At 71.2% G+C, this 55,390-nt stretch carries 66 protein-coding genes and 4 tRNA genes (2 of these 70 only partly in view); 8 read left to right on the plus strand and 62 right to left on the minus strand.

Translation table 11 applies throughout. The annotated features are described in order from the left end of the window. The 4 genes from alr to glmS form a co-directional block, all read right to left on the minus strand. Positions 1-340, minus strand: the 5' end (the start) of a protein-coding gene (alr, locus tag CLV37_RS09375; RefSeq protein WP_211298523.1) for an alanine racemase. It extends 842 nt beyond the left edge of the window; 340 of the gene's 1,182 nt are visible here — the first part of the coding sequence; the start codon lies at positions 338-340; the stop codon falls past the left edge of the window. Continuing rightward, positions 324-1,784: an NAD(P)H-hydrate epimerase gene (locus CLV37_RS09380; RefSeq protein ID WP_106209564.1), complete on the minus strand. Its 1,461-nt coding sequence runs from the start codon at positions 1,782-1,784 to the stop codon at positions 324-326. The genes alr and CLV37_RS09380 overlap by 17 nt, the downstream gene beginning before the upstream one ends. Before the next feature lie 2 nt (positions 1,785-1,786). Further along, positions 1,787-2,140 (minus strand): holo-ACP synthase, encoded by a 354-nt coding sequence (locus CLV37_RS09385; protein ID WP_106209566.1) that lies wholly within the window; start codon positions 2,138-2,140, stop codon positions 1,787-1,789. A 96-nt stretch (positions 2,141-2,236) separates the two neighbouring features. Beyond that, positions 2,237-4,081 carry a glutamine--fructose-6-phosphate transaminase (isomerizing) gene (gene glmS / locus CLV37_RS09390; RefSeq protein WP_106209568.1) on the minus strand — a complete coding sequence of 615 codons (1,845 nt, stop codon included), beginning with the start codon at positions 4,079-4,081 and terminating at the stop codon, positions 2,237-2,239. A gap of 74 nt (positions 4,082-4,155) precedes the next feature. Here glmS and coaA point away from each other — a divergent pair, with 74 nt between their 5' ends. Next, a complete protein-coding gene (coaA, locus tag CLV37_RS09395) occupies positions 4,156-5,145 on the plus strand; it encodes a type I pantothenate kinase (RefSeq protein WP_245885334.1) in 990 nt (329 codons plus the stop codon). On the opposite strand, the gene CLV37_RS09400 is transcribed toward coaA, so the two are convergent. The 50 genes from CLV37_RS09400 to CLV37_RS09645 form a co-directional block, all read right to left on the minus strand. Next, complete coding sequence (locus CLV37_RS09400) at positions 5,121-6,194, minus strand: GNAT family N-acetyltransferase (RefSeq protein WP_106209570.1); 1,074 nt, start codon at positions 6,192-6,194, stop codon at positions 5,121-5,123. The two genes, coaA and CLV37_RS09400, sit on opposite strands and share 25 nt — an antisense overlap. Before the next feature lie 25 nt (positions 6,195-6,219). Then, positions 6,220-7,584 (minus strand): phosphoglucosamine mutase, encoded by a 1,365-nt coding sequence (gene glmM, locus CLV37_RS09405; protein WP_106209572.1) that lies wholly within the window; start codon positions 7,582-7,584, stop codon positions 6,220-6,222. A gap of 105 nt (positions 7,585-7,689) precedes the next feature. Then, entirely contained in the window at positions 7,690-8,190 is a 501-nt protein-coding gene (gene rpsI, locus CLV37_RS09410) for a 30S ribosomal protein S9 (RefSeq protein ID WP_425433616.1), read from the minus strand. 38 nt (positions 8,191-8,228) lie between these two features. Beyond that, positions 8,229-8,672, minus strand: coding sequence for a 50S ribosomal protein L13 (rplM, locus tag CLV37_RS09415; RefSeq protein WP_106209574.1), 444 nt, complete (start codon positions 8,670-8,672; stop codon positions 8,229-8,231). Positions 8,673-8,835: 163 nt separating this feature from the next. Then, complete coding sequence (locus CLV37_RS09420) at positions 8,836-10,533, minus strand: ABC-F family ATP-binding cassette domain-containing protein (RefSeq protein ID WP_106209576.1); 1,698 nt, start codon at positions 10,531-10,533, stop codon at positions 8,836-8,838. 25 nt (positions 10,534-10,558) lie between these two features. After that, entirely contained in the window at positions 10,559-11,059 is a 501-nt protein-coding gene (locus CLV37_RS09425; protein ID WP_170127150.1) for a SixA phosphatase family protein, read from the minus strand. 144 nt (positions 11,060-11,203) lie between these two features. Beyond that, a complete protein-coding gene (locus tag CLV37_RS09430; RefSeq protein WP_106209580.1) occupies positions 11,204-12,094 on the minus strand; it encodes a tRNA pseudouridine synthase A in 891 nt (296 codons plus the stop codon). Beyond that, a complete protein-coding gene (rplQ, locus tag CLV37_RS28990) occupies positions 12,091-12,663 on the minus strand; it encodes a 50S ribosomal protein L17 (RefSeq protein WP_106209582.1) in 573 nt (190 codons plus the stop codon). Before rplQ ends, CLV37_RS09430 begins: the two co-directional genes overlap by 4 nt. Positions 12,664-12,723: 60 nt before the next feature. Then, a complete protein-coding gene (locus tag CLV37_RS09440; protein WP_106210136.1) occupies positions 12,724-13,737 on the minus strand; it encodes a DNA-directed RNA polymerase subunit alpha in 1,014 nt (337 codons plus the stop codon). 142 nt (positions 13,738-13,879) lie between these two features. Further along, positions 13,880-14,287 (minus strand): 30S ribosomal protein S11, encoded by a 408-nt coding sequence (gene rpsK / locus CLV37_RS09445; RefSeq protein WP_106209584.1) that lies wholly within the window; start codon positions 14,285-14,287, stop codon positions 13,880-13,882. An 89-nt stretch (positions 14,288-14,376) separates the two neighbouring features. Beyond that, positions 14,377-14,757: a 30S ribosomal protein S13 gene (gene rpsM, locus CLV37_RS09450; protein WP_106209586.1), complete on the minus strand. Its 381-nt coding sequence runs from the start codon at positions 14,755-14,757 to the stop codon at positions 14,377-14,379. 163 nt (positions 14,758-14,920) lie between these two features. Continuing rightward, a complete protein-coding gene (gene rpmJ / locus CLV37_RS09455; protein WP_106209588.1) occupies positions 14,921-15,034 on the minus strand; it encodes a 50S ribosomal protein L36 in 114 nt (37 codons plus the stop codon). Positions 15,035-15,095: 61 nt separating this feature from the next. Further along, positions 15,096-15,317, minus strand: a complete 222-nt coding sequence (gene infA / locus CLV37_RS09460; RefSeq protein WP_012084955.1) for a translation initiation factor IF-1 — start codon at positions 15,315-15,317, stop codon at positions 15,096-15,098. Between the two features lie 180 nt (positions 15,318-15,497). Continuing rightward, a complete protein-coding gene (map, locus tag CLV37_RS09465) occupies positions 15,498-16,310 on the minus strand; it encodes a type I methionyl aminopeptidase (RefSeq protein WP_106209590.1) in 813 nt (270 codons plus the stop codon). A gap of 12 nt (positions 16,311-16,322) precedes the next feature. Beyond that, positions 16,323-16,898 (minus strand): adenylate kinase, encoded by a 576-nt coding sequence (locus CLV37_RS09470; RefSeq protein ID WP_106209592.1) that lies wholly within the window; start codon positions 16,896-16,898, stop codon positions 16,323-16,325. After that, a complete protein-coding gene (gene secY / locus CLV37_RS09475) occupies positions 16,895-18,196 on the minus strand; it encodes a preprotein translocase subunit SecY (protein ID WP_106209594.1) in 1,302 nt (433 codons plus the stop codon). Before secY ends, CLV37_RS09470 begins: the two co-directional genes overlap by 4 nt. Before the next feature lie 197 nt (positions 18,197-18,393). Then, complete coding sequence (gene rplO / locus CLV37_RS09480) at positions 18,394-18,852, minus strand: 50S ribosomal protein L15 (protein ID WP_106209596.1); 459 nt, start codon at positions 18,850-18,852, stop codon at positions 18,394-18,396. Continuing rightward, entirely contained in the window at positions 18,852-19,034 is a 183-nt protein-coding gene (gene rpmD / locus CLV37_RS09485; RefSeq protein WP_106209599.1) for a 50S ribosomal protein L30, read from the minus strand. Before rpmD ends, rplO begins: the two co-directional genes overlap by 1 nt. Further along, entirely contained in the window at positions 19,034-19,699 is a 666-nt protein-coding gene (gene rpsE / locus CLV37_RS09490) for a 30S ribosomal protein S5 (RefSeq protein ID WP_106209601.1), read from the minus strand. The genes rpmD and rpsE overlap by 1 nt, the downstream gene beginning before the upstream one ends. A 34-nt stretch (positions 19,700-19,733) precedes the next feature. After that, the gene (gene rplR, locus CLV37_RS09495) at positions 19,734-20,111 is read right to left on the minus strand and encodes a 50S ribosomal protein L18 (RefSeq protein WP_106210138.1); all 378 of its coding nucleotides are present in this window, start codon (positions 20,109-20,111) and stop codon (positions 19,734-19,736) included. A gap of 2 nt (positions 20,112-20,113) precedes the next feature. Further along, positions 20,114-20,653: a 50S ribosomal protein L6 gene (rplF, locus tag CLV37_RS09500; protein ID WP_106209603.1), complete on the minus strand. Its 540-nt coding sequence runs from the start codon at positions 20,651-20,653 to the stop codon at positions 20,114-20,116. 13 nt (positions 20,654-20,666) lie between these two features. Further along, the gene (gene rpsH / locus CLV37_RS09505) at positions 20,667-21,065 is read right to left on the minus strand and encodes a 30S ribosomal protein S8 (RefSeq protein WP_106209605.1); all 399 of its coding nucleotides are present in this window, start codon (positions 21,063-21,065) and stop codon (positions 20,667-20,669) included. 94 nt (positions 21,066-21,159) lie between these two features. Continuing rightward, a complete protein-coding gene (locus CLV37_RS09510; RefSeq protein WP_106209607.1) occupies positions 21,160-21,345 on the minus strand; it encodes a type Z 30S ribosomal protein S14 in 186 nt (61 codons plus the stop codon). 2 nt (positions 21,346-21,347) lie between these two features. Further along, positions 21,348-21,917: a 50S ribosomal protein L5 gene (gene rplE, locus CLV37_RS09515; protein ID WP_106209609.1), complete on the minus strand. Its 570-nt coding sequence runs from the start codon at positions 21,915-21,917 to the stop codon at positions 21,348-21,350. Then, entirely contained in the window at positions 21,917-22,288 is a 372-nt protein-coding gene (gene rplX, locus CLV37_RS09520; protein WP_106209611.1) for a 50S ribosomal protein L24, read from the minus strand. The genes rplE and rplX overlap by 1 nt, the downstream gene beginning before the upstream one ends. A 2-nt stretch (positions 22,289-22,290) precedes the next feature. Next, positions 22,291-22,659 carry a 50S ribosomal protein L14 gene (gene rplN / locus CLV37_RS09525; protein ID WP_012084971.1) on the minus strand — a complete coding sequence of 123 codons (369 nt, stop codon included), beginning with the start codon at positions 22,657-22,659 and terminating at the stop codon, positions 22,291-22,293. A gap of 130 nt (positions 22,660-22,789) precedes the next feature. Further along, positions 22,790-23,071 carry a 30S ribosomal protein S17 gene (gene rpsQ / locus CLV37_RS09530; protein WP_106209613.1) on the minus strand — a complete coding sequence of 94 codons (282 nt, stop codon included), beginning with the start codon at positions 23,069-23,071 and terminating at the stop codon, positions 22,790-22,792. Beyond that, positions 23,068-23,316, minus strand: a complete 249-nt coding sequence (rpmC, locus tag CLV37_RS09535; protein WP_106209615.1) for a 50S ribosomal protein L29 — start codon at positions 23,314-23,316, stop codon at positions 23,068-23,070. Before rpmC ends, rpsQ begins: the two co-directional genes overlap by 4 nt. Next, positions 23,316-23,732: a 50S ribosomal protein L16 gene (rplP, locus tag CLV37_RS09540; protein WP_106209617.1), complete on the minus strand. Its 417-nt coding sequence runs from the start codon at positions 23,730-23,732 to the stop codon at positions 23,316-23,318. The genes rpmC and rplP overlap by 1 nt, the downstream gene beginning before the upstream one ends. Before the next feature lie 3 nt (positions 23,733-23,735). Beyond that, complete coding sequence (gene rpsC / locus CLV37_RS09545; protein WP_106209619.1) at positions 23,736-24,542, minus strand: 30S ribosomal protein S3; 807 nt, start codon at positions 24,540-24,542, stop codon at positions 23,736-23,738. Next, the gene (rplV, locus tag CLV37_RS09550) at positions 24,542-24,922 is read right to left on the minus strand and encodes a 50S ribosomal protein L22 (protein ID WP_106209621.1); all 381 of its coding nucleotides are present in this window, start codon (positions 24,920-24,922) and stop codon (positions 24,542-24,544) included. The genes rpsC and rplV overlap by 1 nt, the downstream gene beginning before the upstream one ends. A 56-nt stretch (positions 24,923-24,978) precedes the next feature. Beyond that, a complete protein-coding gene (rpsS, locus tag CLV37_RS09555; protein WP_106209623.1) occupies positions 24,979-25,260 on the minus strand; it encodes a 30S ribosomal protein S19 in 282 nt (93 codons plus the stop codon). Positions 25,261-25,275: 15 nt separating this feature from the next. Beyond that, complete coding sequence (rplB, locus tag CLV37_RS09560; RefSeq protein ID WP_106209625.1) at positions 25,276-26,112, minus strand: 50S ribosomal protein L2; 837 nt, start codon at positions 26,110-26,112, stop codon at positions 25,276-25,278. Positions 26,113-26,170: 58 nt separating this feature from the next. Beyond that, the gene (gene rplW / locus CLV37_RS09565) at positions 26,171-26,473 is read right to left on the minus strand and encodes a 50S ribosomal protein L23 (RefSeq protein ID WP_106210140.1); all 303 of its coding nucleotides are present in this window, start codon (positions 26,471-26,473) and stop codon (positions 26,171-26,173) included. A 5-nt stretch (positions 26,474-26,478) separates the two neighbouring features. After that, positions 26,479-27,183, minus strand: coding sequence for a 50S ribosomal protein L4 (gene rplD, locus CLV37_RS09570; protein ID WP_106209628.1), 705 nt, complete (start codon positions 27,181-27,183; stop codon positions 26,479-26,481). Between the two features lie 2 nt (positions 27,184-27,185). Further along, entirely contained in the window at positions 27,186-27,845 is a 660-nt protein-coding gene (rplC, locus tag CLV37_RS09575; protein ID WP_106209630.1) for a 50S ribosomal protein L3, read from the minus strand. Between the two features lie 14 nt (positions 27,846-27,859). Continuing rightward, positions 27,860-28,168, minus strand: coding sequence for a 30S ribosomal protein S10 (gene rpsJ, locus CLV37_RS09580; RefSeq protein ID WP_012084982.1), 309 nt, complete (start codon positions 28,166-28,168; stop codon positions 27,860-27,862). Positions 28,169-28,622: 454 nt separating this feature from the next. Next, on the minus strand, positions 28,623-29,816 hold the full coding sequence (gene tuf, locus CLV37_RS09585) for an elongation factor Tu (RefSeq protein WP_106209632.1): 1,194 nt from the start codon (positions 29,814-29,816) through the stop codon (positions 28,623-28,625). A 164-nt stretch (positions 29,817-29,980) separates the two neighbouring features. Next, positions 29,981-32,083 carry an elongation factor G gene (fusA, locus tag CLV37_RS09590; RefSeq protein WP_106209634.1) on the minus strand — a complete coding sequence of 701 codons (2,103 nt, stop codon included), beginning with the start codon at positions 32,081-32,083 and terminating at the stop codon, positions 29,981-29,983. A gap of 62 nt (positions 32,084-32,145) precedes the next feature. Further along, on the minus strand, positions 32,146-32,616 hold the full coding sequence (rpsG, locus tag CLV37_RS09595) for a 30S ribosomal protein S7 (protein ID WP_106209636.1): 471 nt from the start codon (positions 32,614-32,616) through the stop codon (positions 32,146-32,148). Between the two features lies 1 nt (position 32,617). Beyond that, a complete protein-coding gene (rpsL, locus tag CLV37_RS09600; protein WP_012084987.1) occupies positions 32,618-32,992 on the minus strand; it encodes a 30S ribosomal protein S12 in 375 nt (124 codons plus the stop codon). A gap of 298 nt (positions 32,993-33,290) precedes the next feature. Further along, positions 33,291-37,172 carry a DNA-directed RNA polymerase subunit beta' gene (locus CLV37_RS09605; protein WP_106209638.1) on the minus strand — a complete coding sequence of 1,294 codons (3,882 nt, stop codon included), beginning with the start codon at positions 37,170-37,172 and terminating at the stop codon, positions 33,291-33,293. Between the two features lie 122 nt (positions 37,173-37,294). Further along, positions 37,295-40,804, minus strand: coding sequence for a DNA-directed RNA polymerase subunit beta (gene rpoB, locus CLV37_RS09610; protein WP_245885336.1), 3,510 nt, complete (start codon positions 40,802-40,804; stop codon positions 37,295-37,297). Between the two features lie 389 nt (positions 40,805-41,193). Beyond that, positions 41,194-41,583: a 50S ribosomal protein L7/L12 gene (rplL, locus tag CLV37_RS09615; protein ID WP_106209639.1), complete on the minus strand. Its 390-nt coding sequence runs from the start codon at positions 41,581-41,583 to the stop codon at positions 41,194-41,196. A gap of 90 nt (positions 41,584-41,673) precedes the next feature. Further along, positions 41,674-42,201, minus strand: a complete 528-nt coding sequence (rplJ, locus tag CLV37_RS09620; RefSeq protein WP_106209641.1) for a 50S ribosomal protein L10 — start codon at positions 42,199-42,201, stop codon at positions 41,674-41,676. A gap of 331 nt (positions 42,202-42,532) precedes the next feature. Then, entirely contained in the window at positions 42,533-43,249 is a 717-nt protein-coding gene (gene rplA / locus CLV37_RS09625) for a 50S ribosomal protein L1 (protein ID WP_106209643.1), read from the minus strand. A gap of 79 nt (positions 43,250-43,328) precedes the next feature. Then, positions 43,329-43,760 carry a 50S ribosomal protein L11 gene (gene rplK / locus CLV37_RS09630; RefSeq protein ID WP_106209645.1) on the minus strand — a complete coding sequence of 144 codons (432 nt, stop codon included), beginning with the start codon at positions 43,758-43,760 and terminating at the stop codon, positions 43,329-43,331. Positions 43,761-43,932: 172 nt separating this feature from the next. After that, positions 43,933-44,838 carry a transcription termination/antitermination protein NusG gene (nusG, locus tag CLV37_RS09635; protein WP_106209647.1) on the minus strand — a complete coding sequence of 302 codons (906 nt, stop codon included), beginning with the start codon at positions 44,836-44,838 and terminating at the stop codon, positions 43,933-43,935. Positions 44,839-44,903: 65 nt separating this feature from the next. After that, a complete protein-coding gene (secE, locus tag CLV37_RS09640; protein WP_106209649.1) occupies positions 44,904-45,137 on the minus strand; it encodes a preprotein translocase subunit SecE in 234 nt (77 codons plus the stop codon). Positions 45,138-45,210: 73 nt separating this feature from the next. Then, positions 45,211-45,283 (minus strand) — tRNA-Trp (locus CLV37_RS09645). A gap of 119 nt (positions 45,284-45,402) precedes the next feature. Here CLV37_RS09645 and CLV37_RS09650 point away from each other — a divergent pair. The 6 genes from CLV37_RS09650 (at position 45,403) to CLV37_RS09675 (ending at position 51,000) form a co-directional block, all read left to right on the plus strand. Beyond that, positions 45,403-46,641: a pyridoxal phosphate-dependent aminotransferase gene (locus CLV37_RS09650; protein ID WP_106209651.1), complete on the plus strand. Its 1,239-nt coding sequence runs from the start codon at positions 45,403-45,405 to the stop codon at positions 46,639-46,641. Positions 46,642-46,680: 39 nt separating this feature from the next. Then, entirely contained in the window at positions 46,681-47,895 is a 1,215-nt protein-coding gene (locus CLV37_RS09655; RefSeq protein WP_106209654.1) for a sensor histidine kinase, read from the plus strand. After that, positions 47,892-48,524, plus strand: coding sequence for a response regulator (locus CLV37_RS09660; protein ID WP_106209656.1), 633 nt, complete (start codon positions 47,892-47,894; stop codon positions 48,522-48,524). Before CLV37_RS09655 ends, CLV37_RS09660 begins: the two co-directional genes overlap by 4 nt. A 68-nt stretch (positions 48,525-48,592) precedes the next feature. After that, on the plus strand, positions 48,593-49,639 hold the full coding sequence (locus CLV37_RS09665; protein WP_245885337.1) for an adenosine deaminase: 1,047 nt from the start codon (positions 48,593-48,595) through the stop codon (positions 49,637-49,639). Positions 49,640-49,681: 42 nt separating this feature from the next. Further along, on the plus strand, positions 49,682-50,599 hold the full coding sequence (locus tag CLV37_RS09670) for a hypothetical protein (RefSeq protein WP_106209661.1): 918 nt from the start codon (positions 49,682-49,684) through the stop codon (positions 50,597-50,599). After that, positions 50,596-51,000 (plus strand): GntR family transcriptional regulator, encoded by a 405-nt coding sequence (locus CLV37_RS09675; RefSeq protein ID WP_106209663.1) that lies wholly within the window; start codon positions 50,596-50,598, stop codon positions 50,998-51,000. Before CLV37_RS09670 ends, CLV37_RS09675 begins: the two co-directional genes overlap by 4 nt. Here the strand turns inward: CLV37_RS09675 and CLV37_RS09680 are convergent. The 8 genes from CLV37_RS09680 to CLV37_RS09715 all read right to left on the minus strand — a co-directional run bounded on the left by CLV37_RS09680 (position 50,966) and on the right by CLV37_RS09715 (position 54,796). Then, positions 50,966-52,024 (minus strand): UDP-N-acetylmuramate dehydrogenase, encoded by a 1,059-nt coding sequence (locus CLV37_RS09680; RefSeq protein WP_106209665.1) that lies wholly within the window; start codon positions 52,022-52,024, stop codon positions 50,966-50,968. The two genes, CLV37_RS09675 and CLV37_RS09680, sit on opposite strands and share 35 nt — an antisense overlap. Continuing rightward, positions 52,021-53,235: an MFS transporter gene (locus tag CLV37_RS09685; RefSeq protein ID WP_106209667.1), complete on the minus strand. Its 1,215-nt coding sequence runs from the start codon at positions 53,233-53,235 to the stop codon at positions 52,021-52,023. The genes CLV37_RS09680 and CLV37_RS09685 overlap by 4 nt, the downstream gene beginning before the upstream one ends. Then, positions 53,232-53,639, minus strand: coding sequence for a MaoC/PaaZ C-terminal domain-containing protein (locus tag CLV37_RS09690; protein WP_106209669.1), 408 nt, complete (start codon positions 53,637-53,639; stop codon positions 53,232-53,234). The genes CLV37_RS09685 and CLV37_RS09690 overlap by 4 nt, the downstream gene beginning before the upstream one ends. Next, the gene (locus CLV37_RS09695; RefSeq protein ID WP_106209671.1) at positions 53,636-54,097 is read right to left on the minus strand and encodes an FAS1-like dehydratase domain-containing protein; all 462 of its coding nucleotides are present in this window, start codon (positions 54,095-54,097) and stop codon (positions 53,636-53,638) included. The genes CLV37_RS09690 and CLV37_RS09695 overlap by 4 nt, the downstream gene beginning before the upstream one ends. 32 nt (positions 54,098-54,129) lie before the next feature. Next, positions 54,130-54,297 carry a 50S ribosomal protein L33 gene (gene rpmG / locus CLV37_RS09700; RefSeq protein WP_106209674.1) on the minus strand — a complete coding sequence of 56 codons (168 nt, stop codon included), beginning with the start codon at positions 54,295-54,297 and terminating at the stop codon, positions 54,130-54,132. 150 nt (positions 54,298-54,447) lie between these two features. Further along, positions 54,448-54,521, minus strand: a tRNA-Met gene (locus CLV37_RS09705). Positions 54,522-54,549: 28 nt separating this feature from the next. Beyond that, positions 54,550-54,621: transfer RNA gene (locus CLV37_RS09710), tRNA-Thr, on the minus strand. A gap of 93 nt (positions 54,622-54,714) precedes the next feature. Next, positions 54,715-54,796 (minus strand) — tRNA-Tyr (locus tag CLV37_RS09715). A gap of 106 nt (positions 54,797-54,902) precedes the next feature. On the opposite strand from CLV37_RS09715, the gene CLV37_RS09720 reads away from it, so the two are divergent. Then, on the plus strand, positions 54,903-55,390 hold the 5' portion of the coding sequence (locus CLV37_RS09720) for a YajQ family cyclic di-GMP-binding protein (protein WP_106209676.1). It continues 4 nt past the right edge of the window; only the first 488 of its 492 coding nucleotides appear in the window; its start codon is at positions 54,903-54,905; the stop codon falls past the right edge of the window.

Raw genomic sequence — 55,390 nt, forward strand, 5'->3', positions numbered from 1 at the left:
CCCAGACGGCGGACACCGAGACGTCGATCCCGGCCCGCACGGCGGGGAGGAGGTCGGTCCCGGGGGTGAGGATCCAGGCGAGGACGTCGGCCTCGACACCGGCCCCGCGCAGGGCGAGGGCCTCGTGGACGTGGGCGACCCCGAGCCAGGTGGCCCCGCCCGCGAGCGCGGCGCGGGCGACGGGGACGAGCCCGTGGCCGTAGGCGTCGGCCTTGACGACGGCCATGACCGCAGCGGGGCCCACGGCGCGGCGGACGACCTCGACGTTGTGCTCGACGGCGTCGAGGTCGACCAGGGCCACGGCGGGCAGCCCGGCCGGGACGTCAGGACGTGGGGGCACCCTTCGACGGTACCCGTCCCCGCTCGGCCCACCCCGGCAGGGACGTCAGCGCCGCGGGGACGGCGTCGGCGACGTCGAGGGCGGCGAGAGGCCCACCGGCGGAGGCGAGCGCGGCGGCCCGGCCGTGCAGGACGGCGGCGTCGGCGGCGACGACCGCGGGGTCGTCGTGGGGGCGCCCGGCGAGGGCCGCGCCGAGGACCCCGGCCAGGACGTCGCCGGCGCCGGCGGTGGACAGCCAGTCGGTCGCGGAGGCGGCGGTCAGGACGCGGTCGCCGACGATGGTGGTCACCGACCCCTTGAGCAGCACCGTGGCACCCGTCTCGGCGTGTGCGCGGCGGGCGAAGGTCAGCGGGTCGGCCTCGACGGCGGACCGCTCGACGCCCAGGAGGCGGGCGAGCTCGCCGGCGTGCGGGGTGAGGACGTGGTGGGGTCCGAGCCCGTCGGGCAGGTCGTGCAGGGCCCCGGCGTCGACGACGGCGGGTTCGCCGGAGGCCAGGGCGTCACGGATGCGGGCCTGCTGCTCGGGGTCGTCGGGCGAGACGCCCGGGCCGAGGACCCACGCCTGGACGCGGCCGGGACCCGCGACGGCCTCCGGGCGGCGCTGGCGGACGAGTTCGGTGGGGTGGGCGGGGCCCACGTAGCGGACCATCCCGGCGCCGGCGCGGACGGCGGCCTCGACGGCCAGGACGGCGGCGCCGGTGTAGTCGGGCCCGCCGGCGACGACCCCGACGACGCCGCGGGAGTACTTGTCGTCGGTGGGCGCGGGGCGGCGCCAGCGGGCGGCCACGTCACCGGGCTCGACGCGCTCGACGGCGGGGGCGGGCAGGTCCAGTCCGAGGTCGACGACGAGGAGCTGCCCGCAGCGCGCCGCGGCGGGCGCGAGCAGGTGCACGGGTTTGGCCGTGCCGAACGTGACGGTGACGTCGGCGGCCATCACCTCGCCGGTCACGGCCCCGGTGTCGGCGTCGAGGCCGGAGGGCAGGTCCACGGCCACGACGACGGGGCCGTCGAGGGCCGACAGCCCCTCGACCGCCGGGCGCAGCCCGCCCCGGCCGCCGATGCCCGCGATCCCGTCGAGCACCAGGTCCGCCGCGGCGCACGTCGACTCGTCCCCCGGGCGCCACGGCCGGGACCGCGCACCGGCGCGCCGGGCCGCCGCGAGGGCCTCGGTGTGGACCCGCCCGGAGGTCAGCAGCGCCGTGACGGCCGCGCCGCGCCGCGCCAGCCGGGCGGCCGCGAGGAGGGCGTCGCCGCCGTTGTCGCCGGGGCCGGCGAGGACCACGACCGTCCGCCCGGCGACGCCGCCGGTGGTGTCCCGCAGCAGGTCCGCGCAGACGACGTCGAGGGCCGCGGCGGCCCGCTGCATGAGCGTGCCGGCCGGCAGCGCCGCCTTCGCGACCTCCTCGGCCGCGCGCACGGTCTCGACGGTGTGGGCGCTGATCACGGCTACTCGCCCTCGGCGACCACCATGGCGGTGGCGATGCCGGCGTCGTGCGACAGGGACAGGTGGAACGTCGCCACCCCCATGCCCTCGGCGATCTCCCGGGCGCTGCCCTTGACGACGATCTCGGGGCGGTGGCCGTCCTCGCGCTCGACGACGACGTCGCGCCAGACGAGTCCCACGGGCGCGCCGAGGGACTTGGCCACGGCCTCCTTGGCCGCGAACCGCGCGGCCAGCGACTCCGGCGGCAGGCCGCGCTCGCCGTCGCCGAAGAGCCGTTCGAGCAGCAGCGGTGTGCGCTCGACCTGTCGTTTGAAGCGCGCGACGTCGACGACGTCGATGCCGATCCCGATGATCATCCGTGCATCCCTCCACGCCTGTTCACGGGGGCTCCCGTCCGCCGGCGTCACCGTCCCACGAGGGCCCGCGACGCCCGACGGCGGGGGGTCGCGGGCTCACTCCACGGTGACGGACTTCGCGAGGTTGCGGGGCTGGTCGACGTCGAGGCCCTTGGCCGTGGCGAGCTCGCACGCGAACACCTGCAGCGGCACGACGGCCAGCAGCGGGGACAGCAGGGTCGAGGTCCGCGGGATGCGGATGACGACGTCGGCGAAGGGTTCCACCGCGGTGTCGCCCTGCTCGGCGATGACGAGGGTCCGGGCACCGCGGGCGCGGACCTCCTGGATGTTCGAGACGACCTTGGAGTGCAGCGAGTCGCGCCCGCGCGGGCTGGGCACGACCACGAAGACGGGCTGGCCGGGTTCGACGAGCGCGATGGGGCCGTGCTTGAGCTCCCCGGCCGCGAAACCCTCGGCGTGGATGTAGGCGAGTTCCTTCAGCTTCAGCGCCCCCTCCATCGCGACGGGGTAGCCGACGTGCCGGCCCAGGAACAGCACCGAGCGGGTGTCGGCCATGTACCGGGCGATCTCGCGGACCTGCTCGAGGCCGTCGAGGACCTGCCGGACCTGCCCGGGGATCTCGTGCAGCTGCGCGAGGACCTCGGCCACCTCGTCGGCGAACTTGTTGCCGCGCAGCTGGGCCAGGAACAGCCCGAGCAGGTAGCAGGCGGTGATCTGGGCGAGGAACGCCTTGGTCGAGGCGACCGCGATCTCCGGCCCGGCGTGGGTGTAGAGCACCGCGTCGGACTCGCGCGGGATCGTCGAGCCGTTGGTGTTGCAGATCGCCAGGACCTTCGCGCCCTGCTCACGGGCGTGCCGGACGGCCATGATCGTGTCCATCGTCTCCCCCGACTGGGAGATCGCGACGACGAGCGTGCGCTCGGAGACGACGGGGTCGCGGTAGCGGAACTCGTGGGCGAGCTCGACCTCGACGGGGACCCGGCACCAGTGCTCGATGGCGTACTTGGCGACCTGCCCGGCGTACGCGGCCGTCCCGCACGCGACGACGACGATCTTGTCGATGCTGCGCAGCTCGGCCTCGCCGATCTTCATCTCGTCCAGCTGCAACCGCCCGCCCGCGTCGACGCGGCCCAGCAGGGTGTCGGCGATGGCCTGCGGCTGGTCGTGGATCTCCTTGGCCATGAAGGACGGGTACCCGCCCTTCTCGGCGGCCGCGGCGTCCCAGTCGACGTGGAAGCGGCGGCCCTCGACGGGGGCGCCGTCGAAGCCGATGACGGCCACCGACGTCGGGGTGATGGTGACGATCTGGTCCTGGCCCAGTTCGAGGGCCTCGCGGGTGGAGGCGATGAACGCGGCGACGTCGGAGCCGAGGTAGTTCGCGCCCTCGCCCAGGCCCACGACGAGCGGGGAGTTGCGCCGGGCGCCGACGATCGTGTCGGGGGCGTCGGCGTGCACGGCCAGCAGCGTGAAGGCGCCCTCCAGGCGCAGGCAGACGGCGCGCATGGCCTCGGTCAGGTCACCCGCGTACGCGCGGGCCAGCAGGTGCGCGACGACCTCGGTGTCGGTCTCGCTGGCGAACTCGACCCCGGCGGCGAGCAGCTCGGCGCGCAGCGTCGCGAAGTTCTCGACGATCCCGTTGTGGATGACGGCGAGCTCGCCGCCGACCCCGACGTGCGGGTGCGCGTTGGCGTCCGTCGGCCCCCCGTGGGTGGCCCACCGGGTGTGGCCGATGGCCGTGGCCGCCTGCGGCAGCGGGTCGGCGTCCAGGACCTCGACGAGGTTGGCGAGCTTGCCGGCCTTCTTGCGGGTGTCCACCCCGTCGGGCGTGACGACGGCGATGCCCGCCGAGTCGTACCCCCGGTACTCCAGTCGCCGCAGCCCCTCCAGCACCACGTCAGTGCCCAGCTGGGCGGTCCCCACGTACCCGACGATTCCGCACATGCTGTCGAGGGTACGGTCCGCGGCCCGGCTCTCCGGTCACCTCGCGGTCCCCGTCACCCGGTAGCCTCTCGCCGGTGAGCTCGGGCACGACCACCACCCCCCCGTCCGCGGCGACGGTGGGGCCGGCGCACACCCCCACCCCCTACGTGGTGCTCGACCGGGCGCACTGGAGCGCGCTGCGGGCCAACACCCCCCTGACCCTGACGGCCGAGGACGTCGCCCGCCTGCGGGGCCTGGGCGACCGCGTCGACCTGCGCGAGGTCGAGGAGGTCTACCTGCCCCTGTCGCGGCTGCTGACCCTCTACGACCGCTCCGCCGGGTCGCTGCACGCCGCGACGTCGACGTTCCTCGGGGAGTCGGTGCAGCGCACCCCGTTCGTCATCGGCATCGCCGGGTCGGTGGCCGTGGGCAAGTCCACGACGGCGCGCGTGCTGCGCGAGCTGCTCTCGCACTGGCCCGAGACCCCGCGCGTCGAACTCGTCACCACCGACGGCTTCCTGCTGCCGAACGCCGAGCTGGAACGACGCGGCATCCTGCACCGCAAGGGTTTCCCGGAGAGCTACGACCGCCGTGCGCTGCTGCGGTTCCTCGCGGCCGTGAAGTCCGGGGCTCCCGAGGTCCACGCCCCGGTCTACTCCCACCTCGTCTACGACATCGTGCCGGACGAGCACGTCCGCGTGAGCCGGCCGGACGTGCTCATCGTCGAGGGGCTCAACGTGCTGCAGCCCGCGCGGGTGCGCGCCGACGGCACCCAGGGCGTCGCCGTCAGCGACTACTTCGACTTCTCCCTGTACGTCGACGCGCGCAGCGAGGACGTGCGGAGCTGGTACGTCGACCGGTTCCTCGAACTGCGCCGCACCGCGTTCTCCAAGCCGCAGTCCTACTTCCACCGGTACGCCGCCCTCACCGACGACGAGGCCGTGGCCCGCGCGCGGCGCATCTGGAACGACATCAACGGCCCCAACCTCGCCGAGAACGTCCTGCCGACGCGGGGACGGGCGACGTGCGTCCTGCAGAAGGGCGCTGACCACTCGGTGCGTCAGGTGCGACTGCGCAAGGTCTGATCCGGCAGCGTCCGGCGGACCGCCGCGAGCGGTGCCTCGAGCTCCTCGATGAACTCGTCGAGCACGAAACCCATGGCCTCGTTGACGGCCACCATCGGCGCGTTCGACACCGCGTTCCACGTCGAGACCCGTTGCGCGGCGGGGTGGTCGGCGACCGCCCGGCGCAGGCACTCCAGTTTCACGAGCGTTCCCAGCCGGTGCCCGCGGTGCTCCGCGACGACGAGGGTGTCCAGCTGGATCAGCCGCTCGGGCTCGTCGTCGGAGACGACGAGCACCGTGTACGCCACGAGCTGCCCACCACCGTCGGCGGCCACCGCGACCCACTGGCGGCGGCCCTGCGCGGCCCGCTCGGCCTCGACCTCGCGGACGCGGGCGCCGTCCCACACCTCCGGTTCGACGGTGAGGTCGTCCCGGGGCACGTCGGTGCTCATGCGGGCGTTCAGCCGCGCCAGCGCCTCCAGGTCCTCCTCGGGGACCGGTCCCGCCCAGCTGCGGACCGCGTACCCCGCGGCGTGCGCGCGGGCGTCGGACTCCAGGGCGGCCAGCCTCGTCGGGGGGACCGGCAGCGGCAGCTGCCGGCGCGCCGCCAGCTGGCCCCGGATGAACCCCCGGCGGCGCGCGGCGACCGACCCCGGCCAGCGGGTCTCGTCCACGGCCGCCGGCCGGTCGACGCTGACGCGCACCGACGTGCGCCCCGCCGCCGCGACCACGTCCAGCGCGTGCGAGAGCAGGGCCGTGCCGACGCCGCGGCGCCGGTGGGCGGGGTGCACGACGACGTTCACCCACGCGACGTGGGTGTTGTCCCGCAGGTAGAGCTCGACCTCGGCGACCGCGACGGGTTCGCCGTGCTCCAGGGCCAGGACGTGGTGCCTGAGCTGCTCGGTGCTGCCCCGCTCCAGCGCCGCCCGCAGCTCACCCCGCCGCCACGTCGAGGGGTCGTCCCGGCCGACCGCCTCGCCCGCGGCGAGGACGTCGTACCAGGGGTCGAACCACCGCCGCGCCCAGTCGCGGCGGTCGGGTGCGGCGTTGGTGGTGCCGGTGAACTCCACCGGACCAGTCAGGCAGAACCGCCCGTCACAGCGCCAGTCGTTTGAGGACGACCCCGGCCAGCCGGTCGGCCACGGCCTGCGCGTGCTCGGTGTGGGCGGCCTCGACCATGACCCGCACGAGCGGTTCGGTCCCGCTGGGGCGCAGCAGGACCCGGCCGGTCTCGCCCAGCTCGCGCTCGGCGTCGGCGACGGCCGCCAGGAGGTCCTCGTCGCTGCCCGCGCGGGACTTGTCGACCCCGCGCACGTTGACGAGCACCTGCGGCAGCCGCTCGACGACGCCGGCGAGGTCGGCCAGGCCGCGGCCCGTCTCGGCCATCCGGGCCAGGAGCTGCAGACCCGTCAGGACGCCGTCGCCCGTGGTCGCGTGCGCTGGCAGGACGACGTGGCCGCTCTGCTCGCCGCCGATGCTCCAGCGCCCGGCGTTCAGCGCCTCCAGGACGTAGCGGTCCCCGACGCCCGTCTCGACCACCGTCACGCCCTCGCGCTGCATGGCGAGCTTGAGCCCGAGGTTGCTCATGACGGTGGCGACCAGGGTGTCCTCGACGAGCTGACCGCGCTCACGCAGACCCAGGGCGAGGACGGCCATGATCTGGTCGCCGTCGACGGTGTCGCCCGCGGCGTCCACCGCCAGGCACCGGTCGGCGTCGCCGTCGTGGGCGATGCCGACGTCGGCGCCGTGCGTCACGACCGCCGCGCTGACCGGGCCGAGGTGGGTCGACCCGCAGCCGTCGTTGATGTTCAGGCCGTCGGGGGCCGCGTACAGCGTCGTCACCCGGGCGCCCGCCTCCCGCAGGACGCGCGGGGAGATCGCGCTGGCCGCGCCGTTGGCGCAGTCGACGACGACGTGCAGGCCCTTCAGCGACCCCGGTCCGCCCGGCAGCGTCGACAGCAGGTGCTCGACGTAGGTGTCCTGGGCGTCCTGCTCGACGTCCGGCCCGGCGTGCAGCCGCCCGACCCCGGCTCCCGTGGGCCGGCGCGCGTCGCGGGCGCCGAACGCGGCCTCGATGCGGTCCTCGACGTCGTCGGGCAGCTTCGTGCCGCCCCGGGCGAAGATCTTCAGCCCGTTGTCCGGCATGGCGTTGTGCGAGGCGGACAGCATCACGCCGAAGTCCGCGCCGGAGGTCGCGACCAGGTGGGCCAGGGCCGGGGTCGGCACCACCCCCAGGTGGAGGACGTCGACCCCCGAACTGGCCAGGCCGGCCACGACCGCCGCGGTCAGGAACTCCCCCGAGGCGCGCGGGTCACGGGCGACCAGGGCCCGCGGCCGCGCCGCTGCGCCCCCGCCGTCGAGGACGGTCGCCGCGGCAGCGGCCAGCCCCAACGCCATCTCGGCGGTCAGGTCGACGTTCGCCAGCCCCCGCACCCCGTCGGTCCCGAACAGCCGCCCCACCCTGTGTTCCTCTCCCCCACTCGGCCGAACCCGGCCCCAGACACCACGACGGCCCCGGGAGGTGTCCCGGGGCCGTCGTGACGGTACTCGCTGCGGTGCGCTGGATCAGCGCTTGCTGAACTGCGGCGCCTTGCGGGCCTTCTTCAGACCGGCCTTCTTGCGCTCGATGGCGCGCGGGTCGCGGGTCAGGAAGCCGGCCTTCTTCAGGGACGGGCGGTTCGCCTCGAGGTCCACGGCGTTCAGCGCGCGGGCCACGCCCAGGCGCAGCGCACCGGCCTGGCCGGAGGAGCCACCGCCGTGGATGCGGGCGATGACGTCGAACGAACCCTCGAGCGCGGTGACGCGGAACGGCTCGTTGACGAGCTGCTGGTGCACCTTGTTCGGGAAGTAGTCGTCCAGGTCGCGGCCGTTGATCTTCCACTGGCCGGAGCCGGGGACGATGCGGACGCGGGCGACGGCCTCCTTGCGGCGGCCGGTGGCCCCGCCGGGGGCGATGATGCTGTTGCCGCCGGTGGCCGGGGCGGACGATTCCGACGTGTAGGACCCGTCGAACTCGTCGGTCTCGGTGATGTCCTCGACGACGTCTTCAGTCGTGTACTCGCTCACGATGCTCCTCGTTCAGTTCGCCGTGTGGGTGCCGCGGCTCACTGCGCGACCTGGGTGATCGTGAAGGGCACGGGCTGCTGCGCGCCGTGCGGGTGCTCCGGGCCGGCGTAGACCTTGAGCTTGCTCAGGACCTGACGGCCGAGGGCGTTCTTGGGGATCATGCCGCGGATGGCCTTCTCGACGGCCTTCTCCGGGTTCTTGTCGAGCAGCTCGACGTAGGAGGTGGCCTTGAGGCCGCCCGGGTAGCCCGAGTGGCGGTAGGCGACCTTCTGCTCGCGCTTGGAGCCGGTCAGGGCCACCTTGGAGGCGTTGACGATGATGACGTAGTCGCCACCGTCGACGTGCGGGGCGAACGTCGCCTTGTGCTTGCCTCGCAGGAGGGTCGCGGCCTGGACGGCCAGACGGCCCAGAACGACGTCCTCCGCGTCGATGACGAGCCAGCGGCGGTCGATGTCGCCCGGCTTCGGGGTGAACGTGCGCACGGGGGTTGCCCATCTCCTCGAGACGAATTGCGGACTGGGCCCGCGCTCGAGTCCTCCGGCGCCGGGAGAATCCGGCACGTGTTCGGGAGGCACTGCGTGGGCACAACGACCCCTGACGTTACCCGCCGGTCGCCGGGTGGGTCAAAACGGCGGCGGGACCGGGTCAGCGCACCCGCTCGACGCGGGTGACGTCCCACACCGGCTCCGGCGTCTCGACCACCCGCCCGTCCTCACCGAAGAGCAGGAACCGGTCGAAGCCGCGCGCGAACCACCGGTCGTGGGTCACGGCCACGACCGTGCCCTCGAACGCCTCCAGCGCCTGCTCCAGCGCCTCCGCCGAGTGCAGGTCGAGGTTGTCGGTGGGCTCGTCCAGGAGCAGCAGGGTCGCCCCGGACAGCTCCAGGAGCAGGATCTGCAGGCGCGCCTGCTGCCCCCCGGACAGGTGCTCGAACAGCTGCTCGGCGGCCGCGGACAGCCCGTAGCGGTCCAGGGCCCGTCCCGCGGCCTCGCGGTCCAGCCCGTCGCGGTGGGAGTTGCCCCGGTGCAGGACGTCGAGCAGCGTGCGGCCCACCAGCGCGGGCTGCTCGTGGGTCTGGGCGAACCAGCCCGGCCGCACGCGCGCGCCCAGCCGCACGGACCCGGTGTGCCGCACGGGGTCGGGCACGTGCTCGTCGACGGGCAGGTGCTCGCGGTCGGGGTCGGTGCCGCCGGCGGCCAGCAGCCGCAGGAAGTGCGACTTGCCGGACCCGTTGGCCCCCAGGACGGCGACCCGGTCCCCCAGCCACAGCTCGGCGTCGAAGGGTTCCATCAGGCCCGTCAGCTCCAGGCCCTCCACCACGACGGCCCGCTTGCCGGTCCGCCCCCCGCGCAACCGCATCCGCACGTCCTGGGCCGCGGGCGGGGCCTGCGGCGGGCCGGCCTCCTCGAACTTGGCCAGCCGGGTCTGGGCGGCGGCGTAGCGCGAGGCCATGCCGTCGTTGAACTTCGACTTCTCCCGCAGGGTGACCACGAGGGTCCGCAGCTTGACGCGTTCCTCGTCCCAGCGCCGGCGCAGCTCCTCGAGGCGTTCGCCGCGGGCCTGCCGGGCGGCGCCGTAGTCGGCGAACGAACCGCCGTGCGTCCAGGCGACCGCGCCCAGCGCCCCCGGCTCCAGCGTCACGATCCGGTCGGCGGCCGCCGCCAGCAGCTCGCGGTCGTGGCTGACGAGCAGCACCGACTTGGACGTGGCCCGCAGCTGCTCCTCCAGCCAGCGCTTGCCCGGGACGTCGAGGTAGTTGTCGGGCTCGTCGAGCAGCAGGACGCCCTCGGGCCCGCGCAGCAGGGCCTCCAGGACCAGGCGCTTCTGCTCCCCGCCGGACAGGGTCCGCACCAGGCGGTGCCGGCAGGAGTCGAAGGACACCCCCAGGGCGGCGTGCGTGCACTCGTCCCAGACGACCTCCTGCTCGTAGCCGCCGGCGTCGCCGAAGTCGGCCAGGGCCTGGGCGTAGCGCAGCTGGGAGCGCTCGGAGTCCTGCTCGATCATCGCCGTCTCGGCCTCCTCGACGGCGAGGAAGGCCTTGCGCAGCGGCTCGGGGGCCACCGAGGCCAGCAGGTCCGCGACGGTCGTCTCGTCGCGCACCGAGCCCACGAACTGGCGCATGACGCCGAGCCCGCCGCTGCGGGCGACCGCCCCCTCCTGGACCGGCTCGTCGCCGGCGATGAGCCGCAGCAGCGTCGTCTTGCCCGTCCCGTTGGGGCCGACGAGGGCGGTCGTGCGCCCGTCGGCGACCCGGAAGGCGATCTCGTTCAGCAGGGGGCGCCCGTCGGGCAGCTCGTGGGACAGCCCCGAGACGTCGACGTGCCCACCGTTGGTTCCAGCCACGGGGGGCCAGTCTGCCGTGCGCGGGCTACTCCTCGCCCCCGGTTTCCGCGCGGGCGGTGTGCAGGACGCGCAGCGAGGCGCTGGTGGAGTCGACGTCGGCCCACTCGCCCTCGACGTCCAGGACGGCGATGCCGGACGTGCGCAGCTGCGCGACCTCCCCCGTGAGGGACTCGACCAGGGCGCTCGCGCCCGGGTTGTGGGCGACCAGGACGACCGTGGCGTCGGCGGTCTCGGTGTCCAGGCCGCGCACGATGCGCAGCAGGTCCCCCAGGGAGGCCTCGTAGAGGCGCTCCTCGTCCACGACGACGGGGGTGGCGCCCCAGCCGTCGAGGAGCCGCGCGGTGGTCTCCTCCGTGCGCCGGGCCGGGGAGGTCAGCAGCAGGTCGCACCCCCCGACGTTCTCGGCCAGCCACCGGCCCGCCTCGACGGCGTCGGCCCTGCCGCGCTCGGCCAGGGGGCGGGCGATGTCCTGCAGTCCGACGGGCGAGTCCGCTTTCGCGTGGCGGACGACGACGAGCGTGGGCACGGTCCCCAAGACTGCCCCACGGACCGCCGCCGGGCCGAACCGCCCCTCCCCCGTCCGGCCGAAGGCACACCTCCCGCCCTCCCGGGTCCCCCGGGCGGGCGGGAGGTGTGCCTCCAGCGGGACCGGGGCGGGTGGGAAGCAGGGTCAGGGCAGGGTGCGGACGGCGCGGGACTGCTCGACGCGGGCGGCCAGGTCGGCGTCGGCGGGGTAGACGACCTCCTCGAGGGTCAGCCCGTGCGGACCGACGACCACGACCCCGGGGTCGCGCACGCCGCCGTCCTGCACGAGCCTCGGCCAGTCCACGTCGCGCCGGCCGTCGCCGACGGCGAGGGCCGCCCCAACGAGGGCGCGGACCATGGAGTGGCAGAACGCGTCGGCCTGGACGTCGGCCACGAGCAGGCCGTCGTCGTCGCGGCGCCAGGAGTAGGCCAGCAGCGTGCGGACCGTCGTGGCGCCCTCGCGGGGCCGGCAGAACGCCGCGAACTCCCGCAGCCCCACGAGGCTGCGCGCGGCGAGGTCCATCGCCTGCACGTCGAGCGGGCGGCGGTGGTGCAGGACGTCGAAGCGGCGCAGGGGCGGCACCCCCGCGGGGTCGTCGCTGACCCGGTAGGCGTAGCGGCGGCGCAGGGCGCCGAAGCGGGCGTCGAAACCGGCCGGGGCGGGGGCGGCGCCGTGGACCCGGACGTCGGGGGCCAGGACGCCCGCCAGGCGCCGCAGGAGCGCCACCGGGGGCGGGGCGTCGGACCGGCCCGGCAGGGCCCGCCAGAGGGCCTCGGGGACGTCGACGTGGGCCACCTGGCCGCTGGCGTGGACCCCGGCGTCGGTGCGGCCGGCCACCGTCAGGCGCGGCGGGGGGTCCAGGCGCAGGACGCGCCCCAGCGCGGCGGTCAGCTCGCCCTGGACGGTGCGCAGACCGGGCTGCTCGGCCCAGCCGGAGAACGCGGTCCCGTCGTAGCCGAGGTCGAGGCGGACGCGGACGAGCCCGCCCTCCCCGGTGGGGAGGACGGGCTCGTCGGTGGGACGGGAGGCGCTCAGGCCTGGTCCTTCTTCTCGTCCGAGGGGTCGGCCTCGGCGGCGTCGACCTCGACCGCGTCCGAGGTGGTGTCCTCGGCGGGGGTCTCCTCGGTCGCCTCGGCGGCCGGGGTCTCCTCGGTGGTCGCGGTCTCCTCGACCGGGGCCTGCTCGGCCGCAGCGGTCGCGGCGGTGGCCTGCTCGGCCTCGCGGACGACGCCCTGCTTGGCGCTGACCGGCTCCATGACGAGCTGGATCACGGCCATGGGGGCGTTGTCGCCCTTGCGGGGACCGATCTTGACGATGCGCGTGTAGCCACCGTTGCGCTCGGCCATCGCCGGGGCGATCTCCGTGAAGAGGAAGTGCACGACGGACTTGTCGCGCACGGTCTTCATGACCTGGCGGCGGGAGGCCAGGTCACCCTTCTTGGCGATGGAGATGAGCTTCTCCGCGTGCGGACGCAGGCGCTTGGCCTTGGCCTCCGTCGTGGTGATGCTGCGGTGTTCGAAGAGCTGCGTCGCCAGGTTGGCGAGGATGAGCTTCTCGTGGGCCGGCCCGCCGCCGAGCCGCGGACCCTTGGTGGGGGTGGGCATTGTGTTGTCTCCTCGGATGTGCCCCTGCCCCGCGTCAGCGGAGGCGGGGGCTGCGGGTGGTCAGAGCTGCTCGTCCTCGGCGAACGACTGGTCGTCGTCCTCGAAGTCGTTGACGACGGCGCTCGGGTCGAACCCGGGCGGGGAGTCCTTGAGGTGCAGGCCCATGCCGACCAGCTTGGCCTTGACCTCGTCGATGGACTTCTGCCCGAAGTTGCGGATGTCGAGCAGGTCGGCCTCGCTGCGCGAGACCAGTTCGCCGACGGAGTGGATGCCCTCGCGCTTGAGGCAGTTGTAGGAGCGGACCGTCAGGTCCAGCGCCTCGATCTCGAGCGCGAGGTCGGCCGCCAGCGCGGCGTCGGTCGGCGAGGGGCCCATGTCGATGCCCTCGGCCTCGACGTTGAGCTCGCGCGCCAGGCCGAACAGCTCGACCAGGGTCTTGCCGGCGGAGGCGACGGCGTCGCGCGGGGAGATGGCGTGTTTGGTCTCCACGTCCACGACGAGGCGGTCGAAGTCCGTCCGCTGCTCGACGCGGGTCGCCTCGACCTTGTACGTCACCTTCAGGACCGGGGAGTAGATCGAGTCGACCGGGATGCGGCCGATCTCCTGCTCGCCGGACTTGTTCTGCGCGGCCGAGACGTAGCCGCGGCCGCGTTCGACCGTCAGCTCCAGCTCGAGCTTGCCCTTGCCGTTGAGCGTCGCGATGTGCAGGTCGGGGTTGTGGACCTCGACCCCGGCCGGCGGGGCGATGTCGGCCGCGGTGACCGCGCCCGGGCCCTGCTTGCGCAGGTACATCACGACGGGTTCGTCGTGCTCGGAGGAGACGACGAGGTTCTTGACGTTGAGGACGATCTCGGTGACGTCCTCCTTCACGCCCGGCACGGACGTGAACTCGTGGAGCACGCCGTCGATCCGCAGGCTGGTGACCGCCGCGCCCGGGATGGACGACAGCAGGGTCCGGCGCAGCGAGTTGCCGAGCGTGTACCCGAAACCGGGTTCGAGGGGTTCGATGACGAAGCGCGAGCGGTACTCGTCGACGACGTCCTCGGTGAGGGTGGGGCGCTGTGCGATCAGCACGGAGGTTTCCTTCCCGCGGGCGTCCGCCATATGACGCCCCGCACGCCCGTCAGCATCGGTCCACCGACGGGGTCTGACTCGATCAGAGAACTGGTCCGATCAGGCGTCGTCCCGGGCGGGTGGGCCCGGGACGACACCTTCGTCAGACGCGCCGACGCTTGGGCGGACGGCAGCCGTTGTGCGGGCTGGGGGTGACGTCCTGGATCGCGCCGACCTCGAGGCCCGTGGCCTGCAGGGAGCGGATCGCGGTCTCGCGGCCCGAACCCGGGCCCTTGACGAAGACGTCGACCTTGCGCATGCCGTGCTCCTGCGCACGACGCGCGGCCGCCTCGGCGGCCATCTGCGCGGCGAACGGGGTCGACTTGCGGGACCCCTTGAACCCGACCTGACCGGCCGACGCCCACGCGATGACCGCGCCCGTCGGGTCGGTGATCGAGACGATCGTGTTGTTGAACGTCGACTTGATGTGCGCGTGGCCGTGCGCGACGTTCTTCTTCTCCTTGCGACGCGGCTTGCGCGTCGCCGTGGCCTGACGGCTCTTGGGAGGCATGCTCTCCGGACTCCTGGTGGACTGCGACGAGTGGCTTCGAGGGCGAACCGGTGGGTTCGCGAGGCGGCCCGGTCAGGACCGCGCACTGCTTACTTGCGACCGGCCTTCTTCTTGCCGGCCACGGTGCGCTTGGGGCCCTTGCGGGTGCGCGCGTTGGTCTTGGTGCGCTGCCCGCGCACGGGCAGGCCGCGACGGTGCCGCAGGCCCTGGTAGGTGCCGATCTCCACCTTGCGGCGGATGTCGGCGGCCACCTCGCGGCGGAGGTCACCCTCGACGCGGTAGTTGCCCTCGATGTGGTCGCGCAGGGCGACCAGGTCGTCCTCGGAGAGGTCGCGGACCCGGACGTCCGGGCTCACGCCCGTCGCGGCCAGGGTCTCCTGGGCGCGGGTACGACCGACGCCGTAGATGTACGTGAGCGCGATCTCCAGCCGCTTCTCGCGGGGGAGGTCGACGCCGACGAGACGTGCCATGCGGGATGGTCCCTCTTCTGTCGCGGAGGTCTGCCGCAGGACCGGTCCCGCCGTCTCGAGCGGGTCCCCGGCCTCCGACCGGGGGTGTCACCAGCGGTGCTGGCGGGTCCTGCGAATGGGTGGTGCGTCCTTCGGTGGAGCTGCGGGGGTGCGGACCCCTGCGTCAGCCCTGGCGCTGCTTGTGGCGCAGGTTGTCGCAGATGATCATGACCCGGCCGTGACGGCGGATCACCTTGCACTTGTCGCAGATCTTCTTGACGCTCGGCTTGACCTTCATCGTGTCTCCGGTCGTGCAGAACCCGCCCCGCGCACGGGAGGGGCCGGCGGCCAGTGGGTGGTCACTTGTAGCGGTAGACGATGCGCCCGCGGGACAGGTCGTAGGGGCTGAGTTCGACCACGACCCGGTCCTCGGGGAGGATGCGGATGTAGTGCTGCCGCATCTTCCCGGAGATGTGGGCGAGCACCTTGTGACCGTTGCTGAGCTCCACGCGGAACATCGCGTTCGGCAGGGCCTCGATCACGGTGCCTTCGATCTCGATGACGCCGTCCTTCTTCGGCATGTCCTCCGCTTTTCATCAAGTGTCTGTTGAAGCCCGGTGGCCTCCTCCGGAAGTCCCGACAGGAGGCATGGCGGACCGACGGTCAAGCTTACGCGACGGCGTGCCGATGACGAAATCGAGCGATCATGCCGTCGGGGTGGGTTGCGGCGCAACCGAAGACGCGGGCGGAGCGGGCCGGGCCTACTCCGAGGGGACCGTCACGCCGAACGCGGCGAGCTCGGCCGCTCCCCCGTCGGGCGCCGTCAGCACCCACAGGCCCTCGTCGAGGACCGCGACGGTGTGCTCCCAGTGCGCGGCCCGGGTGCCGTCGGACGTCACGACCGTCCAGTCGTCGGCGAGGGTGTCGGTCTCGATCCCCCCGCGCGTGCACATCGGCTCGATGGCGAGCACGAGGCCGGGCTTGACCTTCGGCCCCTTCTCGCGCACGCGGTAGTTCAGGACCTCGGGCGCCATGTGCATGGCCGTGCCGATGCCGTGACCGGTGTAGCCGTCCACGATCCCCAGGCGGCCGTCCACGGCGTCCTCCACGGCGGCGCCGACGTCCCCCACCCGGCCGCGGGCGTCCAGGGCCGCGATGCCGGCCCACATGGCCTTGCGGGTGATCTCGACGAGGTCGACGTCACCGGCGTCCTTCGGCTCCCCGACGATCTCGGTGAAGGCCGAGTCCCCGTGCCAGCCGTCGACGACGCAGCCGCCGTCGACGGAGACGACGTCACCCTCGGCCAGCACCCGGTCCCCCGGGATGCCGTGGACGACGACCTCGTTGACCGAGATGCAGAAGGTCTTCGGGTAGCCGTGGTAGCCGAGGAAGTTCGAGGTCCCGCCCCCGGCGCGGATGACCTCCGCGCCGATCGCGTCCAGCTCCTCCAGCGCGATCCCCGGGCGCAGGGCCGCGCGCACGCTCTCCAGGGCCGCGTGCGTCAGCAGCCCCGCCGCGCGCATGGCGCGCACCTGCTCGGGTGTCTTGTACTCGACCCGTTCCCGTCCGAACACGAGCGGGCCGCCTCAGGCGTGCGGGAGGTCGAGCGCGGCGAGCAGGCGGTCGGTGACCGCGGCGATCTCGCCGAGACCGTCCACCGAGCGCAGCAGCCCGCGCTCGGCGTAGACCTCCACGAGCGGGGCCGTCTGGTCCAGGTAGACCTGCTGGCGGGTGCGGATGACGTCCTCGGTGTCGTCCGAGCGGCCCTGGTCGGCGGCACGGCCGGCGAGGCGGCGCACCAGCTCGTCGGTGTCCGCAGTGATCTCCAGGACGTGCTCGAGCTTGGCGCCGGCCTCGCCCAGCATGTCGTCGAGCTCGCGGACCTGGTCGGTCGTGCGCGGGTAGCCGTCGAGGATGAAGCCCTCGGCCGCGTCCGGCTGCTGGAGGCGGTCGCGGACCATCGCGTTGGTCACGGTGTCCGGCACGTACTTGCCGGCGTCCAGGTACTCCTTGACCGTCTGGCCCAGCTCGGTCTGCTCCGCCACGTTCGCGCGGAAGATGTCGCCGGTGGAGATGGCGGGGACGCCGAGGCGGGCGGACAGGAGCTTGGCCTGGGTGCCCTTGCCCGCGCCGGGCGGACCGAGCAGGACGAGACGTGTCATCGCAAGAACCCTTCGTAGTTTCGCTGCTGGAGCTGGGACTCGATCTGCTTCACGGTCTCCAGCCCGACCCCGACGATGATCAGGATCGAGGTGCCGCCGAAGGGGAAGTTCGTGTTCGCGTTGAAGAGCACGAAGGCGATCAGCGGGAGCAGCGAGATGAGCCCCAGGTACAGGGATCCTGGCAGGGTGATGCGCGTGAGGATGTAGTCGAGGTACTCCGCGGTCGGCCGCCCCGCCCGGACCCCGGGGATGAAGCCACCGTACTTGCGCATGTTCTCGGCGACCTCGTCCGGGTTGAACGTGATCGCGACGTAGAAGTACGCGAAGAAGATGATGAGCAGGAAGTAGGCGGCCATGTAGATCGGGTGGTCGCCCTTGACCAGGTGGTCGTTGATCCAGGCCACCCAGGCCGAGTTGGAGTCGTTGAACTGCGCCACCAGGGCCGGCAGGTACAGCAGCGACGAGGCGAAGATCACGGGGATGACCCCGGCCATGTTGACCTTCAGCGGGATGTACGTGGACGTGCCCCCGTACATGCGCCGCCCGATCATGCGCTTGGCGTACTGGACGGGCACCCGGCGCTGGGACTGCTCGACCGCCACGACGGCGGCGACCACCACGAGACCGATGACGATGACGCCGGCGAAGGTCAGCCAGCCGCGCTCGCGGCCGATGGCCAGCAGCGACGTCGGGAAGGTCGCCGCGATCTGGGCGAAGATCAGCAGCGACATGCCGTTGCCGACGCCGCGCTCGGTGACGAGCTCACCCAGCCACATGATCAGCCCGGTGCCGGCGGTCATGGTCAGCACCATGAGCAGGATGGTGGTGATGCTCTGGTCGGGCAGGACGGCGGCGGTGCAGGAGGTCCCGAAGAGCCGGGAGGGCTCACGGGCGATCGTCACGTAGGTGGTCGACTGCAGGACCGCCAGGCCGATCGTGAGGTACCGCGTGTACTGGGTCAGCTTGGTGGTGCCCTGCTGACCCTCCTTCTTGAGGTCCTCGAAGCGCGGGATGACCACCGTGAGCAGCTGGATGATGATGCTCGCCGTGATGTACGGCATGATCCCGAGCGCGAAGATGCTCAGCTGGAGCAGCGCGCCGCCGGAGAAGAGGTTGGCCAGGCCCAGCAGGTCGTTGCCCTTCTGGGCCACGTCGATGCACTGCTGCACGGCGGAGTAGGACACCCCCGGCGCGGGCACGAAGGAGCCCAACCGCACCAGGACGATGATCCCGATCGTGAAGAGCAGCTTGCGGCGCAGGTCGGGCGTCCGGAAGGCGCGACCGATCGCTGTGAGCACTACGACCTCCTGCACCGCACTCCCCTGTCGAGGAGGAGACGGGTTCGTCACTGACTGGTCGGACGGTTGAGCCGAACGAAGGAAAACGTGCAAGGGCTGGGGAGCCCTGGTAGACCCTACCTCCCCGCAAACGCACACGCGGCGGTAGCGGGCGATCACTCGCCGCTACCGCCGCGTGGGCAGTGCGTCTCGCTGGGTCAGCGGACGGTCGTCGAACCGCCCGCAGCCGCGATCTTCTCGGCCGCCGAGGTCGAGAACTTGTCGGCCGTCACCTGCAGGGCCACGGTGATCTCACCGGTGCCGAGCACCTTGACGGGCTGGCCCTTGCGGACCGCGCCCTTGGCGACGAGCTCGTCGACACCCACGGTGCCGCCCTCGGGGAAGAGGGTCCCGAGCTTGTCGAGGTTGACGACCTGGAACTCGACGCGGAACGGGTTCTTGAACCCGCGCAGCTTCGGCAGGCGCATGTGCAGGGGCATCTGGCCGCCCTCGAAGGCCTCGGGCACCTGGTAGCGGGCCTTGGAACCCTTGGTGCCGCGACCGGCGGTCTTGCCCTTGCTGCCCTCACCGCGGCCGACACGGGTCTTCGCCGTGTTCGACCCCGGGGCGGGGCGCAGGTGGTGCAGCTTCAGGACGTGCTCACCCTGGTTGGGCATCAGTCGACCTCCTCCACGGTCACGAGGTGCGCGACGGTGTTGGCCATGCCACGGAACTCGGGCTTGTCGTCCTTGACGACCGACTGCCCGATCTTGTGGAGCCCGAGGCTGCGGAGCGTGTCGCGCTGGTTCTGCTTGCCGCCGATGCCGGACTTGGTCTGCGTGATCTTCAGGCGTGCCATCAGGAGGCCACCCCCGCCGCCTGGGCGCGCAGGAGCGCCACCGGCGCCACGTCCTCGACCGCCAGGCCACGGCGCGCCGCCACCTGCTCGGGACGCTCGAGGCCGCGCAGGGCCTCGATCGTCGCGTGCACGATGTTGATCGCGTTGTCGCTGCCGAGGGACTTCGACAGGACGTCGTGGACACCCGCGCACTCGAGCACGGCGCGGACCGGACCACCGGCGATCACACCGGTACCCGGGGAGGCCGGGCGCAGCATGACCACGCCGGCCGCCTTCTCACCCTGGATGGGGTGCGGGATGGTGCCCTGGATGCGCGGGACGCGGAAGAAGTTCTTCTTCGCCTCCTCGACACCCTTGGCGATGGCCGCGGGGACTTCCTTGGCCTTGCCGTAGCCGACACCGACGGTGCCGTCGCCGTCGCCCACGACCACGAGGGCCGTGAAGCTGAAGCGACGACCGCCCTTGACGACCTTGGCGACGCGGTTGATGGTCACGACGCGCTCGACGAAGTTGCCGCGGTCGCCCGCGTCGCCCCGTCCACGGTTGTCGCGGCCGCCGTCGCGACCGCCACGCCCGCCGCCGCGGTTGTCGTTGCGGTTGTCGCCGCCGCCGCGGTTGTCGCCGCCGCCGGCCGCACCGGCGCCTCGGCGCTGGGGTCCAGGCATCAGACGTTCCTCATCTCATCGACTTCGTGGGTCATCACAGGGCCAGGCCCGCCTCACGGGCGCCGTCGGCGATCGCCGCGACGCGCCCGGCGTACCGGTTGCCACCGCGGTCGAAGACCACGGCCTCGATGCCGGCCGCCTTGGCCCGCTCGCCGACGAGGACGCCGACGGCCTTGGCCTTGGCCGACTTGTCGTCGCTGCTGGCGCGCAGGTCCGCCTCCATGGTCGAGGCCGACGCGAGGGTGTGACCCGCGGCGTCGTCGATGACCTGGACGAAGACGTGGCGCGTGGACCGCGTGACCACGAGACGAGGACGCACGGCGGTGCCGACGACCTTCTTGCGCACACGGGTGTGACGGCGCTTGCGCGCAGGCGCAGTGCCCTTCTGGGTCTTCTGGGTGGAGAGTCCCATCGTCACTTACCAGCCTTTCCGACCTTGCGGCGGATCTGCTCGCCGGCGTAGCGCACGCCCTTGCCCTTGTACGGGTCGGGCTTGCGGAGCTTGCGGATGTTCGCAGCGACCTCGCCGACCTGCTGCTTGTCGATCCCGGCGACGGAGAACTTGGTGTTGCTCTCCACCGCGAAGGTGATGCCGGTCGGCGCCTTGATGACGACCGGGTGGCTGAAACCGAGGGCGAACTCGAGGTCGGAGCCCTTGGCCGTGACGCGGTAGCCCGTGCCGACGATCTCGAGCTTCTTTTCGTAGCCCTTGGTGACGCCCTCGACCATGTTCGAGATCAGCGTGCGGGTGAGGCCGTGCAGCGAGCGCGAGGTGCGCTCGTCGTCGGGACGGGTGACCTGGAGGGTCCCCTCCTCGGTGCGCTCCACCGCGATGGGCGAAGCGACGGTGTGGTTCAGCTCGCCCTTGGGGCCCTTGACCGTGACGGCGGAGCCGTCGATGGTCACGTCCACGCCCGCGGGGACGGAGATCGGGAGTCGACCGATGCGCGACATGAGTTCTCCTCCCTCACCAGACGTAGGCGAGGACTTCCCCACCCACGCCTCTCTTGTTGGCCTGCTTGTCGGTCAGGAGACCCGAGGAGGTGGACAGGATCGCCACGCCCAGGCCGCCCAGCACGCGGGGCAGGTTCGTCGACTTCGCGTAGACCCGCAGACCCGGCTTGCTCACGCGGCGCAGGCCGGCGATCGCACGCTCGCGGTTGGGGCCGAACTTCAGGTTCAGCGTCAGCTTCTTGCCCACCTCGGCGTCCTCGACCGTCCAGGAGGCGATGTAGCCCTGCTCCTGGAGGATCTCGGCGATGTGGGACTTCAGCTTGCTGTACGGCATGGAGACGCTGTCGTGGTACGCCGAGTTGGCGTTCCGCAGACGCGTCAGCATGTCCGCGATGGGGTCGGTCATCGTCATCGGGCTCGTCCGCCCTTCCTCGCCGGGGTTTCCCCACCGCGGAGCGCGGTGCGGACCTTCGGCGTCTTGGTCATCAGGGTCGTGAAGAAAGAGGTCACCAGCTGGACTTGGTCACACCGGGCAGCTCGCCGCGGTGCGCCATGTCGCGCACGCAGATGCGGCACAGGCCGAACTTGCGGTACACGGCGTGCGGGCGACCGCAACGCTGGCAGCGGGTGTAGGCGCGCACCTTGAACTTCGGCTTGCGCGCGGCCTTGTGGATCAGGGAGGTCTTCGCCACGGTCAGTTCTCCTTGAACGGGAAGCCCAGAGCACGCAGCAGCGCACGGCCTTCGTCGTCGGTCTTCGCCGTCGTCACGACCGTGATGTCCATGCCGCGGACGCGGTCGATCCGGTCCTGGTCGATCTCGTGGAACATGGACTGCTCGTTGAGACCGAAGGTGTAGTTGCCGTTGCCGTCGAACTGCTTCGGCGACAGACCGCGGAAGTCGCGGATGCGCGGGAGCGCCAGCGACAGCAGACGGTCCAGGAACTCCCACATCCGGTCCCCGCGCAGGGTGGTGTGGCAGCCGATCGGCATGCCCTCGCGCAGCTTGAACTGGGCGATGGACTTGCGGGCCTTGGTGATCTGCGGCTTCTGACCGGTGATGGCCGTGAGGTCGCGGACGGCGCCGTCGATCAGCTTCGAGTCGCGAGCGGCCTCGCCGACACCCATGTTCACCACGACCTTGACCAGGCCGGGGATCTGCATGACGTTCGGGTAGGAGAACTGGGTGTTCAGCTCACCCTTGATCTCGTCGCGGTAGCGCTGCTTCAGACGCGGAAGGGCGCGCGCTTCAGTGGTGGTGGTCATCAGATGTCCTTGCCGGAACGCTTGGCGACGCGGATGCGGTTGGTCTTGGTGCGACCGTCGCGCTCGACCTTCTCCTCGCGGATGCCGACGCGGGTCGGCTTCTTGGTCTCCGGGTCGACGAGCTGCACGTTGCTGATGTGGATCGGGGCCTCGCGCTCGACGATGCCGCCCTCCACACCGGGACGGGCCTTGGTGTGGCGCTTGATGCGGTTCACACCCTCGACCAGGACGCGCTGCGTCTCGGCGTTCACCTCGAGCACCTTGCCCTGCTTGCCGAGGTCGGACGTCTTGGTGCCGTCCTCGTTCTTGCGCCCGCGCACGCGGGTGATGACCTGCACGAGGTCACCCTTCTTGATGCGCAACTTCGCCATGGTCAGAGCACCTCCGGAGCCAGCGAGATGATCCGCATGAACTTCTTCTCGCGCAGTTCACGACCGACGGGCCCGAAGATGCGGGTACCGCGGGGGTCACCGTCCGCGCGGAGGATCACCGCGGCGTTCTCGTCGAAACGGATGTAGGAACCGTCGGCGCGCCGACGCTCCTTCTTGGTGCGGACGATGACGGCCTTGACCACATCGCCCTTCTTGACGTTCCCACCGGGGATGGCGTCCTTGACCGTGGCCACGATCACGTCACCGATGCCGGCGTAGCGGCGGCCGGAGCCACCGAGAACGCGGATGCACAGGATTTCCTTGGCACCCGTGTTGTCGGCGACCTTGAGCCGCGACTCCTGCTGGATCACTCTCTACTCCTTCGTCGCGCCGGTTCTCGTCCACCCGTGAGGGGGCGAGCCTGGCCGAACGGACATGGAATCTGGGGGTGGGCCGCACCTGCGGCCCACCCTCGGTCGAACGCGCCCGAGAGCGCGCGCATCACTTCGCGCGTTCGAGGACCTCGACGACGCGCCAGCGCTTGGTCGCCGACAGCGGCCGGGTCTCGGCGATGAGGACGAGGTCGCCCACACCGGCCGTCTCGACCTCGTCGTGCGCCTTGACCTTGGTCGTGCGGCGGATGACCTTGGCGTAGAGCGGGTGCTTCACGCGGTCCTCGACCTCGACGACGACGGTCTTCTGCATCTTGTCGCTGACGACGTAACCGCGACGCGTCTTGCGGTAGCCGCGCTCGGTGGTCGCGGCGGTCTCCTGCTCGCTCACTTCGCAGCCTCCTTCGTGATCGGCGCCTCGGTGATGCCGAGCTCGCGCTCGCGCATCGTCGTGTAGATGCGGGCGATGTCCCGCTTGACGGCCTTCAGCCGGGAGTTGTTCTCCAGCTGGCCGGTGGCGGACTGGAAGCGCAGGTTGAACAGCTCTTCCTTCGCCTTCTTCAACTCCTCGACGAGCTTCGTGTCGTCGAACTCGCGGAGCTCGTCAGCGCCCAGGCCCTTGGTCCCGATCGCCATCATTCACCACCCTCGCGACGCACGATCTTGCACTTGACCGGAAGCTTGTGGATCGCACGGGTCAGGGCCTCGTGCGCGATCTTCTCGGTCGGGAACGACAGTTCGAACATCACGCGACCCGGCTTGATGTTCGCGATCCACCACTCCGGCGAACCCTTGCCGGAACCCATGCGGGTCTCGGCAGGCTTCTTCGTGAGGGGGCGGTCCGGGTAGATGTTGATCCAGACCTTGCCGCCACGACGGATGTGACGCGTGATGGCGATACGAGCGGACTCGATCTGCCGGTTGGTGACGTAGCCACCCTCGACGGCCTGGATCCCGTACTCACCGAAGGTGACGCGGGTGCCGCCGGAGGCCGCACCACGCCGCGTGGGGTGGTGCTGCTTGCGGTGCTTGACTCGACGCGGGATCAGCACGACTCAGGCCTCCGATCCGGTTGCCGCCGGCGCTGCAGCAGCCGCCGGAGCGGCCGCGGGCGCGGCGTCGGTGGTGGGACGGGTGCGGCGGGCCCCGCGGTCGGGGCGGTCGCCGCGCTCACCACGACGCGGGGCGCGCGGAGCGGCGGCCTGCGACTGGGCGAGCTCACGGCTGGTGACGTCGCCGTGGTAGATCCAGACCTTCACGCCGATGCGGCCGAAGGTCGTGCGGGCCTCGTAGAAGCCGTAGTCGATGTTCGCGCGCAGCGTGTGCAGCGGAACGCGACCCTCGCGGTAGAACTCCGAGCGCGACATCTCCGCACCGCCGAGGCGGCCGGCGCACGCGACACGGATGCCCTTGGCCCCCGAGCGCATGGTCGTCTGCATCCCCTTGCGCATGGCGCGACGGAACGAGACGCGGCTCGCGAGCTGCTCGGCGATGCCCTGGGCGACCAGCTGGGCGTCGGTCTCGGGGCTCTTGACCTCGAGGATGTTCAGCTGGACCTGCTTGCCCGTGAGCTTCTCGAGCTCGGTGCGGATGCGGTCGGCCTCCGCACCGCGACGGCCGATCACGATGCCCGGGCGCGCGGTGTGGATGTCCACACGCACGCGGTCACGGGTGCGCTCGATCTCGACCTTCGAGATGCCCGCGCGCTCCATGCCCTTGGACATGAGGCGACGGATCGCGACGTCCTCCTTGACGTAGTCGGCGTAGCGCTGACCGGTCTTGGTGGAGTCGGCGAACCACCGGCTGCGGTGGTCGGTGGTGATGCCCAGTCGGAACCCGAAGGGGTTGACCTTCTGTCCCATCAGCGGGTCCTCCTCGTCTTCTTGGCGCCGGCGACGGCGGGAGCCACGACCACCGTGATGTGGCTCGTGCGCTTCAGGATCCGTCCGGCGCGGCCCTGGGCCCGCGGACGGAAGCGCTTCATGGTCGGACCTTCGTCGACGTGGATCGCCTTGACGACGTAGTCGTTCGGGTCGAACGCCTCGGAGTGCTTGTCCGCGAGGAACTTCGCATTCGCGATGGCGCTCTCGACGAGCTTGCGCACGGGCTCGGCCGCCGCCTGCGGGGCGAACGAGAGCACGGCGACGGCTTCAGTGGCCTGCTTGCCCCGGACGAGGTCGACGACTCGGCGCGCCTTCTGGGGCGTGACGCGGAGGTGCCGCGTCTGCGCCTTGGCTTCCATCCCTGTCCTGCTTCCTGGTTTCGGTCTCGAAAGGTTGTGTCGCGTGAGCCGGTGGCTCAGCGGCGACGACCCTTGCGGTCGTCCTTCTCGTGGCCCTTGAACGTCCGCGTGGCGGCGAACTCGCCGAGCTTGTGCCCCACCATCGCCTCGGTGACGAAGACGGGGACGTGCTTGCGGCCGTCGTGCACCGCGAACGTGTGACCCAGGAAGTCCGGGGTGATGACCGAACGGCGGGACCACGTCTTGATGACGTTGTGCGTGTTGGCCTCGTTCTGGGCGTCCACCTTCTTCTGGAGGTGGTCGTCGACGAACGGGCCCTTCTTCAAGCTGCGAGGCATTGCCTTAGCTCCCTATCAGCGCTTCTTGCCGGTGCGGCGGCGACGGACGATGAGCTTGTCGCTCTCCTTGCCCGGACGCCGCGTACGGCCCTCAGGCTGACCCCAGGGGCTGACGGGGTGACGACCACCGGACGTCTTCCCCTCACCACCACCGTGCGGGTGGTCGATCGGGTTCATGGCGACACCGCGGACGGTCGGGCGCTTGCCCTTCCAGCGCATGCGGCCGGCCTTGCCCCAGTTGATGTTGGACTGCTCGGCGTTGCCGACCTCGCCGATGGTGGCGCGGCAGCGGACGTCGACGTTGCGGATCTCGCCGGACGGCATGCGCAGCTGGGCGAAACGACCCTCACGGGCGACGAGCTGGACGCTCGCGCCCGCGGAACGGGCGATCTTCGCGCCGCCACCGGGCTTGATCTCGATGGCGTGGATGACCGTACCCACCGGGATGTTGCGCAGCGGCAGGTTGTTGCCGGGCTTGATGTCGGCCTCGGGGCCGTTCTCGATCCGGTCGCCCTGCTTCAGCTTCGCGGGGGCGATGATGTAGCGCTTCTCGCCGTCCAGGTAGTGCAGCAGCGCGATGCGCGCGGTGCGGTTGGGGTCGTACTCGATGTGAGCGACCTTGGCCACGACGCCGTCCTTGTCGTGACGACGGAAGTCGATCACGCGGTACGCGCGCTTGTGGCCACCACCGATGTGACGGGTGGTGATCCGGCCGGACGAGTTGCGGCCACCGGTCTTGGACAGCGGACGGACGAGCGACTTCTCCGGCTCGCTCCGCGTGATCTCGACGAAGTCGGCGACGGACGAGCCACGGCGGCCCGGCGTCGTCGGCTTGTACTTGCGGATTCCCATTGCAGCGATTCCTCGGGTTCGAAGGTGTCTACGGCAGTCGTGCGAGCCCTGGTGGGGCTCAGGCGACCGAGCCGCCGAAGATGTCGATCGTGCCCTCGCGCAACGTCACGATGGCCCGCTTGGTGTCCTTGCGCTTACCAGTACCGAACTTGGTGCGCCGGCTCTTGCCCTGACGGTTGGCGGTGTTCACCGCGGAGACCTTGACGCCGAAGACCTGCTCGACCGCGATCTTGATCTCGGTCTTGTTGGCCCGCGGGTCCACCAGGAAGGTGTACTTGCCCTCGTCGATGAGCCCGTAGCTCTTCTCGGAGACGACCGGCGCGAGCAGGATGTCGCGCGGGTCCTTCTGGGTTCCGCCGATGGCGCTCACAGGGTGTTCCCTTCGGACTCGGCCGCCACCGCGGTCGCGCTGCGACCCTTCGGCGGGCCCGCGACGAAGGCGTCGAGCGCCGCGCGGGTGAAGACGACGTCGTCGCTCTTCAGCACGTCGTAGGTGTTCAGCTGGTCCTGCGGCAGGACGTGCACGTTGTCGAGGTTGCGCAGGGACTTCTGCGAGACCTCGTCGTCGCGGGTCAGGACGACCAGCACGTTCTTGCGGCCGGACAGGGCCGAGATCAGCGTGCGCGCCGTCTTGGTCGAGGGGGCGTCGCCGGCGGCGAGACCCTCCACGACGTGGAGGCGGTCGTGACGCACCCGGTCGGAGAGCGCACCGCGCAGGGCGGCGGCGATCATCTTCTTGGGGGTCCGCTGGGAGTAGTCGCGCGGCTTGGGGCCGTGCACGATCCCACCACCGGTGAACTGCGGGGCGCGCAGCGAACCCTGACGGGCGCGGCCGGTGCCCTTCTGCTTGTAGGGCTTCTTGCCGCCACCGCGGACCTCACCCCGACGCTTGGTCGAGTGGGTCCCCTGACGGGCCGCCGCGAGCTGGGCGGTCACGACCTGGTGGATCAGCGCGATGTTCGCCTGACGGGCGAAGTCCTTGGCCGGCAGCTCGACGGTGCCGTTGGTGCCGCCGTCGGCGGTGCGCAGCGGGACGGTGATCGCCTCGGTCTGGGTTTCGGTCGACATCAGACTCAGGCCTCCTTCACGCGCGCCTTGGACGCGCTCTTGACGAGCACGAGGCCGCCGCGGGGACCGGGGATCGCGCCCGTGATGAGCAGCAGGCCCTTCTCCGCGTCGATCGCCTGCACGGTCAGGTTCTGGGTGGTCTGGCGGGCGGCACCCATGCGCCCGGCCATCCGCATGCCCTTGAACACGCGACCCGGGGTGGCGCAGCCGCCGATCGACCCGGGCTTGCGGTGGTTGCGGTGCGCACCGTGGGAGGCGCCGACGCCGGAGAAGCCGTGACGCTTCATGACCCCGGCGAAGCCCTTGCCCTTGGTGGTCCCGACGACGTCGACCGTCGTGCCGGTCTCGAAGACCTCGGCGGTGACTTCCTGGCCGAGCTCGTAGGAGCCGGCGTCGGTCGTGCGCAGCTCCACCAGGTGACGGCGGGGGGCGACGTTCGCCTTCGCGAAGTGCCCGGCAGCGGGCTTGTTCGCCTTGCGCTGCGCGATCGCCGTGGTGGCCAGCTGGACGGCTTCGTAGCCGTCGGCGGTAGTGGTGCGGACCTGGGTGACGACGTTCGGCTCGACCTTGACCACGGTCACCGGGACGATGCGGTTGTCCGCGTCCCAGAGCTGGGTCATGCCGAGCTTGGTGCCGAGCACACCTCGCACTTGCCTGTCGCTCATGGTGTTGGAATCCCTCAGAGCTTGATCTCGATGTCGACGCCGGCCGGGAGGTCGAGACGCATGAGCGAGTCGACGGTCTTCGGGGTCGGGTCGATGATGTCGATGAGACGCTTGTGCGTCCGCATCTCGAAGTGCTCGCGGCTGTCCTTGTACTTGTGCGGCGAGCGGATCACGCAGTAGACGTTCTTCTCGGTCGGCAGCGGCACGGGGCCTGCGACCGACGCACCGGTACGGGTCACCGTGTCGACGATCTTGCGCGCCGAACTGTCGATGACCTCGTGGTCGTAGGCCTTGAGCCTGATGCGGATCTTCTGTCCCGCCATGGCGTCGTCTGACTCTCTCTCTTCGTACCGCTACTGACTCGCGCGCGGCGCGAGGCTCCGGTCGGAGCCCCGACCCCCGAGGTCGGGCGTGTCGCGCTCTCGCACGTTCTGCACCCTCGCCCGGTTGCCCGGTGTGGTCCTGTCGTCCTGTTCAGGTTGCCCTGGAGGTCCAGGTGAACCGTCCGCCGCCCGTACGAGACGTTCGACGTTCGCGGTCACCGCTCCGGTGGTCTGGCCCGGTCCCCGGATCGGGTGGAATCGTGATCCAGGCGCGGTCCAGCGGCGCGGCAACCCCGACAGTCTGCCAGACGGACCGGGTGCTTGGCGAATCGAGCAGCGGGCGTACGGACGGTGAACGCCTTGCTCACGACGGAGGGGGTGGGTCCTGGTGGACCCACCCCCTCTGCGCGGCGAGCGACCCGCTGCGGGAGACCAGCTCCCGCAGCGGTTCAACTCACTTGAGGATCTTCGTGACCCGACCGGCGCCGACGGTGCGGCCACCCTCGCGGATCGCGAACTTCAGGCCCTCTTCCATCGCGATGGGCTGGATGAGGTCGACCTTCATCTCGGTGTTGTCACCGGGCATGACCATCTCGGTGCCCTCGGGCAGCGAGACGACGCCCGTGACATCGGTCGTCCGGAAGTAGAACTGCGGACGGTAGTTGTTGTAGAAGGGCGTGTGACGGCCACCCTCGTCCTTGGACAGGATGTAGGCCTGGCCCTCGAACTCGGTGTGCGGCGTGATGCTGGAGGGCTTCACGACGACCTGACCGCGCTCGACGTCGTCACGCTTGAGACCACGCAGCAGGAGCGCGGCGTTGTCGCCGGCCTGGCCGCTGTCGAGCATCTTGTTGAACATCTCGATGCTGGTGACGGTGGTCTTCGAGGAGGTCGGCTTGATGCCGACGATCTCGACCTCCTGGTTGACGTTCAGGACACCGCGCTCGATGCGGCCGGTCACGACGGTGCCGCGGCCGGTGATCGTGAAGACGTCCTCGATCGGCATCAGGAACGGCTGGTCGATGGCGCGCTCGGGCTCGGGGATCGCGGTGTCGACCGCGTCCATGAGCTCCATGAGCTTGTCGCCCCACTCCTTGTCGCCCTCGAGCGCCTTCAGCGCCGAGACGCGGACCACGGGGACGTCGTCGCCCGGGAACTCGTAGGACGAGAGGAGCTCACGCACCTCCATCTCGACGAGCTCGAGGAGCTCTTCGTCCTCGACCATGTCGGCCTTGTTCAGGGCCACGACGATGTAGGGGACGCCGACCTGGCGGGCCAGGATGACGTGCTCCTTGGTCTGCGGCATCGGGCCGTCGGTGGCCGCGACCACGAGGATGGCGCCGTCCATCTGCGCCGCACCCGTGATCATGTTCTTGATGTAGTCCGCGTGACCGGGGCAGTCGACGTGGGCGTAGTGACGCGCCTCGGTCTGGTACTCGACGTGCGCGATCGAGATCGTGATCCCGCGCTGACGCTCTTCGGGGGCCTTGTCGATCTGGTCGAACGCCGAGGCCTTGTTCAGCTCGGGGAACTTGTCGTGCAGCACGCGGGTGATCGCCGCGGTCAGCGTCGTCTTCCCGTGGTCGATGTGACCGATCGTGCCGATGTTGACGTGCGGCTTGGTCCGCTCGAACTTCGCCTTCGCCACTGGGGTCCTCCTCGGACTGTCGTTTCTTCCCGCCCGGTCGACGGGTGGGTGGGTGACCTGGCTGGTCACTGGCCCACACGGGGTGGTCCAGGGGTCGTGCTGCGGAGGGGCGATCCCCGAGGCGATCACCTCGGGGCCGCTCCCCCACGGTCTTCAGGAGCGGGTCACTCCCCGCGGACCTTCTTGACGATCTCGTCCGCCACGTTGCGCGGGACTTCCGCGTAGTTGGAGAACTGCATCGAGTAGACCGCGCGGCCCTGGGTCTTGGACCGCAGGTCGCCGACGTACCCGAACATCTCCGACAGCGGGACGGCGGCCTTGACGAGCTTGGCCCCGCTGACGTCCTCCATGGACTCGATCTGCCCGCGGCGAGCGTTCAGGTCGCCGATGACTTCACCCATGTAGTCCGCCGGCGTGCGCACCTCGACGGCCATGACCGGCTCGAGGAGCACGGGCTGCGCCTTGCGGACGGCCTCGCGCAGGACCATCTTGCCGGCGATCTTGAAGGCCATCTCGGAGGAGTCGACGTCGTGCGCCGCACCGTCGATGAGGGAGGCCTTGATGCCGACGAGCGGGTACCCCGCGACGACACCCTCCTGCATGGCCTCCTGGATGCCGTTGTCCACGGAGGGGATGTACTCGCGCGGGACACGGCCGCCGGTGACGGCGTTGACGAACTCGTAGAACGTGCCGTCCGTGGTGTCCAGGGGCTCGATCGAGACCTGGACCTTCGCGTACTGGCCCGAACCACCGGTCTGCTTCTTGTGCACGTAGTCCTCCTTGAGGACTGCGCGACGGATGGTCTCGCGGTAGGCGACCTGCGGCTTGCCGACGTTCGCCTCGACCTTGTACTCGCGACGCATGCGGTCGACGAGGATGTCGAGGTGGAGCTCGCCCATGCCCTTGATGATCGTCTGACCGGTCTCCTGGTCGAGCTCGACCTGGAAGGTCGGGTCCTCTTCCGCGAGACGCTGGATCGCCGTGCCGAGCTTCTCCTGGTCGCCCTTCGTCTTCGGCTCGATCGCGACCGAGATGACGGGCTCGGGGAAGGTCATCGACTCGAGGACGACCTGCTGCGCCGGGTCGGACAGGGTGTCCCCCGTCGTCGTCTCCTTGAGGCCGATCATCGCGTAGATGTGGCCCGCACGAGCTTCGTCGACCGGGTTCTCCTTGTTGGAGTGCATCTGGAAGAGCTTCCCGATGCGCTCCTTCTTGCCCTTGGTCGAGTTCACGACCTGCGAGCCGGCGGAGACGACGCCCGAGTAGACGCGGACGTAGGTGAGCTTGCCGAAGAACGGGTGCGCCGCGACCTTGAACGCCAGGGCCGAGAACGGCTCGTCGGCGTCGGGCTTGCGGATGATCTCGACGGACTCGTCGCCGACCTTGTGGCCGATCATCGGCTTCACGTCGAGCGGCGAGGGCAGGTAGTCGAGGACCGCGTCGAGCATGGGCTGCACGCCCTTGTTCTTGAACGCGGAGCCGCAGAAGATCGGGTAGACCTCGGAGGCGATCGTCAGCTTGCGGACCGCGGCCTTGATCTCCTCGGGGGTGATGTCCTCCCCGCCGAGGTACTTCTCGAGCAGCGCCTCGTCGGTCTCGGCGACGCGCTCGAGGAGCTTGGTGCGGTACTCCTCGGCCTTCTCGAGCAGGTCGGCCGGGATGTCCTCGCGCTCGTACGCCTCGCCCTTGGCCGTGTCACCGCGCCACGTGAGGGCGCGCATGTAGACCAGGTCGATGACGCCGACGAAGTCGGACTCGGCGCCGATCGGGAGCTGCATGACGAGCGGCTCCGCACCGAGGCGGTCGATGATCGTGCCGACGGTGAAGTAGAAGTCGGCGCCGAGCTTGTCCATCTTGTTGACGAAGCAGATGCGCGGGACGTCGTACTTGTCCGCCTGCCGCCACACGGTCTCGGACTGGGGCTCGACACCCTCCTTGCCGTCGAAGACGGCGACGGCACCGTCGAGGACGCGCAGCGACCGCTCGACCTCGACCGTGAAGTCGACGTGGCCGGGCGTGTCGATGATGTTGATCTGGGATCCCTCCCAGAAACAGGTGGTCGCAGCGGAGGTGATGGTGATCCCCCGCTCCTGCTCCTGCTCCATCCAGTCCATCGTGGCCGCGCCGTCGTGGACCTCGCCGATCTTGTAGTTGATCCCCGTGTAGAAGAGGATCCGCTCCGTCGTCGTGGTCTTGCCGGCGTCGATGTGCGCCATGATGCCGATGTTGCGGACCTTGGTCAGGTCCGTCAGCACGTCCTGTGCCACGGTTTACTGCCTCTTCCCTGGGATCGAGGGGGTGAAACGGCGAGCGCTGCTCACCGCCGGGGTCACCAGCGGTAGTGCGCGAAGGCCCGGTTCGACTCGGCCATCTTGTGCGTGTCCTCGCGGCGCTTGACCGCGGCACCGAGACCGTTCGACGCGTCGAGGATCTCGTTGAGCAGACGCTCGGTCATGGTCTTCTCGCGGCGCTGCCGGGCGTAGCCGACGAGCCAGCGCAGGGCCAGCGTCGTGGAACGGCTCGGGCGCACCTCGATGGGGACCTGGTAGGTCGACCCACCGACGCGACGGGACTTGACCTCGATCGCGGGCTTGACGTTGTCGAGCGCGCGCTTCAGAACGACGACGGGGTCGCCACCGGTCTTGTCGCGGGCACCCTCGAGGGCGCCGTAGACGATCGACTCGGCGACGGACTTCTTGCCGTCGAGGAGGATCTTGTTGACGAGCTGCGTCACCAGCGGGGACTGGTAGACGGGGTCCACCACGAGGGGACGCTTGGGTGCGGGGCCCTTGCGCGGCATGTCAGCTCTTCTCCTTCTTCGCGCCGTAGCGGCTGCGCGCCTGCTTGCGGTTCTTCACGCCCTGCGTGTCGAGCGACCCGCGGACGATCTTGTAGCGGACACCGGGGAGGTCCTTCACACGGCCACCACGGACGAGGACCATCGAGTGTTCCTGCAGGTTGTGGCCCACGCCCGGGATGTACGCGGTGACTTCGATGCCGCTGGTGAGCTTCACGCGGGCGACCTTGCGCAGTGCCGAGTTCGGCTTCTTCGGCGTGGTCGTGTACACGCGCGTGCACACGCCGCGGCGCTGCGGGCTCCCCTTGAGCGCGGGCGTCTTGGTCTTGACGACCTTGTCCTCCCGGCCCTTGCGGACCAGCTGCTGGATGGTGGGCACCCTGTCTCCGTCTGTCTCGATCTTGTGTGTCGGCTGTCCTGGGAACGCGCCACCCGGTCTGGGCCGGCGCTCGACCCCCGCCGACCCACGAGGTCGGGCGTGTCTTCCGGTCGAGGTCCCGCGGGGATGACGTCCTGTCGCCAGGTCATCACGGTTGCGGGCGCGCTCGTGTCAAGCGGACACGAGACTACCCGCCGCGCTGTTGAGTGGTCAAAACGAGCCCGTCGCGCTGCGGACGGGCCCGCGGACGGGTCGCCCCGCTCCCCCGGAGGGGAGCGGGACGACCCGGATCAGCAGGTCAGCGGTAGTCGCTGCTGCCGTAGTCGAACTCCTCGAGCGGCACGGCCTGGCCGGAGCCCACGCCGAACTGCGCGTAGTCGACGTCGTCGTAGCCCGGCACGGAGTACATCTGCGCCTTGGCCTCCTCGGTCGGCTCGACCCGGACGTTGCGGTAGCGGGGAAGCCCCGTGCCGGCCGGGATGAGCTTGCCGATGATGACGTTCTCCTTGAGCCCGAGCAGCGGGTCGCTCTTGCCCTCCATGGCCGCGTTCGTCAGGACGCGGGTCGTCTCCTGGAAGGAGGCGGCGGACAGCCACGAGTCGGTCGCGAGCGACGCCTTCGTGATCCCCATGAGCTCCGGGCGACCGGAGGACGGCTGACCGCCCTCGGCCATGACCCGCCGGTTCTCCTCCTCGAAGCGCGCGCGCTCGACGAGTTCACCCGGCAGCAGCTCGGAGCCGTTCTGCTCGATGATCGTCACCCGCTTGAGCATCTGGCGGACGATGACCTCGATGTGCTTGTCGTGGATCGACACGCCCTGGGAGCGGTAGACCTCCTGCACCTCGTCGACCAGGTGCATCTGCACCCGGCGCGGGCCGAGGATGCGCAGCACCTGCTTGGGGTCGACCGCACCCTGGACGAGCTTCTGCCCGACCTCGACGTGCGTGCCGTCCTCGACCAGGAGCCGCTGACGACGCGTGACGGGGTACTCGACCTCTTCGGCGCCGTCGTCGGGGGTCACGACGATCTTGCGGCCCTTGTCGGTCTCCTCGATCCGGGTGCGACCCGCGACCTCGGAGATCGGCGCGTTCCCCTTGGGGGTGCGGGCCTCGAACAGCTCGACCACGCGCGGCAGACCGTGCGTGATGTCACCGGATTCCGAGGCCGCACCACCGGTGTGGAACGTGCGCATCGTCAGCTGGGTGCCGGGCTCACCGATCGACTGCGCCGCGACGATCCCGACGGCCTCGCCGATGTCGACGAGCTTGCCGGAGGCCAGCGAGCGGCCGTAGCAGTGCGCGCAGGTCCCGACGCGGGACTCGCACGTCAGCACCGAGCGGACCTTGACGCTCTCCACGCCCTGGGCCACGAGGGCGTCGATGACGACGTCCCCGAGGTCGGCGCCGGCGGCGAGGACGACCTCGCCGTCGACGACCACGTCGGTGGCCAGCGTGCGGGCGTAGACGCTCGTCTCGACGTCGTCGTGGCGGCGCAGGGTGCCGTCGGCGCCCTTCTCCGCGATCGGCATGGCGAGGCCGCGGCTGGTGCCGCAGTCCTCCTCACGCACGATGACGTCCTGGGAGACGTCCACGAGACGACGGGTCAGGTACCCCGAGTCCGCCGTCCGCAGCGCGGTGTCGGCCAGACCCTTGCGGGCACCGTGCGTGGTGATGAAGAACTCACCCACGGTCAGGCCCTCGCGGAACGAGGCCTTGACCGGACGCGGGATGATCTCGCCCTTCGGGTTGGCCATGAGGCCGCGCATCCCGGCGAGCTGACGCATCTGCATCCAGTTGCCTCGTGCACCCGAGCTCACCATGCGGTGGATCGTGTTGTGCAGCGGCATGGCCGCCTCGAGGTCCTTGGCGACGTCGTTCGTGGCCTGGGTCCAGATCTCGATGAGCTCCTGGCGGCGCTCGTCGTCGGTGATCAGACCACGCTCGTACTGCTGCTGGACCTTCTCGGCCTTGGCCTCGTAGGTCTCGAGGATCGCCAGCTTGTTCGGCGGCGCGACCACGTCGGCGATGGAGACCGTCGTGCCCGAGCGGGTGGCCCAGCGGAAGCCGGCCTCCTTCAGGGCGTCGAGGGCCGCCGCGACCTGGACCTTGGGGTACTTCTCGGCCAGCTCGTTGACGATCGCGGACAGGTGCTTCTTGTCCACGACCGAGTTCACGTACCGGAAGTCGACCGGCAGGGTCTCGTTGAACAGCGCGCGACCCAGCGTGGTGTCGACCGTCAGGTCGTCACCGGCGGTCCAGTCCTCGGGCAGCGTCCAGCCCTCGGCCGGCACGACGCCCTGCAGGCGGATGGCCACCTTGGCGTTCAGGTGCAGCTGACGGGCGTCGAAGGCCATGATCGCCTCGGCGATCGAGGAGAACGAGCGCCCCGCGCCCTCGACGTCGTCGCGGTCGGCCGTCAGGTGGTACAGGCCGATGATCATGTCCTGGGTGGGCATGGTCACCGGGCGACCGTCCGCCGGCTTGAGGATGTTGTTCGAGGACAGCATCAGGATGCGGGCCTCGGCCTGGGCCTCGGCCGACAGCGGCACGTGCACGGCCATCTGGTCGCCGTCGAAGTCCGCGTTGAAGGCGGTGCAGACGAGCGGGTGGATCTGGATGGCCTTGCCCTCGACCAGCTGGGGCTCGAAGGCCTGGATGCCGAGGCGGTGCAGCGTGGGCGCGCGGTTGAGCAGCACCGGGTGCTCGGTGATGACCTCGGACAGGACGTCCCAGACCACCGGGCGGGCGCGCTCGACCATGCGCTTGGCCGACTTGATGTTCTGCGCGTGCGACAGGTCCACGAGCCGCTTCATGACGAAGGGCTTGAACAGCTCCAGGGCCATCTGCTTGGGCAGACCGCACTGGTGCAGCTTCAGCTGCGGGCCGACGACGATGACCGAACGGCCCGAGTAGTCGACGCGCTTGCCGAGCAGGTTCTGGCGGAACCGGCCCTGCTTGCCCTTGAGCATGTCGGACAGCGACTTCAGCGGACGGTTGCCGGGGCCCGTGACGGGGCGACCGCGACGGCCGTTGTCGAAGAGCGCGTCGACCGCTTCCTGCAGCATGCGCTTCTCGTTGTTCACGATGATCTCGGGAGCCCCGAGGTCGAGCAGGCGCTTCAACCGGTTGTTGCGGTTGATGACGCGGCGGTACAGGTCGTTCAGGTCGGAGGTCGCGAACCGGCCACCGTCGAGCTGGACCATCGGGCGCAGGTCCGGCGGGATGACCGGGACGCAGTCCAGGACCATGCCGTCGGGCTTGTTGCGCGTGGTGAGGAACGCCGAGACGACCTTCAGGCGCTTGAGCGCACGCGTCTTGCGCTGCCCCTTGCCCGTGGCGATGGTCTCGCGCAGCGACTCGGCCTCGGCCTCCAGGTCGAAGCTCTGCAGGCGCTTCTGCAGGGCCGCCGCCCCCATGCCGCCCTCGAAGTACAGGCCGAAGCGCTCGCGCATGGCGCGGTAGAGCACCTCGTCACCCTCGAGGTCCTGGACCTTGAGCGTGCGGAAGCGGTCCCAGATCGTCGCCAGGCGGTCGATCTCGGTGTCGGCGCGACGACGGATCTGCGCCATCTCGCGCTCGGCCGACTCGCGCACCTTGCGGCGCACGTCCGACTTCGCACCCTCGGCCTCGAGCTCGGCCAGGTCGGTCTCGAGCGTCTTGGCGCGGGCCTCGACGTCGGAGTCGCGACGGTTCTCGACCTCGCGCTTCTCGACCTCGATCTGCGCCTCGAGGGAGGAGAAGTCGCGCTGGCGACCCTCCTCGTCCACCGAAGTGATCATGTACGCGGCGAAGTAGATGACCTTCTCGAGGTCCTTCGGCGCGAGGTCGAGCAGGTAGCCCAGACGGCTCGGGACACCCTTGAAGTACCAGATGTGGGTGACGGGGGCGGCGAGCTCGATGTGGCCCATGCGCTCACGACGGACCTTGGCCCGCGTGACCTCGACACCGCAGCGCTCGCAGATGATGCCCTTGAAGCGGACGCGCTTGTACTTGCCGCAGTAGCACTCCCAGTCCCGGGTGGGACCGAAGATCTTCTCGCAGAAGAGCCCGTCCTTCTCCGGCTTCAGGGTGCGGTAGTTGATGGTCTCAGGCTTCTTGACCTCACCGTGCGACCACGTGCGGATGTCCTCCGCGGTGGCCAGCCCGATGCGCAGCTCGTCGAAGAAGTTGACGTCGAGCAACGTGATCTTCTTTCTCTAGGTTCTTCCGAGGTCTGACTGATCCGAGGGACCCGCGCCTGAGCGCCGGCCCCGTTGTCCATCCGGGCCCCGGTGGGGGACCTGGTCCCCCACCGGAACGTCCGTCAGACCTCTTCGACGCTGCTCGGCTCGCGCCGGGCCAGGTCGATGCCCAGCTCCTCGGCCGCCCGGAAGACGTCCTCGTCGCTGTCGCGCATCTCGATCGCCATGCCGTCCGAGGAGAGGACCTCCACGTTCAGGCACAGCGACTGCATCTCCTTGATGAGCACTTTGAAGGACTCGGGGATGCCCGGCTCGGGGATGTTCTCGCCCTTGACGATGGCCTCGTAGACCTTCACGCGGCCCAGGACGTCGTCGGACTTGATCGTGAGCAGCTCCTGCAGGGCGTAGGCGGCGCCGTAGGCCTCCAGGGCCCAGACCTCCATCTCGCCGAAGCGCTGACCACCGAACTGCGCCTTACCACCCAGCGGCTGCTGGGTGATCATCGAGTACGGGCCGGTCGAGCGGGCGTGGATCTTGTCGTCGACCAGGTGGTGCAGCTTCAGGATGTACATGTAGCCGACCGCGACCGGGTCCGGGAACGGCTCGCCGGAGCGGCCGTCGAACAGCCGCGCCTTGCCGTCGCCCTGCACGAGGCGGTCGCCGTCGCGCGTCTTGAGCGTCGAGCTCAGCAGACCGGTGATCTCCTCCTCGCGCGCACCGTCGAAGACGGGGGTCGCGATGCGGGAACCGGCCGGCGCCGAGCGGATCTCCTCCGGGATGAGCTTGGCCCAGTCCGGGTCGCCCTCGATCGACCAGCCGCGGCTGGCGATCCAGCCCAGGTGCAGCTCCAGGACCTGCCCGACGTTCATCCGGCTCGGCACGCCGAGCGGGTTGAGGATCACGTCGACCGGGGTCCCGTCCTCGAGGAACGGCATGTCCTCGACGGGCAGGATCTTGGAGATGACGCCCTTGTTGCCGTGACGGCCGGCGAGCTTGTCACCGTCGGTGATCTTGCGCTTGTTCGCCACGTAGACGCGGACCAGCTGGTTCACGCCCGGGGGCAGCTCGTCGCCCTCGTCGCGGTCGAAGACCTTGACGCCGATGACCGTGCCGGTCTCGCCGTGGGGGACCTTCAGCGACGTGTCGCGGACCTCGCGGGCCTTCTCGCCGAAGATGGCGCGCAGCAGGCGCTCCTCCGGGGTCAGCTCGGTCTCGCCCTTGGGCGTGACCTTGCCGACGAGCAGGTCGCCGTCGCGGACCTCGGCGCCGATGCGGATGATCCCGCGCTCGTCGAGGTCGGCCAGCACCTCCTCGGCCACGTTCGGGATGTCCCGCGTGATCTCCTCGGGGCCCAGCTTGGTGTCGCGGGCGTCGACCTCGTGCTCCTCGATGTGGATCGAGGACAGGACGTCGTCCTGCACGAGGCGCTGCGACAGGATGATCGCGTCCTCGTAGTTGTGGCCCTCCCACGGCATGAACGCGACCATGAGGTTGCGGCCCAGGGCCATCTCGCCACCGTCGGTGGACGGGCCGTCGGCGAGGACGGTCCCGACCTCGACGCGCGCGCCCTCGTCGATGACGACTTGCTGGTTGTACGCGGTGCCGTGGTTGGAGCGGCGGAACTTGGCGACCTTGTAGGCCGACGTCGTGCCGTCGTCGTTGGACACGGTGATGAGGTCCGCGGAGACCTCGGTCGCCACGCCCGCCTTGGTGGCCACGACCACGTCACCGGCGTCGACGGCGGCACGGAACTCCATGCCGGTGCCGATCAGCGGCGCCTCGGTCTTGACCAGCGGGACGGCCTGACGCTGCATGTTGGCGCCCATGAGCGCGCGGTTGGCGTCGTCGTGCTCGAGGAACGGGATCATCGCGGTGGCCACGGAGACCATCTGCCGGGCGGCGACGTCCATGTAGTCGACCTCGGAGTTCGGGACGAACTCCGTCTCACCGCCCTTGGCGCGCACCAGGACGCGGGCCTCGGCGAAGGAGCCGTCCGCGTTCAGCGGGGCGTTCGCCTGCGCGATGACGAAGGCGTCCTCCTCGTCGGCCGTCAGGTAGTCGACGTCGTCGGACACGCGGCCGTCGACGATCTTCCGGTACGGGGTCTCGATGAAGCCGAAGGGGTTGATCCGGCCGTAGGAGGACAGCGAGCCGATCAGACCGATGTTCGGGCCCTCGGGCGTCTCGATCGGGCACATGCGGCCGTAGTGCGACGGGTGGACGTCGCGGACCTCCATGCCGGCCCGCTCGCGGGACAGACCCCCCGGACCCAGCGCCGACAGGCGGCGCTTGTGGGTCAGACCCGCGAGCGGGTTGGTCTGGTCCATGAACTGCGACAGCTGGCTCGTCCCGAAGAACTCCTTGATGGAGGCCACGACGGGGCGGATGTTGATCAGCGTCTGCGGCGTGATCGCCTCGACGTCCTGGGTCGTCATGCGCTCGCGCACGACGCGCTCCATCCGGGACAGGCCCGTGCGGACCTGGTTCTGGATGAGCTCGCCGACGCTGCGCAGACGGCGGTTGCCGAAGTGGTCGATGTCGTCGACCTCGATGCGGACGTCGATCGGCTGGCCGTTCTTGACGCCCGGCATCGAGACCTCGCCGGCGTGCAGCTTCACGAGGAACTTGATGGTGGACACGATGTCGTCCACGGAGAGCACGCTGGCGTCCAGCGGCTCCTCCATGCCGAGCTTCTTGTTCACCTTGTAGCGGCCGACCTTGGCGAGGTCGTAGCGCTTGGAGTTGAAGTACAGGTTGTCGAGCAGGTTGCGCGCGGCCTCCTGCGTCGGCGGCTCGCCCGGGCGCAGCTTGCGGTAGATGTCCAGCAGGGCGTCCTCGACGCCGGCGGTGTGGTCCTTCTCCAGCGTGGAGATCATCGACTCGTAGTCGGCGAACTCCTCGCGGATCTGCGACTCGCTCCAGCCCAGGGCCTTGAGCAGCACCGTGACGGACTGCTTGCGCTTGCGGTCGATGCGGACGCCGACGGTGTCGCGCTTGTCGATCTCGAACTCGAGCCAGGCACCGCGGGACGGAATGATCTTCGCCGTCCACGTGTCGCGGTCGGACGTCTTGTCCGGCACGCGCTCGAAGTAGATGCCCGGGGAGCGGACCAGCTGCGACACGACGACGCGCTCGGTGCCGTTGATGACGAAGGTGCCGCGGTCGGTCATGAGCGGGAAGTCGCCCATGAAGACCGTCTGCGACTTGATCTCGCCGGTGTTGCCGTTGATGAACTCTGCGGTGACGAACAGCGGGGCGGCGTAGGTGAGGTCGCGCTCCTTGCAGTCGTCGAGGGAGTACTTCGGCGGCTCGAAGCGGTGGTCGCGGAACGACAGCGACATGGAGCCGGAGAAGTCCTCGATCGGGGAGATCTCCTCGAAGATCTCCTCCAGACCGGAGGTGGTCGGGACGGCGAGGCCACCGTTGGTGGACGCCTCCACCCGGTCCTGCCAGCGCTTGTTGCCGAGCAGCCAGTCGAAGCTGTCGGTCTGCAGCGCGAGGAGGTCGGGGACCTCAAGCGGTTCGTGGATCTTGCCGAAGGAGTACCGTCCGGAGACGGTGATCGGCGACTGGTTGCCGACGACGGTGGTGCCGGTGCTGGTCGGTGCGGACGCTGGACGCGAGGCAGCCAAGAGGGGTCCTTCCACGGGCCTGCGAACGTTGTGCGCTCCCCGTCCCACTCGGTCGTTCCCACGGCGACGACCGGCCATATGACAGTGGGCAGCGCAAAACAACAGGGTACCCATCCTGGGCGCACCTGTCCAGCCCTCGGCTCCGGGGGAGCCTGGGCCGCAGACCCCCGGGACCGACGACGACGCTGTCGAGCGGAGCTGGGAGTCGAGGACAACCGGTGATGAGGATGCTCCGCCGCGACCACCGCGTCAAGGCGACTCCCCGAGCTGTGGACGGCGACGTCACCCGCTCGGCCCCCGCCGAGCCCGCCGCCGAACGCGACAGGGGCGGCCGGACGCGTGTCCGGCCGCCCCTGCGGCGAGCTGCCCCGGTCAGACCGGGGCGGTGATCACTTGAGCTCGACGGTGGCGCCGGCGCCCTCGAGCTGCGCCTTCGCCTTCTCGGCGGTCTCCTTGTTGACCTTCTCGAGGACGGGCTTGGGGGCGCCGTCGACGAGGTCCTTGGCCTCCTTGAGGCCGAGGGAGGTCAGCGCGCGGACCTCCTTGATGACGCCGATCTTCTTGTCACCGGCGGCGGTGAGGACGACGTCGAACTCGTCCTTCTCCTCCTCGGCCGGGGCGGCAGCGCCGCCCGCAGCGCCACCGGCGGCCGCGACGGCCACGGGGGCCGCAGCGGTGACGTCGAAGGTCTCCTCGAACTGCTTCACGAACTCGGAGAGCTCGATCAGGGTCAGTTCCTTGAACGCGTCGATGAGCTCTTCGGTGCTGAGCTTCGCCATGGTGGCGGTCCTTCCTGTGCTGGGGTGATCCGCAGGTGTGCGCCTGCGGGCGGGTGGTGTGGTCGGAGCGAGGCTGCGCTGATCCGGGGATCAGGCGGCTTCGGCGCCGGCCTGCTTCTCCCGCAACGCTTCCACGGTGCGGACGGTCTTCGACAGCGGGGCCTGGAACAGGGCCGCGGCCTTGGACTGGGACGCCTTGAGCACACCGGCGACCTTGGCGAGGAGGACCTCGCGGCTCTCCAGGTCGGCCAGGGCGTTCACGTCGGCAGCGCTGATCGCGCGACCGTCGAGCACGCCGCTCTTGACGATCAGCTGGGGGTTGGACTTCGCGAAGTCACGCAGACCCTTGGCCGCCTCCACCGGGTCACCGGTGATGAAGGCGATCGCGGAGGGGCCGGACAGCTGCCCCTCGAAAGCCGTGACGCCGGCTTCCTTCGCAGCGATGCTGGTCAGCGTGTTCTTGAGGACCGCGTAGGTCGTGTCAGGACCCAGCGCCGTGCGCAGGTTGGTGATCTGCGCGACGGACAACCCCCGGTACTCGGTGAGCACGGCGGCGTTGGACGCCTTGAACAGAGCCGTGATCTCCTTCACGGCCGCGATGTTCCTGGGCTTCGGCACGAGTGCCCTCCTTCCTTCGTCTCGGGGGAGGCCGGTCGGGCCCCGAACGCACGAAACGCCCCGGCGCAGGTGCGCGGGGCGTCGACAGCAGCCACGGAGGGCGGCGATCAGAGCTCTGGCTCACCTGCGCTGGTCGTCCGCGGTGCGGAACCTTCTGCCGCTCCCGAAGAGGAGTGGCGACCGGCGGTCTTCGGTACTGAACAAGCGTACACGCGTCGGCGGGCCCTCGACGCCACCGCAGCGCCCCGGGGACCGGGAGTCGTTGCGCCGCAACGCCGCAGGGGCGGGATCTCGTCCGAGATCCCGCCCCTGCGGTCAGTGCGCGCCCAGGTCAGGCGCTGGTGGCCTCGCCCGTCAGGTTGCGGGTGAGGGCCGGGTCCACCGGGATGCCGGGGCCCATCGTCGTCGTGATCGTGGCCTTCTTCAGGTAGCGACCCTTGGACGCCGACGGCTTCAGGCGCAGCACCTCGTCGAGGGCGGCGGCGTAGTTCTCGACGAGCTGGTCGTCGGCGAACGAGGCCTTGCCGATGATGAAGTGCAGGTTGGCGTGCTTGTCGGTGCGGAACTCGATCTTCCCGCCCTTGATCTCCGTGACGGCCTTGGCGACGTCCATGGTCACGGTGCCGGTCTTCGGGTTCGGCATCAGGCCGCGGGGGCCCAGCACCTTGCCCAGACGACCGACCTTGCCCATGAGGTCCGGCGTCGCGACCGCGGCGTCGAAGTCGAGGCGGCCCTTGGCCACCTCGTCGATGAGCTCGTCGCCACCGACGATGTCGGCGCCGGCGGCCTCGGCCTGCGCGGCGCGGTCACCGACGGCGAAGACCAGCACGCGGGCGGTCTTGCCGGTGCCGTGCGGCAGGTTGACGGTGCCGCGGACCATCTGGTCGGCCTTGCGGGGGTCGACGCCGAGGCGGAACGCGACCTCGACGGTCGCGTCGTACTTGACGGTCGACGTCTCGCGGGCCAGCTTGACGGCGTCCAGCGGGGCGTACAGCTCGTCGGTGTCGATCTTCTCGACGGCTGCGCGGTAGGCCTTGCTGCGCTTCACTTCAGCTCCTCCTGGTGGGAGTTCGTGGTCGGACGGGCCGCGCGGGCCCTGCCACTGGGTGGACCGGCCGAGCGGGAGCTCAGTCGGAGACGGTGATGCCCATGGAACGGGCGGTGCCGGCGATGATGCGCGCGGCCATGTCGACGTCCTTGGCGTTGAGGTCCTGGAGCTTCTGCTCCGCGATCTCGCGGACCTGCGCGGTGGTCAGGTTCGCGACCTTCTTCACGTGGGGCTCGCCGGAGCCCTTCTCCACGCCCGCAGCCTTCTTGATGAGCTCGGCGGCCGGCGGGGTCTTGGTGATGAAGGTGAACGAGCGGTCCTCGTAGACCGTGATCTCGACCGGGATGACGTTGCCGCGCTGGGACTCGGTCTGCGCGTTGTACGCCTTGCAGAACTCCATGATGTTCACGCCGTGCTGACCGAGCGCGGGGCCGATCGGCGGGGCCGGGGTCGCCTGGCCGGCCTTGATCTGGAGCTTGATGAGACCGGCGACCTTCTTCTTGGGGGGCATGCGCCATCCCTTTCGCTTCGACGTGAACGGCCCTTCGGTGCCCGCGGATCGGGCGACGAGTGGTTGGAGGCCGCCGTCCAGTCTACGGGCGCAGGGCGCAGGCCCGAAATCCAGGACGCAGCAACCCCCCGACCCGTTGCGGGTCAGGGGGTTGCGCGCGGAGCCCGAGGACTCAGATCTTGGCGACCTGGTTGAAGTTGAGCTCGACCGGGGTCTCGCGGCCGAAGATCGAGACCAGCACGGTGAGCTTCTGGCGGTCGGCGGAGATCTCCGAGATGGTCGCCGGGAGGGTCTCGAAGGGGCCCTCCATGACCGTGACGGACTCGCCGACCTCGAAGTCCACGACCCGGGCCGGGGCCGCCGTCGCGGTGCCGCCGGACGCGGTCTTCTCCCCCGCCTTGGCGGGCTTGGGCGCCAGCGTCGGGGCGAGCATCGAGAAGATCTCGTCCTGGGACAGCGGGACGGGCTGGTGCGTGTTGCCGACGAAGCCGGTGACGCCCGGGGTGTGCCGGACGGCGCCCCACGACTCGTCGGTCAGGTCCATGCGGACGAGGACGTAGCCGGGGATGCGGACGCGGCGGACGTTCTTGCGCTGCCCGTTCTTGACCTCGACGACCTCTTCCATGGGCACCTCGACCTGGAAGATGTAGTCCTCCATGTTGAGGGAGGTCATGCGGGTCTCGAGGTTGGTCTTCACGCGGTTCTCGTACCCGGCGTAGGAGTGGATGACGAACCACTCGCCGGGCAGGCGCCGCAGCTTCTTGCGGAACTCCTCGGTCTCGTCGACGTCGCCCTCACCGGGGTCGAGCGCCTCGTCGTCGCCGGCTGCCGCCCCGTCCTCGGGGGCGTCCTCGGCGGACCCGTCCTCCAGCGGAGCGTCGACGTCACCGGCCTCGTCCCCTTCGGGCGCGCCCAGGACGTCACCGACGGGAGCGTCGGGGGTGTCGGCAACCTGCTCGTCGGCAGCTTCGGCGTCGGCCTCCACGTCGGCGGCCACGTCCTCGGCGTCGTAGGACCGGGTCGCGACGAACGGGTCGTCCGACTGCTCGTCGTCCGAGGGACCCCACTGCTCCGACACGTGCTGACCTGCTTCCTTCGGGGTTCGGGATTCGGGCGCACCAGGCCGGTGCGCGCCGACGCTCGTCAGGACCCGAACACCAGCAGGATGAGCTTGCCGATGCCGTAGTCCAGCAAGGAGACGAAGAGCATCATGACCACGACGAAGACGAGGACGACTCCGGTGTAGCTGAGCAGCTCGCGCCGGCTCGGCCACACGACCTTGCGCAGCTCCTCCACGACCTGGCGCAGGAACAGCAGCAGGCCGGTGCGCTTCCTGGCCTCGGCGGGGTCCGCCACGGCCTTCGTCGTCTGGCTCACCTCGGCTGCCCCGCTCCTGTGTGCTCACCGTCTACGGACGTGCGCCGGGAGTCCCGGAGCACGGTGGTGCTCGCAGGGCAGGAGGGACTCGAACCCACAACCGCCGGTTTTGGAGACCGGTGCGCTACCAATTGCGCCACTGCCCTTCAGCGGATCCACGCTCCCCCGGGGGCGCGCGTCACCACAGCGGCACGGTGGCCGCCTCGACCACCATAGGTGACAGGTGGGGCGCGAGTCGAACCAGTCCCGCGCCGGGGGTGGGAGGATGGCCTCCGTGACCGCCACGACGAGTCCCAGGACCACCCGCAACCGCGTCTCCGCCCGCATCGCGGGGATCGCCGAGTCCGCCACCCTCGCGGTGGACGCCAAGGCGAAGGCCCTCAAGGCCGCCGGTCGTCCGGTCATCGGGTTCGGCGCCGGCGAGCCGGACTTCCCGACCCCGCAGGCCATCGTCGACGCGGCCGTCGCCGCCTGCCAGGACCCGGCCAACCACCGCTACACCCCGGCCGGCGGGCTGCCGGCCCTGAAGGAGGCCATCGCGGCGAAGACGCTGCGCGACAGCGGGTACGAGGTCTCCCCCGGCCAGGTCCTGGTCACCAACGGCGGCAAGCAGGCCGTCTACGAGGCGTTCGCCGCCCTCCTCGACCCGGGCGACGAGCTGCTGCTGCCCGCGCCGTTCTGGACCACCTACCCCGAGGCCGCGCGACTGGCCGGCGGGGTGGCCGTCGAGGTCTTCGCCGGGCTCGAGCAGGGCTACAAGGTCACCGTCGAGCAGCTGGAGGCCGCGCGCACCCCGCGCACCAAGGCCCTGCTGTTCAACTCCCCGTCCAACCCGACCGGGGCGGTCTACTCCCCCGAGGAGGTCCGCGCGATCGGGCGGTGGGCGCTGGAGCACGGCGTGTGGGTCGTCACCGACGAGATCTACGAGCACCTCGTCTACGACGGCGTGCGCGCGGCCCCCGTCGTCGCCGAGGTCCCCGAGCTGGCCGACACGACGATCGTCCTCAACGGGGTCGCCAAGACGTACGCCATGACGGGCTGGCGGGTGGGCTGGATGATCGCCCCCGCCGACGTCGTCGCGGGGGCGGCCAACCTGCAGTCGCACCTGACCTCGAACGTCTCCAACGTCTCCCAGCGCGCGGCGCTGCAGGCCCTGACGGGCGACCTGACCGCCGTGGCGCGGATGCGCGAGGCGTTCGACCGCCGCCGCCGGCTGATGGTGTCGATGCTCGACGCGATCGACGGGGTGGACTGCCCGCTGCCGCAGGGCGCGTTCTACGCCTACCCGAGCGTGGAGAAGCTCATCGGCCGGACGCTGCGCGGGCGCGAGATCACCGACTCCGCCACCCTGGCCGAGCTGATCCTCACCGAGGCCGAGGTCGCGGTCGTGCCGGGCGAGGCCTTCGGCCCGAGCGGGTTCCTGCGCCTGTCGTACGCGCTGGCCGACGCCGACCTCGTGGCCGGCGTGGAGCGGATCCAGCACCTGCTCGCCGAGGTGCGCTGACCGCTCCCGCCCGGGCGACCCGCACGGCACGATGGGTGCGTGCCCACCCCCCGTGAACGCTGGTCGCCCGGTGCCACCGGGGCGACGTCGCTGTGGGTGCGCACCGTCCCCGGCTGGCACGTGGCGTTCGCCCTGTTCGTGGTCATCGCCGGGGTGGTCCTGCTCCTGTCGCACGCCCCGCACCGGGGGTGGGCGGCCGTGGCCGTCGCGGTCGTGGCGCTCGCCTACGTCCTGCTGGGTGCCCCCGGCGCCCGCAGCCGGGGGCGGGGCACCCGCGTCTACCTGGCGGTCGTCGTGGTGGCCCTGGGGGTGGCCTACGCCTGCGAGCCGAGCCTGAACTTCCTGCTCTTCATCGCCTTCCCGCAGGGCTGGTTCCTCACCGACACCCGCCGGGAGGGGACGGCGTGGACGGTCGCCACCGCCGTCTCGGGCCTGGTGGGCATGTCGCTCGGCTACGGCGACGCGGCCCGCACGACGGACATCGCCGTCTCGATGCTCGTGTCGGTGGCGTTCACGTGCGCGCTCGGCTTCTGGATCTCGCGGGTCATCGCCCAGAGCGCCGAACGGGCCGAGCTGATCTCCCAGCTGGAGAGCACCCGCGCCGAACTGGCTGCGGCGCACCACGAGGCCGGCGTCGCCACCGAGCGCGCCCGGCTGGCCGCGGACATCCACGACACCCTCGCGCAGGACTTCACCGGCATCGTCCTCATGGCGCAGACGGCGGCCGCGGCGGCGGGCGAGGACGCGCTCCGCCGGCGGTTGGCCGTCATCGAGGACGCCGCCCGCGCCGGTCTGGCCGAGGCCCGCACGCTGGTCGCGGCGATGAGCCCGGTGGGTCTGGAGGACGCCGGGACGCTGGCCGAGGCGCTGCACCGGCTGGCCGAGCGCGTCTCGCGCGAGAGCGGGGTGTCCGTCGACGTCGTCGTGCGCGGCCAGGACCCGCTGGCCCTGCCGAAGGCGCAGCAGGTCGTCCTGCTGCGCGCCGCCCAGGAGGCGCTGGGCAACGTCCGCAAGCACGCCGGGGCCCGCAGCGCGCACGTCGTGCTGGCCGCCGCCGACGGCAGGGCCACCCTGGAGGTCCACGACGACGGCGTGGGCATCAGCGCCGAGGCCGTGAGCGGTGCGACGGGGTTCGGGCTGGCGGGGACGCGACGGCGGGTCGAGGAGGCCGGCGGGGTGTTCGAGGTCGTCGGGGAACCCGGCGGCGGCACGCGCCTGCGGATCGACGTGCCGTCCGAGCCGGTGCGCGCGTGAGGACCCGGGTCCTGGTCGTCGACGACCACCCCGTCGTGCGCGGCGGGCTCGAGGGACTGCTCCGCGCCGCGGGGGACCTCGAGGTCGTCGGGACGGCCGGTGACGGGCACGAGGCGGTCGAGCTGGTGGGACGGCTGCACCCGGACGTCGTCCTGATGGACCTGCGCATGCCCGGGATGGACGGGGCGACGGCCACGGGCAGGATCCGTCGCGAGCACCCGTCGGTGCACGTCCTGGTGCTGACGACGTACGAGACGGACGCCGACATCGTGCGGGCCGTGGAGGCCGGTGCGACGGGGTACCTGCTCAAGGACACCCCGCTGGCGCAGCTGGCCGAGTCGGTGCGGGCCGCCGCCCGCGGCGAGACGGTCCTGGCCCCGCTCGTGGCGGCCCGGCTGACGGCCCGGTTGCGCTCACCCGGGCACGAGGGCCTCACCCGGCGTGAGCTGGAAGTGCTGGCGGCGGTCTCGCGCGGGTCGACGAACGCGGAGATCGGCCGGGAGCTGTTCATCGGGGAGGCCACGGTCAAGACGCACCTGCTGCGGGCCTTCGCCAAGCTCGGCGTCGACGACCGCACGCACGCGGTGACCGTGGCGATCCAGCGGGGACTGCTGCCCCCGCCCGCGTGAGCGTCGCGCCTGCGGCGGGGAGGGGCGGGCAGGACGAGGAGCGGGGCGTGCTGGCAGACTCACGGAGCGTGACGCGCGCGGTCGAGACGTTGCCGAAGGCCCACCTGCACCTGCACTTCACGGGCTCGATGCGGCCCAGCACGCTCGTCGACCTCGCCGAGCGCCACGGCACCCGCCTGCCGGCGTCGCTCAGCTCGCCGTCGATGATCACCCTCTCCCCCGACGAACGCGGCTGGTTCCGCTTCCAGCGCCTGTACGACGCCGCGCGCGCCTGCGTCCGGACGGCCGACGACATGCGGCGCATCGTCCTGGAGGCCGCCGCCGACGACGCCGCCGAGGGGTCGCGGTGGCTGGAGCTGCAGGTCGACCCGACGTCCTACGCCGTGCACGTGGGCGGCATCACGCCGGCGCTGGAGATCGTGCTGCAGGCCGCGCGCGACGCGACGGCCCTGACGGGGACCCACGTCGCGGTCGTGGTCGCCGCCAGTCGCACCCGGCACCCCCTGGACGCACGCACGCTGGCCCGGCTGGCGGCCCGGCACGCCGACCAGGGGGTCGTGGGCTTCGGCCTGTCCAACGACGAGCGGCGCGGGGACACCGCCGAGTTCGCCGGCGCCTTCGACATCGCCCGGGACGCGGGCTTGGCCTGCGTGCCGCACTCGGGGGAACTGCTCGGGCCGGACCACGTCGCGACGACGCTCGACGCGCTGCACCCCGACCGGCTCGGGCACGGGGTCCGCAGCGGGGAGGACCCCGCGCTGCTGCAGCGGCTCGTCGAGCGCGGCACCGCCCTGGAGGTCTGCCCCACGAGCAACGTCTCCCTCGGCGTCTACCCCGACCTGGCGCGGGTCCCGTTGCGGCAGCTGGTGTCCGCGGGGGCGACAGTGGCCCTCGGCGCCGACGACCCCCTGCTGTTCGGGCCGCGGCTGGCGGCGCAGTACGTCAGCGCCCGCGAGGACCACGGGTTCGACGACGCGGGCCTGGCGGCGCTGGCGAAGGCGTCGATCAGCGCCTCCCGGGCCCCGGCGGAGGTGAAGCGGGCGCTGCACGCCGAGGTGGACGACTGGCTGGCGGCTCCTGCGGCGGAAACGGGGACGGGACGGGTCACTGTGTGATTGACTCAATGAGTTGATTCATTGATCCCCCGGGAGGTCACCGTGTTCGGACCCGTGGTCGCAGTCCTGCCCCTGTCGCTCTTCCTCCTCGCCGGCCTCGCCGTGGGCGGGGTGCTGCTCGTCCGGCGGGTCCCGTCGACGGACCTGACGGCACCCGTCGTGCGGGCCAGGCGGCGGGGCACGACGGTGGCGGTCCTCGCGGTCGCACTGGCCGTGGCGCTCTTCGTGCTCGGGACCTCGCTCCCCCAGACCAGCCTGCGGCGGACCCAGCTGATCGCCGTCGTCCCCCTGGCCGCCGCGGCCCTGCACGCCGCGGTGCTGCTCGTCGGGGAGCTGAGCTGGCCGCGACCGGCCCAGCGGGTGCGCTCGGCACGCCTGGCCGTGCGGTCCGTGCGGCAGGACGCCCCCCGCGGGATGCTGACCCTCTTCACGCTCGCGTGCGCCCTGACCTGGGCGGTGTGCGTGGCCGGGACCGCGATGGCCGCCGACGACGGCAGGTCCTACGAGCTCGTCCAGGGCCCGATGACCAGCGCGCACGGCCCGTTCCCCGGAGCCTTCTACGCCGGGCCGATCGCCCTCGCGGCCGCCGCCGTCGTCGCCGTGACCTGGGCGGTCCTGCTCCGCGTCCCGCAGCGCCCGGCCGTCACGGGTGCCGACGCCGTCACCGACGGGGCTCTGCGACGAGCCGCGGCCCACCGCGCCCTGCGCGTCTCCACCGCCGGTCTGCTGGGCACCAGCGCCGCGATGCTCGTCCTGGGCGGACTGGCCGTGCACGGCGTGGGGGGGTCCTGGGGGGAGTACGTCGGGGGCACCCTCGTCGAGCACGAGGTGAGCGTCCCCGCGTGGGCGGACGGACTGGCGGCCGCGGTCGCCTGCGGCGGGGGGCTGCTCGCCCTGTTCGCCCTCGCCGTCCTGCTCGTCCCCGCCCGCGGGATCCGCCGACTGGAGACCGTCCGGTGACCGAGCTGCGCGTCGTCGTCGACACCGGCTCCCCCGTCCCCGCCTACGAGCAGCTGCGCGAGCAGGTCACCACCCTGGTCACCACCGGGGCGCTGACCGACGGCGACCGGCTGCCCGCGGCCCGCGCCCTGGCCGCCGACCTCGGGCTGGCCGTCGGGACGGTCCAGCGCGCCTACCGCGAGCTGGAGCTCGCCGGGACCGTGGTGTCCCGGCGCCGCACGGGGACGGTCGTGACCGCCCGGGTCTCGGTCGAGGAGGACGTGCGGTGGGCGGCGGAGGGGTTCGCCGAACGGGCCCTGAGCTCGGGGCTGTCCACCGACCAGGCCCTCGACGTCGTCCGCGCCGCCCTGGACCACGTGGCCCGTTCTAGAGAGACGCCCCGACGAGCACCGGCTCGTTGACCAGGCGGATCCCGAACTCGCGCTCGACCCCGGCCACGACGGTCCGGGCGAGGTCGAGCAGGTCGGCGGCGTGCGCGCCGCCGCGGTTGGTCAGCGCGAGGGTGTGCTTGGTCGACAGCGTCGCCGGACCCGGGGCGCCGTAGCCCTTGCCGAAGCCCGCGCGGTCGATGAGCCACGCCGCCGACGTCTTGACCAGCCCGTCACCCGCCGGGAACCGGGGGGCGTCGGCGGGCAGCTCCTGCGCCTGGGCGGACGTGAGCACCGGGTTGGTGAAGAACGACCCGGCGCTCCAGGTGTCGTGGTCGCTGCGGTCGGCCGGGTCCCAGACCATGCCCTTGCCCGCGCGCAGCTCCAGCACGGCCTCGCGGACCGCGGCGGCGGGGGCGACGTCGCCGACCTCGACGCCGAGGCGGCGCGCGAGCTCGGGGTAGCGGACCGGCGGGGTGCGCAGCGGGAACTGGAACGTCACGTCCAGCACGACGTAGCGGCTCTCGGGGTGCTCACCGGCGAGGGCCGTGCGGGACGTCTTCAGCACCGACGAGCGGTACCCGAACTCCAGCTCGGCGGCGGCGAACGTCCGCTGCCGCCGCTCGACGCGGTCCCAGGTGCGGACGGTCTCGACGGTCTGAGCGACCTCCTGCCCGTACGCCCCGACGTTCTGCACCGGCGTCGCGCCGACGCTGCCGGGGATCCCGGACAGGGCCTCGACGCCGCCCCAGCCCCGCTGCACCGCCGTGGCGACGAAGTCGTCGAACCGGTGACCGGCGGCGACCGTCACGACGCCACCGCCGCAGGCGTCCTCGGAGGCCACGCTCAGGCCGGACGTGGCGACGTGGACGACCGTGCCGGGGAAGCCCTCGTCGGCGACGAGCAGGTTCGACCCGCCCGCGACGAGCAGCAGCGGTTCGCCGGCGGCGTCGGCCGCCGAGACGGCCTCCACCAGCTCGGCGTCGGTCGTGGCCTCGACGAGGCGGCGGGCGGGGCCACCGACGCGCAGGGTGGTCAGGTCAGCCAGGGACGTCACGAGGACAGCTTGCCCCGCCCCAGGGCCGCACCCGCGTGGTGGGGCGCGGTCGCGGCGGCGACGAACAGCGCGACGACGGCGGCCACGGCCGCCGCGGTGACGGCGTGCACGACCCCCACGTGGTCGGCCAGCAGCCCCAGCACCGGGGGGCCGGCCAGGAAGGCGGTGTACCCGACGGAGGAGACGACGCTGACGCGCACGGCGGCGTTGACCTCCTCGTCGCCCGCGGCGCTCATGCCCGTCGGGAAGCCCAGCGCCGTGCCCAGGCCCCACAGCAGGGCACCGGCCACCGCGACCGCGACGCCGGGCGACAGGACGAAGACGACGACCCCCACCGCGGCGACGGCCGCGCTGAGGCGCAGCGCGACGACGCGGCCGAGCCGGTCCAGCACCACCGGCCCGCCGACGCGCCCCAGGGTCATCGCCACCACGAACACGGTGAACCCCGCGACCCCCGTGGAGTGCGAGGCATCGTGCCCGTCGACGATCCCCAGGGCCAGCCAGTCGTTCGCGGTGCCCTCGACGAAGGCCATGCACAGCACCAGGACGCCGATGACGAGCGTGCGCGGTTCGCGCCAGGCCTGGCCCAGGGTGATGGACCCGGCGGGGCGGTCCTCGTCGGTGGCGGGAGCGGCTGCGGGCAGGAAGGAGCGGGTGGCGACGGCGGCCCCGGCCACGCCCAGCAGCGCGATCGCCCCCAGGTGGGCCCACGTGGGCACGTCGAGGCGCAGGAGCAGCACCGCCAGCCCCGCGGACAGGACGCTGCCCAGGCTCCAGGCCGCGTGGAAGCGGGACATGATCGAGCGGTCCAGGCGCCGTTCGACGGCGGAGCCCTCGACGTTCATCGCGACGTCCCAGCTCGCCGTGCCGGCCCCGGTGAGGAACAGGCCGACCGCGGCCGGGGCCACGAGCCCGAAGCCGTCGACGGACGTGGAGACGAGCAGCAGCCCCAGGGCCACGGTGCACGCGCCGGCGACCACCGTGCGGGCGGGGCCGATGCGCAGCACGACGGCACCGGCCAGGGGCATGGTGACGACCGATCCGACGGCCATCGCCAGCAGCAGGACGCTCATGCCGCCGTTCGACAGGCCCAGGGTGTCGCGGACGGAGGGGATGCGGGAGATCCAGGCGGAGGTGACCGCCCCGTTGAGCACGAAGGCCGCGTAGACGGCCGTCCTCGCTCGCAGCGCCGCCAGCGAGGGACCGCTCACCGGAGCCTGACGACCGCTCGGGCCCGGGTCAGGACCTTCGCGCCGGCGCTGGTGACGACCAGGTCGACCTCGGCGGTGCCCGCCTCGGCGTCGACCGCGACGACCGTGCCCGCGACCTCGACGACGGCCGGCTCGTCGGCGCTCACCACGACGGGGGCGGTGAACTTCGTGCCGTAGGACAGGACGCGGCTCGGGTCCCCCGCCCAGTCGGCGACGACGGTCCCGGCCAGGCCCATGGTCAGCATGCCGTGGGCGATGACGTCGGGCAGGCCGACGGCCCGGGCGGTCGCCTCGTCGAGGTGGATCGGGTTGCGGTCCCCCGAGGCCTCGGCGTAGGTGGCGAGGTCGGCCCGGGAGAGCTCGTAGCGCGCGACGGGCAGTTCGGTGCCGACCTCGACGGTCACGGTTCCTCCGGGGCGCGCACGACGAGCATCGACGTGACGGTCGTCACGGGGGTGCCGTCGGCGAGGGTGAGCTCGGTGCGGGTGGTCACCATGGCGTTGCCGCGCACGACGCGGACGCGGTCCACGTGGACCTCGGCGGCGAGCTCGTCCCCGGCGACGATCGGGCGGTGGTGGGTGAACTGCTCCTCGCCGTGGACGACGCGGGAGAAGTCGATGCCGGCGGCCGGGTCGGAGATGAACTGGGCCTCGGCGGCCTGGGCGAGCGTCACCGCGAACGTGGGCGGCGCCACGACGTCGGCGAAGCCGAGCTCGTTGGCCGCGGCGGTGTCGTGGTGGCTGGGGTGGGCCGCCCGCACGGCCCGGGCGAAGGCCCGGACCGCGTCGGCGGTCACCGTGGTCGTGCCGTTCGGGGGGTACACGCGCCCCGCGAAGGACTCGTCGACGCTGACGGTCGTCACAGTGGCGTGCGCTCCCCGGGTCGGTGCGAGGGTCAGCGGGTCTCGCGGTGCGTGGTCTTCTTGCCGCAGCGCGGGCAGAACTTCGCCAGGTCGAGACGGTCGGGGTCGTTCCGACGGTTCTTCTTGGTGATGTAGTTCCGCTCCTTGCACTCGGTGCAAGCCATGGTGATCTTCGGGCGGACGTCGGTGCTCTTGGCCACGGCCGGGTGCCTCTTCCTCAGTGTCGTGAAACGCGGGCGGTCGAGTGCGCCGCCGATCCGCGTACCAGGGTACGCGACCAGCGCGCCGCGCCCGAACGTGCGACGAGCGGCCACCCGTGGGGGCGACCGCTCGGGGCGTGTCGTGCGCTGTAGCGAGGGCCGGACTCGAACCGGCGACCTAACGATTATGAGCCGTTCGCTCTAACCAACTGAGCTACCCCGCCGTGCGTCCGGCGGAGACCGCCGGCTGCGAGCCCCGATCGAGGATTGAACTCGAGACCTCTTCCTTACCAAGGAAGTGCTCTACCACTGAGCTATCGGGGCATTACGTCTTGCAGTGCCGCGTGCGCGGCCTGTGACGACCTTACACGCCACGACCCGGTGCTCGGGACGAGCACCGGGTCGCGACTCGCGACGTGGCGGGTGATGGATTCGAACCAACGTAGGCTACGCCGGCGGATTTACAATCCGCTCCCTTTGGCCGCTCGGGCAACCCGCCAGTGCCACCAGCGAGCTGGTGACGGTGAGACCATAGCAAGACCGAGGCGGTGCCCAAAACCGGACTCGGGACCGACACCCCACCCCCGTCCCCAGGAGGACCCCGCGTGCCCAGCGACTCGTCGTTCGACGTCGTCAGCAAGGTCGACCGCCAGGAGGTCGACAACGCCCTCAACCAGGCCGCCAAGGAGATCGCCCAGCGCTACGACTTCAAGGGCGTGGGCGCCGACGTCCGCTGGAGCGGCGAGCAGATCCTCATGGTCGCCAACTCCGAGGACCGCGTGAACGCCGTCCTCGACGTCCTGCAGACCAAGCTGATCAAGCGCGGCGTCTCCCTCAAGGTCCTCGACCTGTCCGACCCGGTGCAGTCGGGCAAGGAGGTCAGGATCACCGCCGACCTCAAGGAGGGCCTGGCCCAGGACGTCGCGAAGAAGATCGGCAAGATCATCCGCGACGAGGGCCCCAAGGGCGTCAAGACGCAGATCACCGGCGACGAGATGCGCGTGACGTCCAAGAGCCGCGACGAGCTGCAGGAGGTCATCGCCCTGCTCAAGGGCGCCGACCTCGACGTGGCGCTGCAGTTCGTGAACTACCG

The sequence above is a fragment of the Kineococcus rhizosphaerae genome, from assembly GCF_003002055.1.
Taxonomy (GTDB): Bacteria; Actinomycetota; Actinomycetes; order Actinomycetales; family Kineococcaceae; genus Kineococcus; species Kineococcus rhizosphaerae.

What these genes read in the sequence shown, in the direction of transcription:
- infA (WP_012084955.1), bottom strand. Translation starts at nt 15,317, where the DNA reads ATGCCGAAGAAGGACGGCGTCATCGAGATCGAAGGCACCGTGATCGAG.
- rpmD (WP_106209599.1), bottom strand. Translation starts at nt 19,034, where the DNA reads ATGGCACGCCTGAAGATCACGCAGACCAAGTCCGGCATCGGCGGCAAG.
- CLV37_RS09385 (WP_106209566.1), bottom strand. Translation starts at nt 2,140, where the DNA reads ATGATCATCGGGATCGGCATCGACGTCGTCGACGTCGCGCGCTTCAAA.
- rplC (WP_106209630.1), bottom strand. Translation starts at nt 27,845, where the DNA reads ATGAGCGACAGGCAAGTGCGAGGTGTGCTCGGCACCAAGCTCGGCATG.
- rpsE (WP_106209601.1), bottom strand. Translation starts at nt 19,699, where the DNA reads ATGCCTGGACCCCAGCGCCGAGGCGCCGGTGCGGCCGGCGGCGGCGAC.
- CLV37_RS09650 (WP_106209651.1), top strand. Translation starts at nt 45,403, where the DNA reads ATGGCCTCCGTGACCGCCACGACGAGTCCCAGGACCACCCGCAACCGC.
- rplR (WP_106210138.1), bottom strand. Translation starts at nt 20,111, where the DNA reads ATGGGACTCTCCACCCAGAAGACCCAGAAGGGCACTGCGCCTGCGCGC.
- rpsJ (WP_012084982.1), bottom strand. Translation starts at nt 28,168, where the DNA reads ATGGCGGGACAGAAGATCCGCATCAGGCTCAAGGCCTACGACCACGAG.
- rplQ (WP_106209582.1), bottom strand. Translation starts at nt 12,663, where the DNA reads ATGCCCACCCCCACCAAGGGTCCGCGGCTCGGCGGCGGGCCGGCCCAC.
- rplB (WP_106209625.1), bottom strand. Translation starts at nt 26,112, where the DNA reads ATGGGAATCCGCAAGTACAAGCCGACGACGCCGGGCCGCCGTGGCTCG.
- rplX (WP_106209611.1), bottom strand. Translation starts at nt 22,288, where the DNA reads ATGGCGAAGTTGCGCATCAAGAAGGGTGACCTCGTGCAGGTCATCACC.
- rplF (WP_106209603.1), bottom strand. Translation starts at nt 20,653, where the DNA reads ATGTCGCGCATCGGTCGACTCCCGATCTCCGTCCCCGCGGGCGTGGAC.
- rplE (WP_106209609.1), bottom strand. Translation starts at nt 21,917, where the DNA reads ATGACCACCACCACTGAAGCGCGCGCCCTTCCGCGTCTGAAGCAGCGC.
- rplL (WP_106209639.1), bottom strand. Translation starts at nt 41,583, where the DNA reads ATGGCGAAGCTCAGCACCGAAGAGCTCATCGACGCGTTCAAGGAACTG.
- rpmJ (WP_106209588.1), bottom strand. Translation starts at nt 15,034, where the DNA reads ATGAAGGTCAAGCCGAGCGTCAAGAAGATCTGCGACAAGTGCAAGGTG.
- rpsK (WP_106209584.1), bottom strand. Translation starts at nt 14,287, where the DNA reads ATGCCTCCCAAGAGCCGTCAGGCCACGGCGACGCGCAAGCCGCGTCGC.
- glmS (WP_106209568.1), bottom strand. Translation starts at nt 4,081, where the DNA reads ATGTGCGGAATCGTCGGGTACGTGGGGACCGCCCAGCTGGGCACTGAC.
- rpsS (WP_106209623.1), bottom strand. Translation starts at nt 25,260, where the DNA reads ATGCCTCGCAGCTTGAAGAAGGGCCCGTTCGTCGACGACCACCTCCAG.
- rpsH (WP_106209605.1), bottom strand. Translation starts at nt 21,065, where the DNA reads ATGACGATGACCGACCCCATCGCGGACATGCTGACGCGTCTGCGGAAC.
- rplK (WP_106209645.1), bottom strand. Translation starts at nt 43,760, where the DNA reads ATGCCCCCCAAGAAGAAGGTCGCCGGTCTCATCAAGCTCCAGATCAAG.
- rpmC (WP_106209615.1), bottom strand. Translation starts at nt 23,316, where the DNA reads ATGGCGATCGGGACCAAGGGCCTGGGCGCTGACGAGCTCCGCGAGTTC.
- rpsM (WP_106209586.1), bottom strand. Translation starts at nt 14,757, where the DNA reads ATGGCACGTCTCGTCGGCGTCGACCTCCCCCGCGAGAAGCGGCTGGAG.
- CLV37_RS09470 (WP_106209592.1), bottom strand. Translation starts at nt 16,898, where the DNA reads ATGACACGTCTCGTCCTGCTCGGTCCGCCCGGCGCGGGCAAGGGCACC.
- rpsC (WP_106209619.1), bottom strand. Translation starts at nt 24,542, where the DNA reads ATGGGACAGAAGGTCAACCCCTTCGGGTTCCGACTGGGCATCACCACC.
- rplV (WP_106209621.1), bottom strand. Translation starts at nt 24,922, where the DNA reads ATGGAAGCCAAGGCGCAGACGCGGCACCTCCGCGTCACGCCCCAGAAG.
- rpsG (WP_106209636.1), bottom strand. Translation starts at nt 32,616, where the DNA reads ATGCCGCGCAAGGGCCCCGCACCCAAGCGTCCCCTCGTGGTGGACCCC.
- rplO (WP_106209596.1), bottom strand. Translation starts at nt 18,852, where the DNA reads ATGCCCAACCAGGGTGAGCACGTCCTGAAGCTGCACCACCTGCGCCCC.